This is a genomic window from Prevotella intermedia ATCC 25611 = DSM 20706, assembly GCF_001953955.1.
Lineage (GTDB): Bacteria > Bacteroidota > Bacteroidia > Bacteroidales > Bacteroidaceae > Prevotella > Prevotella intermedia.
The window spans coordinates 433,185-490,855 of record NZ_CP019301.1 but is presented as its reverse complement, the minus strand read 5'-3'; the positions used below and the strand labels follow the sequence as shown (position 1 = coordinate 490,855).

Here is a 57,671-nt window from a genome sequence, read left to right as displayed (position 1 = left end):
TTCATAAAAAGGGGTGTTTCCATTAATTTTCTACAGTTCTGAAGTAGGACTGTGAACCGTTTGTAATGGCTCCGTGCTTTTATTGTAGTCTGTGTTGCGCTAAGTGAATAAAAAACAAGAGGAACACCATATCGCATGGAGTTCCTCTCTACATAACCTTTCTTAAATGCGACTTTAACTTTTCCTTTGTCGCTGAAAAATGTTACTACCTATCAATTATTTATTTATATCTGTGTATGGTCAAGCTGTAAGGCTTGCTTTTATCTATGGCCACCGAATTGCGAATTGCCGTTGTTGAAGTTTCCGAAGCCACTATTTGGCGTTCCAAACGAGCGGTTGCCGCTTCTTGAAGGGGTGAACGACCTACTTGGAACAGGGCGGTTAGAAGGGCTTCCATAGCTGCGACTGCCTCCAAACGTGTTGAAACCTGTGTTGTTTCCAAATCGGCTTGCGCCGTGAGATACGGTTGTTCGTGTAGAACTTCTTCTTGGAGCGTCGTTGAAACCATAGTTCCTGTTGCCACCAAAGTTTCTCTCTTGTTGGTTACCGAAACTCCTCGTTCTGTCCGTTTGTGGATAACCATTGTTCATATATTGGTAATCCTGTTCGTAATATCCGCGCTGGTAGCTGTCGCGCATACCAAAATAGCGTTCTCTATCGTTGTAGGTTACATATCTGCGCCCATTATACCAGCTGCGCCCGCCATTCATTCGCCAACTGTGTCCGCCTCTGTAAACTGCGTAAACACGTGGTCTGCTGAAATAATAATAGTCGCGGCGTGGGTATCTTGAATAGATACTGAGACACCAATAGCCTGCGTCCCAACAAAGCGGACGGTAGAAATAGGAAGCCTCGATGAAAGAGCGGTACTGCCAATCTAATAGTATATAGCTCAAGTCAAGGTTTCTATGCCTCCAATATGCACCGTAGAGGTCGTCTGCATTGCTTATGCTCATCAGGTAGTCTAAGTTTATTTCAAATGCAGCTTCGTACTGTTCTTCTGTCAAATTAAGCTCGTATGCCATCTTGTCGGTCAAGAACAGTGCCTGTGCACGAGCCTGTTCGTAGCTCATTGAATGGGCTGATGTTGCTATTGTAAATAGTGCCATTAAGGCAATTATGTACTTCTTCATAATTCTTTCTCCTCTCTTTTTTCGTTATATAGTGTGGCAAAACCTACGTCTTATGGTGCAAAGGAACGCTTTTTCCTGCATTGTTGAAAAGGATTTTCCCTAATATGGGGAGGATTTTCCCTAAAGGTGGTTTTCTTGTTTGGAAGCTGATGCGTGAAGTAAGTCTGTTTTCTTCGTTGCCACTGTTCGGTTGTCTTTCTTGCAAATTACATGCAAAATAATACTAAAATTTTTAGTAAACGATTAATTAAGAGCGGTATGCCTTTCGCAAATCAATTATAAGTAGTATCTTTGCAGATATGAGCAGAAGAAAATATATACTTGTCGTCCTATGTATGTTTTCGTTTTTAGGAGTCAAGGCGCAATATAATATACAATGTGAGGATACGTGCGACCACGTGCATGGACTTGATATGAGCCATTATCAAGGCGATGTGTGGTGGGAAACAGTAGCTACTAACAGCAACCATAAGCTAAACTATGTTTATTTGAAGGCTACTGAAGGCAGGGATTTGATAGACCGCAGGTATTACGAGAACATACAAGCAGCAAAGCGAAACGGAATGAATGTGGGCTCTTACCACTTCTACCGTCCTCAGACACCGCAATTGGAACAGTTGCATAACTTCCGTGCGCAGTGCCGTCCGCAAGACCAAGACTTGATTCCGATGGTCGATATAGAGACCACAGGCGGACTGAGCGACTATGCGTTGCAAGACAGCTTGCTGAAGTTCTTGGATTTAATGACAAAAGAATATGGCGTTCGCCCATTGGTTTATACATATACCAATTTCTACAATAAGCATCTTATAGGCTCGCTCACAGGCTATAAGCTTTTCATAGCGCAGTACACGGCTCGGGAGCCAGTACTCAACGATGGTCGAGATATATTTGCCTGGCAGTACACGGGTAAGGGGTATATAAACGGAGTGCGTGGTTATGTAGACAAAAGCCGACTGATGGGGCGGCACAGTATGCGTGAAATTCGCTTCTCCCGACGGAAAACGAATGTGCGCTACTATTAAATAAGGAAGTAGCCCATACACATTGACTTACTAACGATACTGTAAAATTAAAATTCAATAGCAATGATTATAAAGTGTCCTGAATGTGGACATCAAGTCAGCGATAAAGCACCAGTTTGTCCAAGTTGTGGAGTAGAAATTGCGGGGCACCTCGTAAAGTGTTTCCATTGTGGCGAAATCTATCTGAAGGAAGACGTTGTTTGCCCGAATTGCCACCACTCTGAACCTGTAAATGGCAACACAACGAAAAGCGATATCGTAGATGTGTTTGACAACTATGACGAGGAGGTAGTGGCAGAAGCTGTATCTAACGATACCGAAGAACCTGTTGCTCCTATCAAGATAGAACCTGTCGTCGAAGAAGAACTTCCTAAAGCTACGCCAGTTCAAGAGCAGAAAGCACAGCAAAAGAGAGTTTCGCCCACTGAAGGGGAGCAAGTAGACAACACAGTACAACCTGCAGCAAAAAACAACCATACGGCTCTTTTCGTATCTTTGCTTATCGCATTTATCATGTGTGCCGTTCTTCTGTTCTTCTATAATAAAGGTAACGAGAACCATGAAGCCGAGGAATACGAAATAGCATTGAAGAGCAATAACCAACAAGTAATGGAACAGTTCTTGGAAGACTATCCAAACGCTCCGTTGGCACACATCAATAGCATCAAGAACTTACTGAACCAAGACAAGCAGAAAAGCGAAGAATGGGGGCACGTGGTTCAGCAAAATACCATTGCAGCTTACAAAGCATATCTTGAGGCGCACCCCGACACACCGCATAAGGACGAAATTCTGAAGAAAATAGAAGAACTGTATTGGGACGAAGTTGTAAGTTTGAATACAGAAGCTGCTTATCTTGGTTACAGAGAAAAGTTTCCAAAAGGAATCCATACCAAGGAGGCTGACGAGAAATTGAAGGTGATGCTCGACAACACATCGACGCCAAGCGAGGAAAAAGCCGCAGTTGCAGCTGTGCGAAAGTTCCTGCAAGGCATCAACAGCAAGAGTACTTCCAAGATTCAAGAGGTAGTGGCACCCTCGTTTAACTTCCTCGGTGCGGGTGGCGCAACAACGGCTGATGTGGCAAAGTATATGCGTGAAAAGCTCTATCAGGCAGACGTTAATAATGTAATGTGGCATCTTGGAACTGCTATGAAGGCTACAACCGACAAGCAAGAAGGTGGTGGAACCATACAGACAATTACCATTCCTGCTCGTTTGGTAATAGAAAGAAAAGGTGGAACAGGCTCCAGCAGATACACAATCAAGGCGCAAATGCAAAACGGAAAGATAACTTCTATTAATTGGATATTGCAAGCTGCTGCGCCAACGCCAAAGTCTGAATAGTAAGAAAAAAGCTGTGGTAAATGGCAAAATGCGTAAGATAATTATCAGATTGTTTGGTAGATAGAAAAGAAAAATGTAATTTTGCACCCGCTATTACGAGATAATGGCATTAAATTCAAACCTAATTAAAAGAATAAAAAACAAATTATGGCAACAAAAATCAGATTGCAACGCGGAGGTCGTAAAGGCTATGCCGTTTACAGAATTGTAATTGCAGACGTTCGTGCACCACGTGATGGTAAATTTACTGAAAAGATTGGTACTTACAACCCTAACACCAATCCTGCCACAGTAGATTTGAATTTCGACCGTGCCCTCTATTGGTTAGAGGTAGGCGCACAGCCAACCGACACTGTTCGCAACCTACTCAGAGGTGAAGGCGTTTATATGATGAAGCACCTTCGTGGCGGTGTTAAGAAAGGCGCATTCGATGAAGCTACATGCCAGCAGAAGTTTGATGCTTGGAAGAAGGAAAAAGAATCTTCAAAAGAAGCATTGGAAAAGAAGGCTGCCGACGAGAAGAAAGCAAGTGTAGCAAAGAATCTCGAAGAAGAAAAGAAGGCTAACGAGGCTATTGCTAAGAAAGTAGCTGAAAAGAAGGCTGCTGCAAAAGTTGAGGAAGAGGCTGCAAAGGCTGCAGAAGCAGAAGCTGCTGCTCAAGCTGAAGCACCAGCAGAAGAAACTGAAGCACCTGCTGAAGCTTAAAAACTTCTTTTACAGAAATAAAAAAGACTGCAAATCTAATTTCAGATTTGCAGTCTTTTTTTGTGTTCATATAGTGTTGGCAAATATTAAGTTTTCCTTCTGTTTTGTAAAGATTATTTTATCGAAAAATGATAATTGTGCTTTGGCATTGTGAAAAAGGTAATAGATGGATACTGCTGAGGAAGGATCCTGAAAAATCAGATAAGAAGTATAAGAAGAGATTGGATAATATATTAGAAACAAACAACCCCTTGGCTACTGCATATTACCTGTATGAGGACATAGATCAGATATGGATGCAGAAAAACAAGGAAGAGGCTCTGGGACAATTAGAGTATTGGTGCAGACAGGCACAAGAGAGTAAGCTCTATTGTTTCAAGAAGGCTGCGGCTTCACTCATGGCCAGAAGAACTGGAATATCAGCATGGTATGATTACCAAATATCCAATGCAAGAGTCGAAGGAATAAACAATAAGATAAAAATGATAAAGAGAAAGGCATATGGATTTAGAGATGAGAAATACTTCGAGTTAATTTTGCTCGGATTATATGATGAAACCAACGCAATTATGCGATGAACCTGTTTTGTGGTGGCAGGATGAGTAGGTTTAGGATAATCAGCGTATTATGCTTGGTAGGGTGTGATAGTGTTTTGTTGCGATTTTTCATACCTTTATTATATATAGAATATAGGTGCAGAGAAGTGGAAGAAAAATGCTATGGGGTTTTTAATGTGAAACAGGAAGATAGTGAAAGGTAGCTGCTTCTTTAATGAAACAGAAAAAACGAATAAAGAGACAATAAGTTAAAAATACCTATAAATGGGCATGCGGGTTGTGGAAAGAGGTGTATTTTGTAAGGTATAGATAGCATTTTGCAGGGTAATAAAATAGCCTTAATACCTAAAAATAGGTATATAAATAGCAAAAACACCCCATTTTTGCACATCTCGAAAAACATGTGCAACTCAAAATACCGATAAGTAAGTATTGTAATAAATACGGAAAGAACCTACCTTTGCACTTGAAAAATTGAGAATTAATCAAACGACTTTGTGCCTTTCTGAGGCACTTGGTTAAAAATTTACTAAATTACAATACTGTTATGAGAGAAGAATGGAGAGGTTTCTCAGGCACCAAGTGGCTTGATGAAGTAAACATGCGTGAATTTATTCAGGCAAACTATACTGGCTATGATGGCGATGCAGAATTTCTTGCAGACCCAACAGAGGCAACCAACAAACTCTGGGGCAAGCTAAAAGAACTCCAAAAGGAAGAGCGCGCCAAAGGCGGTGTTCTCGATATGGAAACTGAAATCGTGTCAAGCGCAACTGCTTATGGTGCTGGATATATCGACGAAAGCTTGAAAGACCTTGAAAAGGTGGTGGGTTTGCAGACCGACAAGCCTTTGAAGCGTGCGTTTATGCCATACGGTGGTATCAAGATGGCAGAGCAGGCTTGTACTACATACGGCTACCAACCTTCTGAAAAGCTCCACGAAATCTTCACAAAATATTGCAAGACCCACAATGATGGTGTGTTCGACGCATACACAGACGAGATGAAAATCGTGCGCCACAACCACATTCTTACTGGTCTTCCTGACACATACGGCCGCGGTCGTATCGTAGGCGACTATCGTCGTGTGGCTCTTTATGGTGTAGACTTCTTGATAGAAGAGAAGCAGAAAGACCTTAGAAACTGCGGCGACGGCGTTATGGTAGACGATATTATCCGTCTGCGCGAGGAAATCTCAATGCAAATCAAGGCATTGTACGAGATGAAGGAAATGGCGAAGATTTACGGTTACGACATTTCAAAACCTGCAAACAATGCTCGTGAGGCTGTTCAGTGGCTCTACTTCGGCTACCTTTCAGCTATCAAGACACAGAACGGAGCTGCCATGTCAGTTGGTCGTATATCTACTTTCCTCGATATTTACATCAACCGCGACTTCCAAGAAGGCACATTGACCGAGGCTGAAGCACAGGAACTTATCGACCATATCGTTATGAAGTTCCGCATGGTGAAGTTCGCTCGTATCCCATCTTACAACCAACTCTTCTCTGGCGACCCAGTTTGGGCAACTCTCGAAGTAGCTGGTCTTGGTATGGACGGCCGCCACATGGTAACAAAGAACGACTTCCGTTTCCTCCATACATTGGAAAACATGGGTCCTTCTCCAGAGCCTAACCTCACAGTACTCTACTCTCCAGCTCTTCCAGAAGGTTTCAAGAAGTACGCTGCAAAGATTTCTGTTAAGACAAGCTCTATCCAATACGAGAACGACGAGGTTATGCGTCCAGTTTGGGGCGACGATTACTCAATCTGCTGCTGCGTATCTGCAACACAGACAGGTAAGGAAATGCAGTTCTTCGGTGCACGTGCAAACCTTGCAAAGTGCTTGACTTACGCTATCAGCGGTGGTGTAGACCACAAGACACGCGAGCAATGCGGTCCAGCACTTCGCCCAATCGAAGGCGACGTAGTTACCTACGAAGAGTTCATGCCTAAGTTCATGGATATGATGGAATGGCTTGCAGACATCTACGTAAACACCTTGAATCTTATCCATTACATGCACGATAAGTACTTCTACGAGGCAGCAGAACTTGCTCTTATCGATACCGACGTTCGCCGTACATTCGCAACTGGTATTGCAGGATTCAGCCACGTGGTAGACTCTATCTGCGCTATCAAGTACGCAAAGGTTAAGATTGTTCGCGACGAAACAGGCTTCCCACTCGATTTCGAGACCGAAGGCGAATTCCCACGTTACGGTAACGACGACGAAAGAGCAGACGAAATAGCTGTTTGGTTGCTCAAGACCTTCATGACAATGATTAGGAAACACCACACATATCGTAACTCTGAACCAACAACAAGTATCTTGACCATCACATCAAACGTGGTATATGGCAAGTACACACCAGCTATGCCAGACGGTCGTCCATCGGGTGCTCCTTTGGCTCCAGGTGCAAACCCATCTTACGGTGCAGAGCAAAACGGATTGTTGGCTTCGTTGAACTCAGTTGCAAAACTTCCTTACGAATACGCCCTCGACGGTATTTCAAATACACAGACCATTGCTCCAAGCACATTGGGCAAGGACGACGAGGAACGCACAAACACTCTCGTTGGTGTAATGGACGGATACTTCAGCCGTGGCGCACACCACTTGAACGTAAACGTATTCGGTGTTGAAAAGCTCATCGACGCTATGGAACATCCAGAAAAGGAAGAGTATGCAAACTTCACTATCCGTGTCAGCGGTTACGCAGTTAAGTTCATCGACCTTACCCGCGAGCAGCAAGAAGACGTTATTGCACGTCAGGCACACGGCAAGATGTAAGCAATACACATTATATATATAATATATATGACCGAAAGAATAATTGGGCTGACAGGTTTAGCCCAATTATTTTTTTACGTTGAAACAGCATCGTTTTCGTGTAGAATGGTTGATACGGTGCACGAAACAGCTAATTGCAAGAGCGTTTCCGACAAGCTAAAGGAGCAATGAAATCCCCTTTTGAACATTGCACAGTGCGAAAACGCACTTCTTGAGGAACGAAAAAAGAACATTATGACAGAACAAATACCCACAATAGAATACAATACAGAGAATACGGAACGTGCCGACGGCAAGAAACTTGCAAGGGTTCACTCCATCGAATCGTTCGGTTCGGTAGACGGGCCAGGCATTCGTTTCATCGTCTTTCTGAAAGGTTGCACCATGCGTTGCCAGTATTGCCACAACCCAGACACGTGGGATACGCATTCCGACCAGCTGATGACAGCCGACGAACTCTTGGCGAAAGCCATTCGCTTTAAAAGCTATTGGGGCGCAAACGGAGGCATAACGGTGAGTGGGGGCGAGTCGTTGTTGCAGATGGACTTCCTCATCGAGTTCTTCCGCAAGGCAAAAGCGCAGGGCGTTCACACCTGTCTCGACACATCGGCGCAGCCTTTTCGCCGTACAGGAGCGTTTTTCGAAAAGTTCGAAGAGCTGATGCAATATACCGACCTGCTGCTTTTCGACATCAAGCACATCGACACCGACGAGCATAAAAAGCTGACAGGGTGGGGCAACGAGAACATTCTCGACTGCGCACGCTATCTGTCTGAAATCGGCAAACCCATTTGGATTCGACACGTACTCGTGCCTACGATAACCGACAAGGACGAGTATCTGCTGCGTTTGCGCGAGTTCATAGCCTCGCTGACGAACGTAGAGAAGATAGAAGTGTTGCCCTACCACACGCTCGGTATCTACAAATGGGAAAACCTTAACATACCCTACACGCTGAAAGGAATACCCGAACCTACACCCGAACAAGTGCAGCACGCACAGCAGATATTAGAGGGAAAGGTGTAAAACCTGTAAAACTAAAATATTGATATAACGAAAAAACTTCGATAAACCGAACACTTGGTTTATCGAAGTTTTTTTGTTTATTGTCGTAACCGACTATCGTTCAGCCGAAAAGTCAAAACTTTCGCAGATCCAAATCAGCAATGTCCGAACTCATCGAAGCATTGCCACGGCAGCAAAACGCACTTTTCGAGGAACGGAAAAGAAAATTATTCAAAGTAATACAAGAAGGTGGCAACGCCTTCCAAGGCAGGTTTGCGCTCGCCTTCAATCTCTATTTGGAACTTGATGCCCGCCTTGCAGATGCCTCGCAAGTTCTCGATGCTTTCCAACCAAGACACCAAACGAATGCGCGAATCCACGAGTACAGGGCGTCCGAAGCGCATTTTGTCCATACCGTAGTTCACCATCATCTTCAGATTATGCACCTCAATGGTTTGGTTCCACATGTGTGGCAGCAGCGAAAGTGTAAGGTATCCGTGCGCAATCGTGGTCTTGTAAGCACTTTCTTTCGCCGCACGCTCCGTGTCTACGTGTATCCACTGATGGTCTAAAGTAGCATCGGCAAAAAGGTTGATGCGCTCCTGATTAACTTCCAACCATTCGCTTTCACCGAGTTTCTTGCCCAAATAACTTGCCAACTCTTCGTAGTTGTTTACTATTAGTTTCTCCATTGTTTTCTTCTTATCTTTGTTACTTGCCGACAAAGATACTAAAAAAGTTCCTAATCTCGCCACCTCTGCATCACTCTTTCCTCTTAAAATTGCACAAATAATGTGTTAAGTGTGCAATTTTAACCCCTCCCATAGCCACCCATACAAAAGCTACGCTGTTCTTCTTCCTATATAATGGTTTTGAAGTACGTGCAGCAGAGGTATGATTCATCACCTTCCTAACACCAACGAAACAGCAACATTGTTATAAAGAAACGCCAGCATTACTATAAGAAACAGAATAAATTCCTCCTCTACACCCTGTCCGCATATCCGCAGTGTATATAGGGTGATTTTACAAGGAAACCACCTTTATTTTGTAAAAATAATTCTGACGAAAAACGATAATTTCGATTTGACGTTGCGAAAGCGTAGGTTTTGCGATGCAAAACAGCCACTTTTACCGTGCAAAACCTACGCTTTTGGAATGCCAAACAATAGGTTTTGCAATACGCTGATAGCGAAGTAGTTATGCGATAGATGTTCTTGTGAAAAATATTTACACCTTTATGGCTATATAAATATAGGAGACAGTTACACCCTTGAGGGTATTTATTCCTTCTAATAAATGACACCAATAAACATAGAAACAGGGATTCTTCGTAATGTGATTTATAGTTTGCAAGGATATTTATGTTTCCACTGTCGTTGGATATAGCAGAAAACAATTTTCCATACAAATTGCCAAGAACTATTTTATATCCCCCAATTGTTTGATGGAGTTGAGATAATCTTGTTCCACATCGCTGATAGTGCGTTGCTTATATTTACGATATTCAATTGTTGCGTGCTCTATTGCTTCAGCGTGCGACACTTTTCCAGAATCCTTCAGAAGCTGTTCGCCCGACATTGTAAGTATTCTGTCTAAATAGTTTGCCCAGTCTTCCATTGTCATAGGCTGTTCGCGCTCAGCCTGTCGCTCTGCAAAGTCTAAATATCCAGACACCAATTGTCCCATTGCCCGAAGCTCTTTGTCGTTCAAATAGTTCTTGGCTGTACGCGCTTCAAACAGAGTTGGTTGGTTTCCCTTAAAGGTGAGCAGACCCATAAATTCCTTTTCGGCATCAGCACGTTCTACAATTAGCTCGGCTGCCGTATGCTTATGAATTGCATAATGAATTTTATTCTGCACCTTTTGGAAGAATGTCTGCGATACAGAAGCACGTGGATCATAGTCGATACTGGTTGCATAGATTTCCAAAACCTGTCGATACAGCACCTTTTCGGTTGCCCGAATATCTCTAATACGGTCTAAAAGCTCCTTCCAATAGCTGCCTCCACCAAGCTCTTTCAGCCTGTCATCGTCGATAGTAAAGCCTTTTGTGATGTATTCTTTCAGGCGTTGTGTTGCCCATTGGCGAAAGCGAGTGGCTATGATACTGCGCACACGATACCCCAAGGCAATAATCATATCAAGGTTATAGAAGGTAGTTAGATACATCTTACCGTCGGCGGCAGCTGTTCGGAATTTCCGAACAACTGAATCTTCTTGTAGTTCGTCCTCCTCGAATATATGTTTTATGTGTTCACTTACATTCGATTTGCTCGTTTTATATAAGCTGCATAGCTGAGCTTGGGTGAGCCATAAGGTTTCGTCTTCAAGCCTTACGTCTAACTTTGTCGAACCACTTTCGTCTGTATAGATGATGATTTTATTCTTTTCTTCCATATCCACCTACTAACCATTAACACCTAACGATGATGCCTTTACGTTCGTAACGTATTGAATTTCCACTACAAAGGTAGTCTTTTTAATAGATATAAACGAAGATTGTTCAGGCGATTTTATGACTGCGCAAAGTGTAGGGAGGTTCTGAAAAGTGTATATATAATAAGGTGGGAAGGTGTAGCGACTACGAAAAGAAGCGGTGCGGGTATGAAAAACAGAACGAAATTCAGTACTGCGACAGCCTAATGCACTTGTTTACACACCCAAAGTGTAGTGCCTTTTACGTGGTGTGTATCTTATTTAGCCACTGTCTAAACATAGCTGTTTGGCGAAAAAGAGTTGCAAATTGTTACTTGTTGCAATATATATTTCGTACTTTTGCAACGCGAACAAGATATTTTGGATTTATTCCAATAAGGTAAAAGGATTATGAAATAAGGGCGACAAGGAAGACGAACTGTGTCTGTTTCTTTTTTAAAAAGTAATAACAGTATTTAGGAACGACCCAGTTGCCCACGAACAAAGATACATTTAATATAAAAACAAAAACATTATGAAGAAGACATTTATTTGCACCGTGTGCGGCTATATGCACGAAGGAACAGAGGCACCAGCTGAATGCCCAGTTTGCCACGTAAAGGCTGACAAGTTCAAAGAGTTCAACGGTGCTGCCCTCAAGGGTACAAAGACCGAAGCCAACCTTATGGCTGCGTTTGCAGGTGAGAGTCAGGCACGTATGAAGTACGACTATTATGCAGGCAAGGCTCGCAAGGATGGCTACGAGCAGATTGCTGCTCTCTTCGAGGAAACAGCCATCAACGAGCGCATGCACGCTAAGTTGTGGTTCAAGTTGTTGCACGATGCAGGCATTCCAAGCACGGAAGAGAATCTGAAGGACGCTGCTGACGGCGAGAACTACGAGTGGACCGATATGTACGAGGCAATGGCTAAGGACGCTATGGACGAGGGTTTCCCAGAATTGGCAATTAAGTTCCGCAGCGTTGGTGCTATCGAGAAGAAGCACGAAGAGCGTTATCGCAAGCTGTTGAAGAACATCGAAGACGAGGCTGTGTTTGCTAAAGATGGTTCAGCAATTTGGCAATGCCGCCAGTGCGGCCACATCGTTGTTGGCAAGAAAGCCCCCGAAGTGTGCCCAGTTTGCGCTCACCCAAAGAGTTTCTTTGAAGTAAAGGCAGAGAACTACTAATCGTCTGATGCGACGAACGTGCGATGCCGATGTTCCGATTTCTCTTTCTTCGGACGGTCGGTTCATCGCAAACGAAACAAAAAAGCGAAACGCTGCATACGGCGTTTCGCTTTTTTGTTTTGTAACAACACTCCATAAGCCTTTTCCTTCTAAATCTTCTGCCACCTATCGAGTGGGAGAGCGAATAGAAGTTGTGCGATGAGAAAACACCTACAAAATCGCTCATGTTTTGTAAAAATAATTCCGAAGAAAAATACTAATTTCGATTTGACACTGCGAAAGCGGCTGTTTTGCAACGCAAAACCTACGCTTTTACCGTGCAAAACAGCCGCTTTGGGAACGCAAAACAATAGGTTTTGCAATGCGTTGATAGCGAGTGTGTTACGCAAAAGTTTCCGTTTGAATAAATCTTTACAGTTTTATGAGCATGTTTTTGTCTGAGTTTCTATTAAGAAAAGGCTTAATATTTATGGTCAGTCTTCCCTTTCTAAGTAAGAAAACAACAATATGAAGCATTGTTTATCAGTGTTCGCCAATCTTATAAATGGTGTATGCGAATCACAAAAGTGCATATTGAAACACCGCAAAAGTGCACATTGAAATGCCACAAAAACGCACATTATGTTGTTTAATCAATTATATATATGTATATTTGCAGTGTTTTTCTAAGTATTAAAGTATATGGAGTACTACGAAAGAGTAGCAGATAAGATGCTACGTGATAGGCTTAAAGCCTTTGGTTCTGTTTTGATTGAAGGACCAAAATGGACGGGCAAGACTACAACTGCCGAACAACAAGCGCGGAGTGTTGTAAAGATGCAAGACCCCGATAAGGCTAACGAGTATCTTGCAGCAGCATCGATAAAGCCTTCTCTCCTTTTAAAGGGCGAGCAGCCTCGGCTGATAGATGAATGGCAAGATGCACCAGTTATCTGGGACGCAGTCCGTATGGCGATAGATAACTCTGGTGGTGCTCCTGGACAATTTATTCTAACGGGAAGCAATACGGTTGATAAGACGAAAATCCGACATACAGGTACTGGTCGCATTACGCGAATGATGATGTACCCTATGAGCCTTTGGGAGTCTAAAGACTCTTCGGGTACGGTTTCGTTATACGAGTTGTTTAATAATCCAAATTATGATATTGATGGTGCAAATAGCGCATTGGATATTCCAGAACTGATTCGTGTTGCTTGTCGGGGAGGCTGGCCTGCAACGCTTCACTTGAGTGCTGAGGCAAGTATGGTAGTTGCAAAGGACTATGTAAAGAGCGTTTGCAATCAAGATATATCTGCTGTAGATGGGAAACAACGCAATCCTAAGATAGCTGAACGAATCGTACGTTCGTATGCAAGGAATATCAGCACGTTGGCAAAGAAAACAAATATCTTGGCAGATGTGATAGGTTCAGAAAATGCAGAAATATCAAAAGGAACGCTTGACGATTATATCGAAGCCTTGGAGAAGGTGTTTGTTATTCAAGATATTGATGCTTGGTGCCCTGCCATACGAAGCAAAAGTGCCATTCGCAGCGCACCCAAGCGTTGTTTCACCGACCCTTCCATAGCTGTTGCTGCTATGAATATCAATGCTGATGGACTTGAAATGCAACTGAAAACCTTCGGATTTATCTTTGAACAGATGTGCGTCCGCGATTTGAGAGTATACGCAGCAGATTTCGATAGCCACCTTTCTTATTATAGGGATAGATACGGTTTAGAGTCTGACCTTGTTCTTCACTTGTCAGATGGCAGGTATGCGCTCATTGAATGTAAGTTAGGTAGTAGTGAAATAGAGGAGGGTGCGAAGCATCTATTGGAGATAAAACGTTTAATAAAAGAACACAACAAAACAGAGAAACAAGTTCCTTTGCGCGAACCTGACCTAATGATTGTTATGACAGGAGGGCAGATGGCTTATACCCGTCCCGATGGAGTAAAGGTTATTCCATTGGCTTGTTTGAAGGATTAAGGCTGAAACTGCTGATGCTTTTCGGAGATTTTATTTTCCTTTCCTTTTGTAAAGGTAACTTCTGAGAATAGTAGCTGTTTTGTAAAGATAATTCGTTAAGAAAACGCTAATTTCGGTTTGGCACTGCGAAAGCGGCTGTTTTGCAACGCAAAACCTACTCTTTTACCGTGCAAAACAGCCACTTTTGGAATGCAAAACAATAGGTTTTGCAATGCGTTGATAGCGAGCGTGTTAGGTGAAAGTTTCTGTTTGGATAAATCTTTACAGTTTTATGGGTTTTCTTTTGATTGTAGAGCTGCTCTTTGCATTGGCTTTTTCTGCGCTTTTCAATGCAGCAATGTGGGTGGCTGAAGGTAGGTTTTTATTTTTTCCAGAACAAGTTTGTAATGTCGTTCATCTTGTTTTCGTTCGTTATCCGATACATACGCTGATTGGTGCGGCGGCTGTCCAATCCGCCCAAATGGCGAATGTAAGGACCCACTTTGATGTAGTCGAAGTGGGGCAACTGAATATCGGGCGACAGCGTGGTGCGCCCTGTGTACCAGCCAACCTTCAGTTCGGCGTGGTGTTTCCGCAGATAGGCAGCCAGGCTGTCGATGGCTTCGGGTTCGGAATCGCCGCCCATAAAGCCGATACACGTAATGCGCTCGCTGTTTTCAGCCAGCATTTGTTCTATTGCCTCGGTTGTAAGAGGGTTGCCAACATCTTTCCAAAGAAAGGTGCTGTGGCAGCCAGGGCAGCGGCAAGGGCAGTTGGAAAGGTTGATAGCCAACGTAACCTCGTCGGGAAACTCTTGGAAAACGATGTCGGTGTCTACGAATTTAAGCATCGGAAGAAGTTGTAATTAAAATGGTGTGCACACTGCTCAAACGCAGTATGCACACACTCTCAACGAAAATATAAATCCTTGAAGATTTTCAAAGCATCTTCAATGTCCTCACGCTTGAGGGTTATACAGTGTATTTCTCTTTAGTTGCATAGTAGCGTTTGCCAGCTTCGGTCTGTCGGGCAGCCGAGAAGTTGCTGACGCGCTTCATGTATCCGATGACACGTGTGAGGTAATCGACGTTCTCAGAGTGGCAATGTGGACATTCTTTCAAGTTGCGCTTGTCGATGTGTCCGCACTCGTTGCACACCGTGTTCGGTATGTTGAATGTGAAGTAGTTGCACCCTTCTTCGGCAGCCACACGCATTAGCTGGCGGTATTGTGCCTGCGAAAGGTGTTCGTCGAGGTTCATGTGCAGTGCCGAACCGCCCGTAAGGTGTTCTATGTAGGGCGCGCCGTGCAGACGGAACTTGTCGAGAATGGTGAGCGAATTGTCCTCTACGCGGTAGAAATAGCTGTTGTAGCAGTCGCGTGGTACGAAATATCCATCGGCTTTGTCCCACTTTGCGTGCTTCACACCCACGTTTTCGGCAGGTATCATCTCGCAGTTGAACATCGCTTCCTTTGTGCGATACTGCTTGTTGTAGGTTTCAATGAGTCCTAAAACGCCTTGCACAAACTCTTTGTATTCGTCGTTTGGTGTAATATCCAAGCCCATAAACTCGGCTGCTTCCACAAGTCCGTTGATACCGATGGTGAGGTATTGGCGGTCGATGTTGATGTAGCCAGCATCGAAGAGTGGCAACATGTGGTGGTGCAGCAAGTCTTTCAGATTCTCGTTGTATGCCAACTGCACCTTGTGGCATAGGTCGATAACGTGCGAAAGATACTCTTTGTAGTCAATGTTCTTGTTTACAGCGTATTGTATGCAGCGGTTCAAGTTAATGGTGAGCACGCTCTTAGAACCCGTAGACACACCGCCTGCGCCGAGCGTGTATGAGAAACCATTGTCTTGAATTTCGTTACGGAGACGGCAGCACGAACTCAACGAGTCGGCATTGTCGCTCATATAGGTAAAGAAACTGTGTCCGTCGGCATACATCTGTGCTGCAAAGTCAGCCCATTCGGTGTCGCGGCATTCGCCGTTTTCAGAGAGCAGAGCCATCGTTTCAACAGGGAAAGTGAGCACAGCCTTGGTGCGTTCTTGGTTGAACCAAGTCATAAAGCGTTTCTGCAACCACGATACGCCTTCCCAGTCGGGCTGCGAACCGTCTGGGAAATAGAAGTTTCCGAAGAGCGATTCAAAATAGAATTTGTCGTAGTAAGATATGTTCCAGAACACAGCCTGATAGTTTCGTGCGCCTGTTGGTTGGTTGAGAGAGTAGACAATCTGCTCGAAGAAGTCGGTTATAATCTTGTCGATGGTGCGCTGTTTCAAGCTCAAGTCCACCACCTTTTCGGGGTGTTGCCAGTAGTCTTTGCCGTATTCCTGCTGTATGAAGTAGTTCATATACATCAGAAACTCGGGTGTTGCGCACGCTCCTGCCAACATACTCGATACCATGAACACCATATTGATGAAGCCTCCGCAGAAGCTTTTAAGGTTGGTAGGTGCGGTAGAGTTGCCACCAATCGACGCTGTGCCGCTGATGAGCCAAGGGTACATAGTAATAGAAGCGCAATAGTTAGCAAGGTTGGTTTCGTCGTTCTTATATATAAAGTGGTGTGTAAGCAAGTGTAGATATTCGTCGGAAAGTTCCTTGCCGTACATTCTCTTGATGCGGTCGGTAAGCAAACGGCGGTTCAGACGAATGAAACCCTGCTTTGGAAGTTCGCCGATAAGAGTGGCAATGTTCTTGTTTTCCACGTTGGCATTGGCGTCAAACTTCGAGCCAGTGGCTGCATTCTCTGCGTGGCAGTAGTCTGTAAGGAAGCGCATCTTCTCCAATACCTCGCGGTCTTCGGTGTGTTGGTGGCGATAAACGATGAAGCTTTTAGCCACGTGGTAGTGTCCTTCCTTCATCAAAGCCTCTTCTACTTGGTTCTGGATGTCCTCTACTTTTATGTCGTCGTGAATCTTAATGTTCGCGAGAACTTTAGAAACTGTGCCGAGGTCGGTGGGTTCGCCTACGCTGTCGAATGCCTTTATGATGGCATTCATAATTTTGTCGAGCGAGAAACGGTCTTTAGAGCCGTCGCGTTTGGTGATGGTGAAATTCTTCATTTTTCTTTTTTAGTATATCCTTTTTTACTTTTATTGTTAATAGTAGCTTTACTATATCCCTGTTTTTGAATATTGGAAAATATGTTTTGGTAAACTTTATCCGATGCAAAGATAGGAAAAAGAAAACGAATAAAGCAAACTTTTTTGCGCAAAAATTTCCTATCTTTTTAAGCAAAATCGCTTTAAATGCATTGTAAATGGTTGATAATAAGCGTTTAATAAATTCGCTTTAAAGAGAACTTTATTTTATTATTTAGAAAAAAGAATAAAGTTTTTATGAAAAGAGAGTGGTTGAAATTTTTCTTTTTGGAAAACTTTTTAGAAAACTATATCGCTAAAGTTTTCCAAAAAGAAAAATTTTTCTGTTGTGTCTTCGTGTATTTGTTGTTCGGTTTTGTTATTGTTTTGATAAGAATTGTTGCAGCTTTTGCAGTTCGACTGTTGCTACTTTCCGTCCTTCTTCGTATATTTCCTGCATCTTGTCGGGGTTGTGTGTCATACGTCCGACGTTGAGAGTAGCTTGCGGTCGGATAACGAAAGTGTTGCCAGAACGTTCCTCTTGTTGCACAAACTCGAGTTGTTTGTTATACATAATGTGGCGTTCTGCCAACGCTTTCAGCATTTTGGGGTGGTGATTCAGCTGCAATCGTATCAGCGGCATAATGCCAATGGGTCGCTTTTGGTAGCCCATGGGCTGGGTTAGCACCACAACGTTGCGTTTGTAGCCCTGCCGTTGGAAGAAGTCGAGCGGTATAGAGTCAGCCACACCGCCATCTAACAGCCGCTGACCGTTCAGTTGTACGATTTTAGAAACCAAGGGCATCGATGCCGAAGCACGCACAAACTCAAGTTCTTCGTAGTCTAACACCTTCAGTTGGCGATACACCGCCTTGCCCGAACCCACGTTTGTGGCTACTGCCCAGAACTCCATTGGGTTGTTGCGGAAGGTTTCAAAGTCCACAACATCTAACTCGTTGGGAAGGTAATGGTAGGCAAAATCAGCGTTAAAGTAGTTGCCAGTGGTGAAAAACGACCACCACGAGGCATACCGTCGGTCGTTTGCAAAGCGTTTGTTGTAGCGAATGGCGCGTCCAATCTGCCGTGTCTTGTAGTTGCAACCGAAGGCTGCACCTGCCGAAACACCCACTGCACCGTCGAACTCTATGCCGTTTTCCATCAGCACATCAATGACGCCTGCGGTGAACAAGCCCCGCATTCCGCCCCCTTCCAATACCAATCCTGTCTTCATTTGCTGTTGTCTTATCGTCTGTAAAAATAGAAATATTTTGCGGAAAGTACAAGAGAATACTGCGGAAACACTGTCGGCAGAACGTTAAAGTTCGGATTTTTTCCGCAATTTTCTTTCTCCGTTTATTTCTTTACACGTAAGGAAATATTTATTTACGTGTAAAGAAATTATTATTTACGTGTAGAAAAATATTTATTTACGTGTAAATAATTTGCCGATGTTCGGAAAATGCCGAGCAGCCTACTTCTTCAAAGCCTTGCGTATCACCTTTGCTGCAATGGGAGCGGCTACATCTGCGCCGAAGCCAGCGTTCTCGATGAACACCGCAATGGCTATCTGCGGTTTGTACATAGGGGCGAAAGCGATGAAGGCAGAGTGGTCTTTGCCGTCGTTTTCCACCGTTCCTGTCTTGCCGCAAATGCTGTATTCCTTTGTGTTTATGTCGCGTGCGGTGCCCCATATCACGGCGTTGCGCATACCTTCTATTACGGGTGTGTAGGCTTCGGCAGCAACAAGGGCTTGCCGTGGTTCGAGGAAACGTTTCGGAAGTGGGTTTTCTGCCGTGTTGGCGTGAATGTGCGGTGTGTAGAAATAGCCACGGTTGGCTATCAGTGCTGCGAGGTTGCAGAGCTGGAGCGGCGTTGCGGTGATGTCGCCTTGTCCCATTCCTGCCCAAATAATGGTGAGAGGGTTCCACCCGCCTTGATAGCGGCGCGACAGATATGTCGAGTTTGCCACCAAACCGCCCTTCTCGCCAGGTATGTCTACGCCGAGCGGACCGCCGAAGCCCATACTTACGATGTAGCTGTGCCACTTGTCGATGGCGGCTGCATAGGTGCCATACTTGGCTTTGTCGCCAATCATAGCACGGAAAGACTTTAGGAAATAGGTGTTGCACGAGTTGGCAATGGCAGCTCGTAGCATCAGTGGGGAAGTGTGTTTGTGGCAGCCAATCCTGATGTTGCCTTCGCGGAAAGCCGTGAAGCAAGCTTGCTTTGTGGTGGCTGTAATGGTTCCTTCCGACAGAAGGGCTAAGGCTTGTGCCGTCTTGAACGTAGAACCGGGGGCGTAAGCGGTGGCAATGGCAAGGTCGTTGTTGGCACCTTCGGGCGAGTTTGTCGCCATACAGATAATCTCGCCAGTGCTCGGACGAATGGCTACAACACTGCCTTTGCGCCCTTTCAGCAGTTCGGTTGCCAACTGCTGCAACTCTGGAAGCAGTGTCGTAGGTGCTTCGGTGGTTGTCTTGGCGGTGGTTTGCTTGGCTGTCTTCGCCGTTTTTGCTTTTTCGGGGTATAGCCGTTCCATTTCCCCGTGATATTCCTGCGCGGTTGCTGCTGCTGCCACGAGTGCGCAGACAGCCCCTATAATATATCTTTTCATACTCTTTTAATTGCTGATTTGAGTGTGCAAAGATATGGAAATATCAGGTTATCTGCGCTATATGCGTAGCTGAATTTACGTTTTTTACCTTATTTTACAAGAACGATACACCCCATTTTACAGGAAAAACGCACCCACTTGGAAGACGATGGCACTGACTATCCACGCCAAGGCAGTGGTGTAGACGGCGGCAAAGATGCCCCACTTCCAGCTGCCCGTTTCGCCTTTTATGGCTGCAATCGTTGCTACGCACGGGAAGTAGAGCAGCACAAAGAGCAAGAAACAGAAAGCGGTGAGGGTGGCTAAAGGCTGTGCCTTGGCGTAACTGATGTTGTTTCGCTTCGCTATGTCGGAAGTCATCTGGTGTCGTAACAGTTCGTATTTGCCGCCTTCGTCGTTGTATTCGTTGTCGTCGCCGAACGAATCGTTGTTGGCGTAGAGCACTCCCATCGTTGAAGCTACGATTTCCTTTGCTCCAACGCCTGCCAGCAAGCCCACGTCCAAACGCCAATCGAAGCCCATAGGGCGGAAAACGGGTTCCACTGCCTTACCAATTCTGCCGATATAGCTTTGTTCCTGCTGTGCCTGTTTGCCCATATTGGGGTCGTCGGGTAGGGGGAAGTAGCCCAATGCCCACACGATGATAGATGCAACGAGAATGATTCCTCCCATCTTCTTCAGGTATTGCTTGCCTTTTTCCCACGTATGGCGGCCGATAGCCTTCCACGTTGGAAAGCGATAGGGCGGCAGTTCCATTACGAAAGGTGTGTCTTCGCCCTTCACAATGGTTTTTGAAAAGAGGCGCGCCAGCAGCACTGCCATCGCAATACCAATGAGATAGAGCGACATCATAACCGCCGAGCGGTATCTGGCGGCGAAGAACGAGCCTGTCATCATTATATAAATAGGTAGTCGTGCCGAACAACTCATCATCGGAAGCACCAGCATCGTAACCAGTCGGCTGCGTCTGCTCTCGATGGTTCTTGTTGCCATAACCGCAGGAACGTTGCAACCGAAACCCATAATGAGCGGTATGAACGACTTGCCGTGCAGCCCCATCTTGTGCATGAGCCTGTCCATGATGAAGGCAGCGCGCGCCATGTAGCCGCAATCCTCCATATAGGAAATGAAAAAGTACAGTATCAGGATTTGCGGGAGGAAGACAATGACGGCTCCAACGCCTGCAATGGCACCGTCTACTATCATTGCTTTCACGGGTCCGTCGGGTAAGAGCCCGCTTACAACGTCAGACAGCCACGCCACACCTGCCTCTATCCAGTCCATCGGATATTGTCCGAGCGTGAAAGTAGCCGTAAACATAATGAAAAGGAAGAGGAAAAAGAGCGGAAAACCGAGATACTTGTGTGTCAGAACGTTGTCTACGGTGTGCGTTATACTGTAGGCGTCTTTCCCTTTGCCCGTCGTGTACTTGGCTTCCTGCAATGCTCCGTGTATGAAACCGTACTTAGCGTCCATTATAGCCGTCTCGCTGTCTTCTCCGGTCTCTTCTTTCACACGCTTGGCGGTTTCGTCTCGGTGTGCCATAATCTTCTTTGCATCGGGGAAAGTAGCCACGAGCTTCTCGGTTTCCGAGTCGTTTTCAAGTAGTTTTATTGCCAAATAGCGGGTAGAATACTTCTGTCTGATGTCGAGTTCCTGCTTCAAGTGCTCTTGAATCTCGGCGATACCGTTCTCCAATTCGTGTCCGTGGTTGATGTGAATGTGTCGGTACAACGGCTTGTCGCCCTTCTTTCCCTCATAGTTTTGTATCACCGTGCGGAACAAATCCTCCACGCCTCTGCCCGATTTGAATACCGTAGGCACCATCGGAACACCGAAAAGGGTGCTCAGTTGTTTGAAGTCGATGTGGTCGCCGCGGTTCTCTACCTCGTCGTACATATTTAATGCACACACCATAGGCACGTGCATATCAATGAGTTGCGTTGTTAGGTAAAGGTTTCGCTCAAGGTTTGAAGTGTCTATAACGTTGATAACGATGTCGGGAGTCTTCTCTACAATTTGCTTGCGCACGTAGAGTTCCTCCGGACTATATGCCGAAAGGCTGTACGTACCAGGCAGGTCTACCAATTCAAAGTGGTAGCCCAGCAGGTCGGTATAGCCGTACTTGGCGTCGACGGTAACGCCCGAGTAGTTTCCAACACGCTCGTGTGCTCCTGAAGCAAAGTTGAACAGCGATGTCTTTCCGCAGTTCGGATTGCCTACCAACGCCACGTTAATGGTACGTCGTTGTCGGTTTGCCGCTGCCACAGCCTCGTCTGGCGTCAGCGCAGGTTCGTAAGGGTCGGCTTGGTCTACCTCTATGGCAGGATTGTATTGGGTGTTTCTTGTTTTCGTATGGGGTTCAGCGTCTACCGCCATTACTTCTATCAGGTCGGCTTCGCTGTGTCGCAGGCTCACTTCGTAGCCCATAATGCGATATTTCACAGGGTCTTGCAACGGCGCATTGAGCAGTACTTTCACCTCCTTGCCGTTGATAAAGCCCATTTCTATAATTCGTTTTCTGAAGCCGCCGTGTCCCGAAACCTTCACAATAATACCAGTTTCGCCCGTCTTCAGTTCTGATAACTTCATATTCTTGTTCTTTTATGCAAAAGTACAAAGAATTCGTTGGAAGGATAACACCGCCCTCTTAAAAGTTTGCGAAAATACCTAATAATGGGGATAGGTCGCAGACTTGTTTCGCCATACCCTGACTATTTCATAGTAAAACGCACTAAATTATTGCGATTTGGTATAACCGCATTGTTGTTTTTTCTGTACCTTTGCACTCGAATAATGATGTTATGACGCTTTGCAAACTCGGAAAATCGGATTTACAAAGAACGATTTAACAGAGAATAAAAATAAGAAAAACAAAATGAAAATTACAGAACAACGCAGCAGTATGCTTCACGGAGTGCTCTTGATGGCACTCTTTGCGTGTGCAGCTTTCTATCTCGGCGATATGCGTTTCGCCAAAGCCTTGTCGTTTTCGCCGATGATTGTCGGCATCATTCTTGGTATGCTCTATGCCAACAGCCTGCGCAACAACTTGCCTGAAACGTGGACGCCAGGCATCGTATTTTGCTCGAAACGCATTCTACGCTTCGGTATCATTCTTTATGGCTTCAAGCTCACCTTCCAAGACATTACCGCCGTTGGACTGCCAGCGATTATCATAGACGCCATTGTGGTTACTGCCACCATTCTGATTGGACTTTTCGTGGGCAGACTTCTGAAGATGGACCGCAGCATTGCCTTGCTTACGGCTTGCGGTAGTGCCATCTGCGGCGCTGCAGCCGTGATGGGTGTGGACGGCGCAATACGTCCGAAACCCTACAAGACTGCTGTGGCTGTGGCAACGGTGGTTATCTTCGGTACGCTCTCCATGTTCCTTTATCCAGTGCTTTATCGTGCTGGCGTGTTCGATTTGCCCGCTCAGCAGATGGGCATTTTCGCAGGTTCCACCATTCACGAAGTGGCCCATGTCGTGGGAGCGGGCAACGCTATGGGAGCCGCCATCAGCGACAATGCCATTATCGTGAAGATGATTCGTGTAATGATGCTTGTTCCCGTGTTGCTCGTCATCGCCTTTTTCGTGGCGAAAGACGTTGCGAAACGTGAGGGCACAGAGGGGCAGAAGAACAAGATACAGGTGCCTTGGTTCGCCATAATGTTCCTGCTCGTTATTTGTTTCAACAGTTTCAATCTGCTGCCCGAAGAGGTTGTGAAAGGCATTGTTACGTTAGACACTTTCTTGCTGACGATGGCAATGACGGCACTCGGTGCGGAAACGAGCATCGACAAGTTCAAGAAGGCAGGCTTCAAGCCCTTCCTGCTGGCAGCCATTATTTACTGTTGGCTCATCGGTGGCGGCTACTGCTTGGCACGTTTCGTTGTTCCAATGCTGATGTAAATATCGAATCGAAGCGGTAGAAGTTTTGTTCAAAGCGGTAAGTAGCTTCGCTTGCACACCTTATTATATATGTGGGAAGCGAGCGAAAATAGTGTAAATATTTTTCGCAAGTGTATTTGCTGCATAACTTGCTTATTATCAACGCATTGTAAAACCTATTGTTTTGCGTTCTAAAAGTGTAGGTTTTGCACGGTAAAAGCGGCTCTTTTGCATTGCAAAAGAGCCGCTTTCGCAATGCCAAAACGAAATTGCCGTTTTTCTTTGAAATTATCTTTACAAGGTTAAGGGTGTTTTTCAGGGTTTCTACTAGAATTTCTAGGGAATCTAAAAGAACTAGAATTCTTATGCGAACCAGCTTTTACCTCGCTGCCAAAGGTGCAACACCCCACGCCTTACACATATCCCCAACCAACCTTATACATAAAAAGAAGGCGCGCTCCACGAATAGAGCGCGCCTTGTTTGCTGATGTTTGACAGTTTTAATCAGTACGATTATAAGTTGCCACTGTTGGCTTTTTCAATCATTTTCTTCGATGCGTACATATAAACCTCTACGCGGCGGTTTGCCTGGCTTACACGCTTGTTTTCGATTGGGTTAGAACTTCCAAGACCTTCGACGGTGCGAATTTGACTTGAAGATACACCCTGACCACGCAAGTAGGTAGATACCGACTTTGCACGACGCTCTGACAACGGAATGTTGATGTCGTCGTTGCCCGATGCATCGGTATATCCTTGAATGGCAACGTCGCAGTCGCTGTTCTGCTTCAATACGCCTGCAAACTTCGCAAGGTCGTTTTTAGCAGATGCGTTGAGGGTCGAGCTGTTGGTTGCAAAGAGGATACCAGAGTCGAATGTTACCTTTACGCAATCGAGTCCGTTAGCGTCTTTCGCTGTTTCAACCTTGGCATTGTCTACCTGTGCTTGGGTTTGCTGCTTCACCTTGTCCATATGGCGACCGATGAGCGCACCTGTTCCAGCACCTACTGCTGCACCTACCGCTGCACCAATCATAGTGCCTTTGGTATTCTTACCGATGATGTTGCCCACGATACCGCCGAGCACAGCACCGGCACCGGCACCGCCAGCACTATAAGTTCCCTGATTTGTTGCACAACTTGCTACGAGAGTAGCTACACAAAGTCCAGCTGCTATTGTCTTTAAATTCTTCATAATGTGTGTAATTTTAAACTTTTTTCTTATATATGTTATGTGTCGGCGAACTCGCTTGTTAATGTTTATCCTGCGTAAGCTGTGTGAGTGTTGTTCGCTTTTTGCAGAACAAAGATACAACTATTTCTGTTTTCATACGTCGTTTGCCAACATTTTTTTGTAATTTTGCACAAAATTACGCTTATTGCACTAACAAAGCAAAGGGAATTTCCTATTTTGTCAGGGAATTTACCTATAATGATGAATAAGAAGAAAAATAGATATAGATTATGGCAAAAGAACTCAAAGAACTCACCAAGCGTGCCGAAAACTACTCGCAATGGTACAACGACTTGGTAGTAAAAGCAGATTTGGCAGAGCAATCGCCTGTTCGCGGCTGTATGGTAATTAAGCCTTACGGTTTCGCTATATGGGAGAAAATGCAAGCCCAGTTAGACAAAATGTTTAAAGAAACAGGTGCGCAGAATGCTTATTTCCCCCTTCTTATCCCGAAAAGCTTCCTTTCTCGCGAGGCTGAACACGTAGAAGGATTTGCCAAAGAGTGTGCTGTGGTTACCCACTATCGCCTCCGTGCCAACGAGAAAGAAGGTGGAGTAGAGGTAGACCCTGCTGCAAAGCTCGAAGAAGAACTCATCATTCGCCCAACCAGCGAGACTATTATATGGAACACGTATAAGAATTGGATTCACTCTTACCGCGACCTGCCGTTGATGTGCAACCAGTGGTGCAACGTTATGCGATGGGAAATGCGCACCCGCCCCTTCCTCCGTACATCGGAATTTCTGTGGCAAGAGGGACACACGGCGCACGCCACACGCGAAGAAGCTGTAGACGAAGCAAAGAAGATGCTGAAGGTTTATGCCGACTTTGCCGAACAATGGCTCGCCATTCCTGTAGTTCAGGGCGTAAAGAGCGAAACTGAACGCTTTGCAGGAGCATTGGATACCTACACCATCGAGGCGATGATGCAGGACGGAAAGGCACTTCAGAGCGGTACGTCGCACTTCCTCGGACAGAACTTTGCCAAGTCGTTCGACGTTACTTTCCTCAATAAGGAGAACAAACCCGAATACGTTTGGGCAACATCGTGGGGTGTAAGCACACGCCTCGTGGGTGCGCTCATTATGACACACTCCGACGACAACGGACTCGTGTTGCCTCCAAAGATTGCTCCGCTGCAGGTTGTCATCGTGCCAATCTTCAAGGGCGACGAGCAGTTGGCAGCCCTTACGGCGAAGCTGCAACCCGTTATCGACGAGCTTAGACAGCTCGGCATCAGCGTAAAGTTCGACGATTCCGACAACAAACGCCCGGGATTCAAGTTCGCCGAGTACGAACTCAAGGGTGTGCCTGTTCGTTTGGCAATGGGCGGACGCGACTTGGAGAACAACACCATAGAGATAATGCGTCGCGATACTTTGGAAAAAGAAAACGTTTCGTTCGATGGTATTGTTGAACGCATAAAGAATTTGCTCGACGATATTCAAGCCAACATCTTCAAGAAGGCATTGGATTTCCGCAATGCAAACATTCACGAGTGCGACAACTACGAAGAATTTAAGGAGAAAGTGAAGGACGGCGGCTTCTTCCTCTGCCATTGGGACGGCACGACGGAGACCGAAGAGAAGATTAAAGAAGACACGCAAGCCACCATTCGCTGCGTTCCGTTTATGTTTGAACAGACCGAAGGCGTGGACATGGTGAGCGGAAAGCCCGCTAAGCACCGTGTTCTCATAGCTCGTTCATACTAATTCCTACCCTTATAAACAGCAAAGCCACGCACCGAAAAGTGCGTGGCTTTTGTTTTCTATATGGGCGAAAAACAGGCAATAAGAGTGTAAATATTTTTCAGAAGCTTATCTATTGTGTAACTGTCTTGCTATCAATGCTTTGCAAAACCTATTGTTTGGCGTTGCAAAAGCGTAGGTTTTGCACGGTAAAAGCGGCTCTTTTCCTGTCCAAAAGAGCCGCTTTCGCAATGCCAAATCGAAATTGTGGTTTTCTCTACGAATTATTTTTACAAAGCCAAGACAGTTTTTTAGGTTTTATCCTAGTTATTCTAGAGAATCTAGGAGAACTAGATTTTCTAGACGATAACACTTTCTCTTCGCTGCCAAGCACGCAACAAATCACGCTTTGCCCTGCCTTCTCGTACGGTTTCGGGTTATCATTGTGCCGAAGATATAAAGCTCGGCATAGTCTTCCCACGTGTCTATGAACCTTACGGCAATGGTGGTGGCGAAGGCTGTAAGCCCCGTAAGCACCCAGTAAGTGGTAGAAAGGGTAGAGGGATCGCCCATTTTCACCGTCTCGCTGTCAAGCCAATACATATAAAGGAGCAGCAACAGCGGTGCGCCCACCACAAGTATGGTGCACAATTTTACTATCAGCGAAAGGCAAAAGAAGTAGACATAGTAGCCCAGATTTTTCTTAATCAGTTTCTTTCCCTTTTGTGCTGTTTCCATTTCGCCTGCCAAACTGCGCACCTTTACGGCTACACTGTTCATCGAAAACGTTAATAATAAGATGTAGAGCCAATTAGGCGCACCCATTAAAGCAGAAATGATAAACGCTGTAAACATAACCGCACTGAGAAGAATGCGCCAACGTGTGCGACGGAAAGTTTCGCCCAAATGTTGTTGCCAATGCTTGTAGCCCAAGGCAATGCAGCTTTTCACGCTGCGTTCTTTTATCAAGTCTTCCATTTCTCTATCGTTTTTATACCTTTATGATTCGGTTGTTACACCTTTTTCTGCTCTCTTCGCTTAAACTCCGAGCATACTACGGCTGTTGCAATGGCAACGTTCAGCGATTCGGCACGTGTTGTTCCGACCGAGAAGTTCGGTATCAGCAGCTTCCTGTTCACCCGTTGTCGTATGGCTGCCGATATGCCGTTGCCCTCGTTTCCCATTACGATGAGGCCGTTTGCAGAGAGCTTTTCTTCGTAAATATCCTCACCGTCAAGCAGCGTTCCGTAGATAGGGTAGTCCTTTGGCAACGAGTTGATTAACTCGTTTAGGTTCAAGTAATACATCTTTACCCTTGCAATGCTACCCATAGTGGCTTGCACCACTTTCGGATTCCAGCAGTCTGCCGTGTCCATCGAGCAGAAAATGCGCTCGATACCAAACCAGTCAGCCACACGGATAATCGTTCCGAGATTGCCAGGGTCTTGCACGCTGTCGAGCGCAAGTGCCAGTTCGTTTTCGCCAAGGAGCACCTTGTGTTCTGTACCGACTGCCGTTTCGCACTCGCCATCCTTCGTTTTCGTCTGCTCAGGCAGTTTGAATATGCCGAGCTTTCCTTGTGGGTGTTGCAGGAACGACACCTTTTTAATGTCCTCTTCCTCCTCGAAAAGTTCCACCAACTCGAACCCCGCAGCAAGCAAATCGCCCACCACCTTAGGTCCTTCAGCCACAAAGAGCCCCTGTTTTTCTCTCCCTTTCTTCGTTTCGAGTGCCCGAACGAGTTTTATTTTATTCTTTGAAATCACTCTACAAAAATACAAAAAAACTATCTGTTTGCGCTCTTTTACTCCCAACTTTTTAGTATCTTTGCCCCAAAATTAGCGGTATTAATGTTTAGGATAAAAGGTTTCCATACATATTTTCTACTGTTTTTTGCCACTTTAGCATTGCTTTTGTCGTCGTGTTCGACCGATAAGTTTGTGGCAGACGGTAGCTATTTGCTCGACAAAGTGGAGTTGTGCTCCGACGAAGCCGACTTTAATGCGACGCAGTTGGCGCAGTATGTGCGACAAAAAGAGAACTCACGGTGGTTCTCGTTCTTTAAAATACCGCTCGGAACCTACTCTTTGGCAGGGCGAGATACTACCAAGTGGATAAACAGAACGTTGCAACGCATCGGCGAAAAGCCCGTTTACTACGATACATTGCAGGCTCGTCTGTCGTGCGAAGACCTTCGTGTGGCAATGAACAATATGGGTTATATGAACGCACGTGTAGTTTTCAACACGAAAGTGAGGGGCAAAAAGCTGAAAGCCATATATACGCTGCTTCCGGGTAAGCCGTTTATGATAGACCGTTTCAGCTACGACATTCAGGATTCGATAATTGCCGACATTCTTAAACCTAACCTTTCGCAAGGCTTTGATGCCACCCACCCACGCCAATTCACCGTTTTGGCACTCGATAACGAGCGCAAACGCATCACGAAAATACTGAACGACCAAGGCTATTACCGCTTCAACAAAGACTATATATACTATACTGCCGACACCGTGCGCGGTTCTCGTGCGGTAGACGTTACGCTCCACCTTACGAAATATCAACCATCGTCTGCGTCGGAGCCTGCCTTGCACCCTCGTTATATTGTCGGAAGGGTGAATGTGCTGCCTGGCGACTCGACTGGATTGCATATCCGCCGTGAGATTATAGCCGACAACACGCTCATAGAACCTGGAAAATACTTCTCGGCAACCGACCTTCAGACTACCTATAACAACTTGGCTCGCTTGGGAGCAATACGCTATACCGACATTGAATTTAAGGAAATGCAGCGTGTAGACTCCATTATCGTGGGCAAAATGTTAGGCTATCAGCAGTCGGAAAAGCGATATTTAGAGGCTAACATTAAGCTTTCGAGCAACAAACCCAACACGATTTCGTTCCAACCCGAAGGCACCAACACTGCAGGCGACCTTGGTGCGGCTGCCGTTCTTACCTATCAGAACCGCAATCTCTTCCACGGAAGCGAGCTGTTCAGTATAGAATTACGTGCCGCTTTTGAAGCTATAAAGGGGTTGGAAGGCTACAACAACCACAATTACGAGGAGTATGGGGTGCAAGCCCGCCTACAATTCCCACGCTTTCTTTCGCCTTTCTCTACACGGGAGTTCCGCCGTCGCAGCAACGCTGTGTCCGAATTGTCGGTCAGTTGGGATTTGCAAGACCGCCCAGAGTTTCACCGTCGTGTCTTCTCGGCAGCGTGGAAGTACAATTGGAGCAACGCCCGCCGCCACCTGCGCTACGAGTTGGAGGTGCCCGACCTAAGCTACGTCTATATGCCGTGGATTAGCGAACGCTTCAAGAAAGACTATCTCGACAACGTAAACAACCGAAACGCCATATTGCGCTACAACTATGAAGACCTCTTCATTATGCGTGCAGGCTTCAGTCTAAGCTATAATCGCAACGACGATGTAGCCATCAGGGCAAAGGTAGAGTCGGCAGGAAACCTCCTTTCGCTTGCCGACAACCTGTCGAACTTTAAGAAAAACGAGCAAGGACAGTCGAAAATATTCAACATTGCCTATGCACAGTACCTTAAATTCGACTTCGCTTTCACACGTATATTGCGTTTCGACCCCCGCAACTCGCTTGCGCTGCACGCCGATTTCGGCATTGCCTATCCTTACGGAAACAGCAAGGTGTTGCCTTTCGAGAAGCGTTATATTGCAGGAGGCCCTAACTCGGTGCGCGGTTGGAGTGTCAGAGAGTTGGGGCCGGGTGGCTTTCGTGGAACCGATGGGCGCATTGACTTCATCAATCAGACAGGTGATTTGAAGTTGAATCTGAACGCTGAGTACCGCACCCGTTTGTTTTGGAAGTTCGACGGAGCGGCTTTCATTGATGCAGGCAACATCTGGACACTGCGCGAATATGCCGAACAGCCTGACGGACAGTTCCGTTTCGATAAGTTCTGGCAGCAGATTGCAGCGGCTTACGGATTGGGTTTGCGTCTTAACTTCGACTATTTCATACTGCGTTTCGATGCTGGTATGAAAGCCATAAACCCTGCCTACACTTCGTTGAAAGAGCATTTCCCACTCTTCCATCCACGTTTTGGACGCGATTTCACCTTCCACTTTGCTGTCGGATTGCCTTTCTAAAAATACCGAAGCACACTTGAGCGTTCAGCAAAGCGAAAAAACAAGAATGTCAGAGAAACTCGAAGCCCCAACGCTTTGTGTTGTTAAATAGTTTTATTACTTTTGCAGCAAATTACAATATAATGCTTAAATTCATATCTTTTGGCAGTGGCAGCAGTGGCAATGCCTACTTTCTTTACACCGAAACCGACGGAATCTTTATTGATTGTGGTATCGGCCTTCGGACGATAAAGAAGTATATGCACAGCTATGGGCTACATCTGTCGATGATTCACAATATACTTATTACGCACGACCACGCCGACCACGTGAAATCGGTGGGCTCTATGAGCGACAACCAAGCCATTCCTGTGTATGCAACCAAGAAGGTTCACGAGGGTATTGTAAACAACTGGTGTGTCAGAAAGAAGGTTGTTGCCGAGCAAGTGCGATATGTGGAGAAGGGCAGAACCGAGCAAATAGGCGAGTTTACCGTAACTCCGTTCGAGGTTCCGCACGACAGTACCGACTGTGTAGGCTACTGCATAGAATGCCAAGGGCTAACTTTCACGCTTGTAACCGACTGCGGACACATAACAGACGAAATCCGTACGTTCGTGTCGCGGGCGAATTACTTGGTCATTGAGGCGAACCACGAACCCGAAAAGCTTGCTGCAGGTCCCTATCCGCAGTATCTGAAGACTCGCATAACGAGCAAAACAGGGCACTTGAGCAATGCCGAGTGTGCCCAAACCATCGTTGAGAATGCCACATTGGGGTTGCGCCACGTTTGGCTTTGCCACTTAAGCGACGAAAACAACCACCCCGAATTGGCTCGAAAGGCTGTAACGAGCGAGATGGCAAGCCACGGATTGGTAGCCGATGTAGATTTTATGGTGGAGGTGTTGCGGCGGAAAACGCCCAGCGGAATATACGAATTGAAATAAGAAACATATATATAGGTATTGGTAAAGCCCCTTGTAACACACGTGGTTGAAGGGGCTTTTATAATGCGGAATGCCGATGGAGGCGTTGCTTGGTGCGCTTTTGATAATGAAAAAGCAGCTGGGTTATTTAGAAAAATATAGGAAAACTAGACCCTCTAGAATTTCTAGTGCAAAACATGAAAACCACTTTGGTTTTGTAAAGATAATTTATAGGGAAAACAGTAATTTCGGTTTGGCATTGCGAAAGCGGCTGTTTTGCGATGCAAAACCTACGCTTTTACCTTGCAAAAGAGCCGCTTTTGGAATGCAAAACAACAGGTTTTGCAAAGCGTTGATATACAGTCTGTTATGCAATAGTTTTGCTTGTGAAAAATATTTACACTTTTAATGCGCTCAACATCAATATTCTGTCTACGTCGGTGATGCTGTTTTGCTCGAACATATAGTAGTCGTTGTCGAATTCTTCCTCTAATTTGGCGTCGGGGTGGTTTATCTTCCACTGAACGAGGTAGTTTTTTGCCTCGCTCGGATTGCCGTTCACCCAATGCGCATAGGCAATGTTGAGTGCATCGTCGGGTAGTGGGTCGGTTTCGGTGAGTGCGTTGTAAATGTGCAAAGCCTTTTCGCCGTTGCCGTTGCAGATAAGTGCCCATGCCAAAAGACGCTTCACTCGGTTGTCTGTTTCGTCGCTTAGGTCGAGTTCGTACGCTTTGTTTAGTGCCGTTTTCGTATCGCCTGTGGCTATCAGACAAAGACAATGGTTTATGGCGTATGGCTTAACGTCGGGCAGAAGTTCGCATAACTTGCCGTAACAGTGCAAACCGAATCCGTAGTCCTTGCGTTTCAGGGCAAAAACTCCTGCTGTTTTCAGTACCCAAGTGTTGTCTTGCTCTACGCCTATTGCTGCCAAGAAGTGTCCCAAGGCTTCGCTTTCGTCTCCTTCCCGTTCGGATTTAAGCCCCCTAAACACTTGATAAGTAGCTGTTTCGCTGTAAAAAGTTTCGAGTATTTCGTCTAAGTTGGCTTCGTGCTTGTGTTTGTGCAGGAACATTGCCAAGGACATCTTAGGTTCTATGTAAGCTTCTTTCACGAACAAGTCGTGCATCATAAAGAAAGCCTTGTAGCTGCCACTCTTCTTGAAAGGGTTGGCAATGTCTTTGTTGAACGCCAATTTCACTTCGAAAAAGCGGTACAAATCCTGTATATAGAGGCGACGCAGGAAGTCGGGCGTATAGTCTACTGGTTCCGAAACAGGCAGTCCGATGCCGTCGCCAGACTTTATTACTTCCAATATATTGGCAGGCAACTGGTTGATTATCTGTGCCATTGTGAGGGCAAGCGAATACTTGTCCGACTCGCAGAAGAGTCCTTGCTCTGTCATTTTATCGAGAAACGAACTGTCGCCAAGCTTTTGTGCCACCTCTTTCAGCCCAGGGTGGTGGGCACTGAAAGGCATAAACCAATTGGCAATGTGGTCGAAAAAGGGGAAACGCTTCATCTTACTGAAACCTCCAAAATAGATGTCGGAGCCTTGTTGCTGCATCTTCATCATCTTCTGGATACTCTCCTCCATCATCTCCATCTTGTGCTCATCGGCATCGGGGTGCAGAATGTTTTCCAAAGCGTCGCTCTCTTTCTCCGTAATGCCGAAACGGTTGAACTGCAAATCGGAATTCTTCATAATGTTGGGCATTATGTCGCGCTGTATCTTGTCGTTGTCGCGCTCGGCGTCCATACAGTTGAACATCTGCTTTTGCAGGTTCAGCAGTTCGCGTTTCATATCCTCGCTGGCTGTCAGCTCGTCCATAAGCGATGCCTGTTCCTTTACAAACAGCGGATCATCGGTGAGTGACAGCACGCAGCCCACTAATGCACGCTGTCGCACTTTCTCTTCTTGGGCGTGTCGGTAAACATTTACGAGGGTGGAAAACTTCTTCACATCGTAGATTGTCATCGCAGAAAGGCTGATGGCACTGACGATAAGCATTTGGTCGGAAGCATCGATGGTGGGTGATGTGAGTAGGTCGGTGTAGAATTTGGCATCGCTTTCAGACCATTGGCGCGATACCAAAAGGGCATTGAAAAGGCGTTCTATGAAAGTTTGGTGGCGTTCGTAGAGTTCCGTTTCCTTGTTTTTTCGTTCCGCTTCGGGGGCTAACGAGAGCATAGCAATGTCGGAAACGAAGTTTTCGAGCACAGAGCGCACGAAACTGTGGCTAAGGTTCAACTGGTTGGCAGTGCGAAAAGCATCTACGAAAGTAGGCTTGTTCTTGCAGTTCCAGCTTAGCAACAAGTTGGCAGTAACCTTGTAGAGATGTTCCAAGAGCGATTTGTAGAGCCCTTCGCGGGCAGGGTCTTTGAAGCCCCGCAGCATATAGTCGCACATTAAATTGTAGTCGTTTGCAATGGCGATAAACTTGTCGTAGTCCACCAACGAGGGTTTGCCGTTGTATATTGGCTGCAATACTTTAATGGCTTCGTCTAACTGTTTGGCACTTAAATGTTCGAAAGCAGTGCCAATATTCATTTCTACGTTCAATGCTGTGTTCTCTTTAGTTCTGTTTCGGCGGTATTCCTATTCTGCTTCTATGGTGTTGTTGCAAGTTGGCAGCTATGTGTCGGACTTGTTTATGGGAGAATATTCCTTGCCTTGTTAATGGCTCTTTCGCGTGGTGCAATTACTCGTTTGTAGGTTATCTTAGGCAATGCAGCCACCACTTTGTCGTCTACTTTCATATATTTCTTGATGAGTGGTGCAAAGTATTGTATGGAATGACTGTTCAATATATCCACCGCCTTGTTGTAAGCTGCCTCGAAAGCACGCTGATGTTCTATCTTCGGATTGTTCACATAGACGATTGCGCCAGGTATGAAAGTCTCATTTACCGAGCTGTATATCTCTCGGTTGCCCAAGAGTTTGGCTTGTGTGGTCTGCGGTTCGCTCGCCCAGATAGCGTCTATTTGGTTGTTGTTGAGCATTTTCAATCGAATGAAGATGTCGTTAATCTGCGACCCATAGAACCTTGAAGATATGTCGTGTCCAGAGAAAACGCGTATCGTGAGGTACTGCATTATGGAGTTGAAGGTCAAACCGATAATCTTGTTGCCCAAGTCTTCGGGTCTTTTCACGCCCGATTGCGGTGATGCCAAGAGCTGCCAAGTGGCGTTTGTCTCGGTCATATAGTCGAGTACGATATGCTTTTCCTCTTTCAGGTATTCCGCCCGAATAAGGTCTGTAACCGAAGCCTGTACACGTCCGTTCTGCATAGCTGTGTCGCAATTCAGCTGTGATGAATATTCCTTCAGTCGAATGTCGATGTTGTCGGGATTATACAGATTGCTATCCTTGAGCAAAAATATGGGCAGACAGTCCATAGTAGGCGTAACGCCCACCTTGAACGCACGTGCATAGGCAACTTCCTCTACCTTGTTCTTGCGCTTTCCGATTAGCGAATCTTCCTCGTCAGATACTTGACACCCAACCAATGTGATGGCTGCAAAGAGCAGCAAGTATTTTATTCTCTCCATAATATTGCAAAAGTAAATAATATTTTTGTAATAACGAAAAAAAAGAACTACTTTTGTCGTTAAATTATGACAAAAGACAAAACAGCCTACGTCTGCGATAACTGCGGGCAGGAAAGTGCAAAGTGGATTGGCAAATGTCCGAACTGCGGACAGTGGAACACGTTCAAGCAAATCCGTATCGCCCCCAACACGGGGCTGAGTACGGGCGAAAAGTTGGTTGCACACACCTTTGGCGCACCGAAACGCAACGTTCCGCAAGCCCTCAATGTGGTTTCTTCGGCAGAAGAAATCCGTATTGATATGAAGGACAGCGAATTGAATCGTGTGCTTGGAGGTGGACTTGTGGCAGGCAGTATGGTGCTGATAGGTGGCGAACCGGGTATCGGCAAGAGTACGCTGACGCTGCAAACGCTGCTCGCCACCGACCGAAAGGTGCTCTATGTGAGCGGTGAGGAAAGTCCGCAGCAGATAAAGATGCGTGCATTGCGCATTGCCGAAACCATTCCTGACAACATCGTGATACTTTCGGAAACATCTGTGGAAAAGATATTCAGCTGTATCAAGGACGTGAAGCCTGAACTCTTGGTTGTAGACTCTATACAAACAGTTGCCACAGAAACAGTTGCAAGCAGTGCTGGAAGTATTACTCAAATACGGGAGAGTGCTGCTGCCTTGCTCCAATTGGCGAAATCGAGCGACATTCCTGTCATTCTCATTGGTCATATCAACAAGGAAGGCTCCATTGCGGGGCCGAAAGTGCTGGAGCATATCGTAGATACGGTGTTGCAATTCGAAGGCGACCAACATTATATGTACCGCATTTTGCGCAGCATAAAGAACCGTTTCGGCTCTACTTCCGAACTTGGAATCTACGAAATGCGCCAAAACGGCTTGCGTCCGGTAAGCAATCCGTCGGAGTTGCTGCTCACCGACACTCCCGACGACCTATCGGGGGTTGCCATTTCGAGTGCTATCGAGGGGGTGCGCCCCTTCCTTGTGGAGACGCAAGCCCTTGTTTCGTCGGCTGCTTACGGCACTCCGCAGCGTTCGGCAACAGGTTTCGACCAGCGTCGCCTCAATATGCTGCTCGCTGTGCTTGAAAAACGAGTGGGCTTTAAGCTGATGCAGAAGGACGTTTTCTTGAATATAGCTGGCGGACTGCGCATTACGGATATGGCAATGGACTTGAGCGTGATAGCGGCAGTGCTGTCGTCGAACGTCGATACTCCTATCGAGGCAGGCTGGTGTATGGCAGGCGAAGTGGGATTGAGCGGCGAAGTGCGTCCCGTAAGCCGTATAGAGCAGCGCATTGCCGAAGCCGAGAAGCTGGGTTTCAGCCACATCATCATTCCCAAGAACAATGCGCAGGGCTTGAAAGGCAGATACAAGATAGCCACGCACCCCGTTGCGAAGGTGGAAGAAGCCTTGCGCCTGCTGTTCGGATAACAGGTCGGGCAAGACGATGAAAGTGTAAATATATTTCACAAGTGTAACTATTGTATAACAGTCTGTATATCAAAGCTTTGTAAAACCTATTGTTTTACATTCCAAAAGCGGCTGTTTTGCACGGTAAAAGCGTATGTTTTGCAGCGCAAAAGAGCCGCTTTCGCAGTGCCAAATCGAAATTACTGTTTTTCTTCGGAATTATTTTTACAAAATCGAGGCGGTTTTTAGGTTTTTTGATAGAGTTCTTAGGTATTCTAGTTTTTCTAGATTTTATAGATGAACTTGCTGTTTTCTTGGTGTTAGGAGCGTGATGAAACACGTCCCTACCTGTGTTGAGGGACGGTTTTTGTGCTTGAAGCCCTATATATAATAAGGTGTAAGGATAGCAAAAGCCTTGTTGCAGAGTTTGCGAGGGCAATATTATTCCAATTCAGAAAGTTCGAGCCAGCGCAGTTCTTTCTCGTCCAACTCGTCTTTTTTCTTCGGCAGGAGTTTGCTGATTTCGGTGAGTTGGTCTATCTCGAGCGTGCCCGAACAGAGTTGTTCCTCCATTGTGGCAATTTCGTTGGTGAGTTTTTCTATATCCGCCGTGAGCATTTCGTATTCTCGTTTCTCCTTGTAGCTCATACGTTTGCGCGTTTCGTTGTGGTAGTCGCGCTGCGTTGCGGTTTTCTTTTCCTTTGTCTTGTTTTCCTCCACTGCTTCTTTGCTCTTCAAGGCTTGGTAGTCGCGGAACTGCGTATAGTTGCCAGGGAAGTCCTTTACCTGTCCGTCGCCGTTGAAAACGAGCAGATGGTCTACCACCTTATCCATAAAATAGCGGTCGTGCGACACTACGATGACACAGCCAGGGAAGTCTTGCAGATATTCTTCGAGTATCTGAAGCGTCTGAATATCAAGGTCGTTGGTAGGCTCGTCGAGTATCAGGAAGTTCGGATTGCGCATCAGCACAGTGCACAAATAGAGCTTGCGTTTTTCGCCTCCCGATAGTTTTGCCACGTAGTTGTGCTGCATTTCGGGTGTGAAAAGGAAGTAGTTGAGGAACTGCGACGCCGTCATGTGGCGACCACCGCCAAGGTCTATGTAGTCGGCAATGTCGGTTATGATGTCGATAACCTTCTGGTCGTCTCTGAATTTCAGTCCGTCTTGCGAGAAGTAACCGAAGCTGACGGTTTCGCCGATGTCGAATTTGCCGCTGTCGGGCTTTACCAGTCCGAGCAGCATCTTGATGAATGTGGACTTGCCCGTGCCGTTGTTGCCCACGATTCCCATCTTTTCGAAGCGGGCAAAGTTGTAGTAGAAGTCTTTCAGTATGACTTTTTCGTCGAATGCCTTCGATACATACTGGCACTCAAATATCTTGCTGCCGATGTAAACGTTGGACGCTTTCAGTCGGATTTGCCTTTCTTCGATGCGTTGCAGTGCCTTTGCCTGCAGTTCGTAGAAGGCTTCTTCACGGTAGCGCGCCTTGTGTCCGCGTGCCTGCGGCTGCCTGCGCATCCACTCTAACTCGGTGCGGTAGAGATTGTTGGCACGTGCAATCTCTGCCCGTGTGTTGGCAATGCGTTCCTGTCGCTTCTCCAAATAGAACGAGTAGTTGCCCCGATAGGTGTAGATGGTGCGGTCGTCGAGTTCGAGAATAATGTTGCACACGTTGTCGAGGAAGTATCGGTCGTGCGTAACCATTAAGAGTGTCTTGTTCCCTCTCGAAAGAAAGCCTTCGAGCCACTCTATCATTTCGAGGTCGAGGTGGTTGGTTGGCTCGTCGAGAATGAGCAAGTCGGGTTCAAGTATCAGCACGTTTGCCAGTGCCACACGCTTCTGTTGTCCGCCGCTGAGCTGCCCCATAGGCTGGTTTAGGTCGGTTATCTTGAGCGTGGTGAGTATCTGTTTGGCTTTCAATACCTTGTCGGGGTCGCCCTTATGGTTGAAACAAGCGTCGAGAACCGACTCTTCGGGGTTGAATTTCGGACTTTGTACCAAGCAGCTGACGCGCAAGTCGTTGCGGTAGACAATGCTGCCCGACTCGTAACCCTCCTTTCCTGTGAGTATGGAAAGCAGGGTGGACTTGCCCGTTCCGTTCTTCGCAATCAGTCCGACGTGTTGTCCTTCTGCAATGGAGAAGGATATTTCGTCGAACAGGATTTGCGCTCCGAAGCGTTTCGATAGCTTTTGGACGTCTAAATAAGGTATCTGCGCCATAGTTTATTCGGCTGTATCGTTCGCCAATGCCGTGTTGATGCTCTCGATGTAGCCGAGTACTTCCTCTCTGCCCACCTTGCTTTCCGACGACGTAATGAAGTAGGGTGGGGTGATTTCCCACGTGTCTTCCAGCTTCTTCATCCACGCTTCAGCGTTGGCTTTCGCCTTTCCGCCCGACAGTTTGTCGGCTTTTGTGAAGATGATGGAGAAAGGAATGTTGCTTTGTCCTAACCAATCGATGAACTCACGGTCTATCTTTTGCTGCTCGTGGCGTATGTCGATAAGGACGAATACGTTCACGAGCTGCTTGCGTTGCAAGATGTATTGCGCAATCATCTGTTCGAGCTTGTTGCGCACAGTCTTTGAATTCTTGGCATAGCCGTAGCCAGGAAGGTCTACAATGTACCACTCCTTGTTGATGATGAAGTGGTTGATGAGCAATGTTTTGCCAGGCTTTGCCGATGTCTTGGCAAGTCCCTTGTGGTTGCAAAGCATATTTATCAGACTCGACTTGCCCACGTTCGACCGACCGATGAACGCATATTCGTTCTTCGTATCGTTAGGACACTTCGATATTGTAGGCGACGATATGCTGAATTCCGAAGTCTTTATTATCATGTCGGTGGATTTATTGCATGTCGTAAACTACCTGCATAAGTTTCTTGCCCAATGCGTCGGCCTCGTCCATACTGCCTGCCTCGCTGTAAACACGAATGATTGGTTCGGTGTTCGACTTGCGGAGGTGTACCCAAGCTGTTGGGAAATCGAGCTTAACGCCGTCAATGTCGGTTACCTGTACGTCCTTTTCGTTTCCGTAAAGCTCCTTGACCTTGGCGAGAATGGCATCTACATCGGTCTCGGGAGTGAGGTCGATGCGGTTCTTTGCAATGAAGTATTCGGGGTAAGTCTTGCGCAATTCGCTTGCTTTCAAGCCCTTTTGAGCCAGAGAACTAAGGAAAAGTACGATTCCAACAAGCGCATCGCGACCGTAATGGCTGTCTGGATAAATGACGCCGCCATTGCCTTCGCCGCCGATAACAGCACCTACTTCCTTCATTTTGGTAGTTACATTCACCTCGCCAACGGCAGCAGCGTAGTACTTTCCACCGTGTTTCTCGGTAACATCGCGCAATGCACGTGTTGAAGAAAGGTTGCTGACGGTGTTTCCCTTTACGTGGTCGAGAATGTAATCGGCTACACTTACGAGTGTATATTCCTCACCGTACATAACGCCGTCTTCACGTATGAACGCCAAACGGTCTACGTCTGGGTCTACGACAATGCCAAGGTCGTAGCCGCCTTTCTTCATTTCGTCCATAATGCCGCCGAGGTTCTTCTCTATTGGTTCGGGGTTATGGGCGAAGTCGCCTGTCGGTTCGCCGTATAGCAATGTATATTCCACGCCGATTTGGTCGAGCAATTTGGGCAGAATAATGCCGCCTACGGAGTTCACAGCGTCTACACAGACACGGAACTTGCGAGCTTTAATGGCTTCCAAGTCAGCCAATTCGAGTGCTTTCACTGCGTCGATGTGGCGTTGGTCGAACGAATCGTCTTCCTTGTAGCTGCCAAGTTGGTCTACGTCGGCATAGTTGAAATCTTCCTTTTCTGCTATGTCGAGCACGGCAGCACCGTCTTCTGCGGTGAGAAATTCGCCCTCGTGGTTCAGCAGTTTCAATGCGTTCCACTGGCGAGGGTTGTGCGAAGCGGTGATGATGATACCACCATCGGCACCCTCCATACGCACGGCAAGCTCGGTGGTAGGGGTGGTTGCCAAGCCGATATTTACGACATCGGCACCAATACCCATAAGTGTGCCACACACAACGTTCTTCACCATTTCGCCTGAAATGCGTGCGTCGCGTCCAACAACAATCTTTAGCTTCTTTCCTGGGTGCTGGCTTGCGATGTAAGTAGCGTAAGCCGATGTGAATTTAACAATGTCAAGTGGATTCAATGTGTTACCTGTTTGTCCGCCAATTGTACCGCGGATACCTGAAATAGACTTTATTAGCGTCATCTTCTATATAATTTTAAAGCCACGACTACACAGCGTGCGGTCGTGGCGTGTTATTGTTTTATCTTGTTAAACTCCTCGTTGATAGGTAATATCGTAGAAGCAAGCATACGTATTTTTGCTTGCCAAGGTCTGTCCTTGTGCCGATGGAACGATGAGACGCACGTGCGCCAACTTGTCGGTTGCGCTTGTAATGCGTCCGAGTTTAATGTAAGGGAGAGGCACCAACCACCCTTTAGGTACAGATGTGCTGCCGTATGCACGCACCATAACGCTGGAAGCCCTGTCGAACGAAGCCGTAAACGTTCCGCTGTTCTTCGTTACCAACATCTTGTCTACGATACCATTCCAAATCAGCGACTTGTTTGTAAGCTGCAAAGAATCGCCAGCCACGTTGGTTTCGTCGAAGCGGCAGAGTACGGTAGCGGTTTCGCCATTCTTCAGTTTCTCTCCTATGCCTTCTTCTACCAACTGCATATACACGCCCGTAGATTTGAACTGAACATACTGATTCTTCGTTGTATCGGTCTTGAAACCTTGACTTTCAAACTGTTTTTCCGAAATAACGTTTATCTTATGTTTCACTATGAACGCATTAATGGCTTTGCGTTCACGTTCCAACTTGTCAGCGTAAGTGTCTTGTTCGCGGCAAGAGACGATGCTCATTGCGCTCAATACTATTGCGAGTAGAAAGATAATCTTCTTCATTTGCGATATTTTAGTTCCTTTATATATTAACTGCAAAGGTAGCAAAAGAAAACAAATTGGCGCACAAAGTGTTTCTATAAAATATATAAAATATTGTAATTCTGTTCTGTAATTCCCAATTTTGTCGCCCGACCCTGTATTTTGCGGGTGGTGGCGGTTTTGTTTTCTCTTTCATTATAATGCAATAAACTTTCTGAACAAGCGTTATTCATAGTATGAATAAGGCAAAACTACTGAACATTATATTATTGTTCCTGTGCTTGCTGTATGCTGGCAACGCTATGGGACAGACGTTTACGCTGCAAGGAAAGGTGTCCGACCAAGACGGAAACCCCATCGAGTTGGCTTCTATCATGGTTGCTTCGCAAGGCAAAATAACGATGAGCAACCTGAAAGGAGAATTCAGTATGCAGCTGCAAAGCGAAGATTCGGTGAAGGTGCGCTTCTCTATGCTTGGCTATAAGAGCAAGGTGCGCGTGCTGCGTCGCCCCCAAGGCAAGCAAACACTTCAGATTCAGCTGAGCAGCGATAACGAAATGCAGGAGGTTGTAGTGCAGGCTAAGGTTCAGCAACACGGTACCACGGAAGAAATAAAGGTAGAAGCGACCAAGCGAAACCCATCGGTTTCGGGCAATGTCGTCGAAGAAATACTGCAGACACAGGCGGGTGTGTCTACCCATTCCGAACTTTCGTCGCAGTATAACGTGCGTGGTGGCACCTTCGATGAGAACTCTGTATATATTAATAATGTGGAAGTGTATCGCCCATTCCTCGTGCGCAGCGGACAGCAGGAGGGTCTTTCGGTGATAAATGCCGACCTTGTGGAAAGTGTGGGCTTCTCTACGGGTGGCTTTGAGGCGAAGTATGGCGACAAGATGAGCTCGGCTTTGGACATCACTTACAAGCGTCCGAAGCGCACCGAAGGTTCGATAACAGCCTCAATGCTTGGCGCAAACGGCTATTTAGGTATTGCTACAAAGAAGCTGACGTGGACAAACGGCTTGCGATACAAGACCAACAAGTACCTTTTAGGTTCGCTCGAAACGAAGGGCGAATACAATCCTTCGTTCTTAGACTACCAGACTTATCTCTCGTGGCAGCCGTCGAAACGCTGGCAAGTGGACTTTATCGGAAACATATCGGAGAACAATTACAACTTTGAACCCAAAGACCGAGAAACGAAATTCGGTACGCTGAAGAACGTAAAGTCGTTCAAAGTTTACTTCGATGGCAAGGAAAAAGACCTCTTCCGCACCTTCTTCGGTTCGTTAAGCATCACCAACCACCTGACGCCACGCACCGACATATCGCTCATAGCGTCGGCTTTCTCGACCAAAGAGCAGCAACGGTACGACATTCAGGGGCAATACTGGCTCACACAGACCGAAACTTCGGAGAATCTCGGCGTAGGAACGTATATGCAACATTCGCGCGACTACCTGAAAGCAAACGTGCGAAGCCTTAAACTGATGATGCAACAGCGTGCAGGAAACCACAGAGTAGAGGGCGCACTGACGTATAAGATAGAGAAAATTGAAGAAAATTCGGCAGAATACGAATACCGCGACTCGGCAGGCTACAACATTCCGCACACTGGCGAAACCCTCGATATGATATATTCGATGCGTGCACGCAACAACTTGGACGCGAAACGCATAGAAGCATATTTGCAAGATACGTGGAACTTCAAGAGCAACGATTCCGTTCCAACACTGTATCGTCTGAACTACGGTGTGCGTTATGCACATTGGGACTTCAACGGTGAGAGCATCGTATCGCCACGCGCATCGCTCAACATTACGCCAGGCTGGAACCGAAACCTGTCATTCCGTGTGGCAGCGGGGCTTTATTATCAGGCACCGTTCTATAAAGAGCTGCGCGATACCACAATGGTAAACGGCGTAACCTACGCACTGCTGAACAAGAAAATACGCTCGCAGCGTTCCATTCACGCATTGGCATCGATGAGCTACCGCTTTTCGATGATGAACCGACCCTTCAAATTCACGGCAGAAGCTTACTATAAAGCCATCTCACGCCTTGTTCCGTACTCGGTAGACAACGTGAAAGTAACCTACTATGGCGACAATGAAACCTCTGGACACGCTGCCGGATTAGACCTGAAACTCTTTGGTGAGTTCGTACCAGGGGCCGATTCGTGGCTCACGCTCAGCGTTATGAACACCAGTATGAAGCTGAACGGAAAGAACGTACCACTGCCAACCGACCAGCGTTTCGCCCTAAACCTCTTCTTCACCGACTATTTCCCAGGCTCTACACGCTGGAGAATGTCGCTGAAACTGGCATACGCCGACGGCTTACCCTTCTCCGCGCCCCACCAAGAACTAACCAGCACCCCGTTCCGTGCGCCTGCCTACAAGCGTGCCGACATCGGAATGAGCTATCGACTCTTCGATAACCAAGACGGCTCGCGCAGTTCTATCTTCCGAAACGTGTGGTTGGGCTTAGACTGTTTGAACCTTTTCGGCATCAACAACGTAAATTCATACTACTGGATAACCGACATTTCAGGACAGCAGTATGCCGTGCCAAACTATCTTACAGGTCGCCAAATCAACGCCAAAATATCGGTAGAGTTCTAATAAAATGCGACAAATAAGACTTTTTAACGTCTTAAATTTGTAATAATTGCATATTTACGTTAACTTTGCCTGCAATATTTATAATAACAAATAAAAAAAGAAAACATTATGAAGAAATACGAATGTGAAACTTGTGGTTACGTTTACGACCCAGAAGTAGGCGACCCAGACGGAGGCATTGCTCCAGGTACAGCTTTTGAAGATATTCCAGACGATTGGGTATGCCCACTCTGCGGAGTAACAAAAGATGACTTCTTTGTAGTAGAAGACTAATTCAATAAAGAGAATATTAAGGTAAAAAAATGAGGGATATGGCTTTGTGCCGTATCCCTTTTTTAGTTTCAGTAGGTTTCTATTCGGTGGTTTGTTTTTCTTTTTGTTGTTTACGGCAGATGCAGAAAGCATTTTTGGCATTGCAAAGCCTTAGTTTCTACAATACCCAATGTAGGGTAGGGGTGCGGCTCATTGCGTTTTTGGCACCATAGAAACCATAGATTCATTTAGAAATTCTAGTTTTTCTAGAAATACTAGAAGTTCTATAAGAGAACTTAAAAAACAGGCTTGCTTTTGTAAAGATAATTCTAAAGAAAAGCAGCAATTTCGATTTGGCATTGCGAAAGCGTAGGTTTTACGCTGCAAAACAGCCGCTTTTACCGTGCAAAACCTACACTTTTGGAATGCAAAACAATAGGTTTTGCAAAGCGTTGATAACGAGGTGGTTATACAATAGTTACGCTTGTGAAAAATATTTACACCTTTGCGGTGTATCTATCTTGTATTTCTGTGCTGCCCGAACCGCCTATAACGCAAAAGCGCAAGACTATCACAGTCCTGCGCTTTTGTTAGTCTTAAAATAAGCTTTCACTTATTTTAGCTTCCGCTTGATTTGTAGGTTCGCGCCTCTCGGCGTTCCCCCAAAATCTCGCATCAATTTGTTATCCTTTAATCAATCTACTTTTAATTACCTTAACTAAACCTATCTTTCCTGAACAATCTCTCTTGTTCTCCTTAAATAAAACAACTAAAAACCTAAATCTATTACTATTAACCTAAACAATCTAATAACCTTTTTGTCTTTTTGACAATGCAAAGGTACGCAGGTTCTGCAATATAGAAAAATATTTCTACGTGTTTTTTGCGAAAAAACCACCTTTCTTGATTTGCGTCAATCCCTTTGTGTGTACGAACACACTAGACATTCAACTTTTTATGAATATCTCCTTTCTTTGCTGTTGGAGGCTTCACATTTCCCGTTGTCAATTCTATTATGGTTTAATGAGCGAGAAGGAGAGGTGGCTAAACGAAAAAACAGATTGCAGATACCGAAGTTTCGGAATTGCAACCTGTTGTTGTTGGGTTTGGTAAGTATCAAGTTGTATGGCTGTGCGTCGTAGCAGCCGTATATGCGCTGTACGGTTTCTTTAGGGTTCCATACTTGGTATTGCGTCCGCATTGCTGTCGTCTGCGGCGTTGTTGCCTTCGAGCTTCTCTTTCAGGAAGTCGAGCATCAAGCGGATAGCCTTGTTGGTGGCAATGGCAAGATTGATGTCGCGTCCGAAGTCTTCGGTGAGTTTAAACGTTCTAACCTCGTCTTTGTCGCCGTAGCCAATCCATACTGTGCCGATGGGTGCTTCGGCTGTGCCACCGCTGGGGCCTGCTGTTCCTGTTACGGAAATGGCATAGTCCACCTGCAAAGCCTTGATGGCACCGCTCACCATCTGTCGTGCCACTTCTTCGCTGACGGCTGTATGCTCCTGCAAAGTCTCGGCAGAAACGCCAAGCAGCTGTGTTTTAACTTCGTCGGTGTACGACACAATGCCACCCTTGAAATAGTTCGATGCACCAGGAATGGCGATAATAGTTTCGCTTACACGGCCGCCTGTGCAGCTTTCGGCTGTTCCGAGCGTGTAGCCCGATGCGTAGAGTAGGTCGCCAATTTGGCGTGATAATATTCTGCTTTCAAATTCCATAGTCGTTTATTTCTATTCAAATGTAACCTTACTGAAGGCGGGCAAGTCGATAGTAGCAAACTTGCCGTCGCGATACTTGAACGTTCCAACGCTGGCAATCATAGCTGCGTTGTCGGTGGTATAGCTGAACTTCGGTATGTATATTGTCCAGCCGAAGCGTGCTGCGTGGTCGTGGAAGGCGTTGCGCAGACCGTTGTTGGCTGACACGCCCCCTGCTACGGCAACGTGTGTGATGCCTGTATCCTTTACTGCCTTGCGAAGTTTCTTCATCAAAATATCCACGATGGTGAACTCAAGGCTTGCAGCGAGGTCGTTCTTGTGGTGTTCTATGAAGTCGGGGTCGTCCTTTATCCACTCGCGAAGATTGTAAAGGAACGACGTTTTCAGCCCCGAGAACGAATAATCGTAGCCCGCTACGTTGGGTTCGGCAAATTTATAGGCTTTCGGATTGCCCTGACGAGCCAACTTATCGATAATTGGGCCGCCAGGATAGCCTAATCCCATAACCTTGGAACATTTGTCGATGGCTTCGCCGGCTGCGTCGTCGATGGTTTGTCCCAACACTTCCATATCGTTGTAGGCATTCACCTTTACTATCTGAGAGTTGCCTCCAGAAACCAAAAGGCAGATGAATGGGAACGGCGGTTGGTTGTTGTCGTCGTCGGTTTCCTTGATAAAGTGGGCGAGAACGTGCCCTTGCAGGTGGTTTACGTCGATGAGCGGAATGCCTAACGAGCGTGCAAAGCCTTTTGCAAAGCTAACGCCAACGAGCAGACTGCCCATAAGTCCGGGACCGCGCGTAAAGGCAACGGCAGACAATTGTTCCTTTGTGATGCCTGCACGCTTTATGGCTTGGTCTACAACAGGCACGACATTCTGCTGGTGTGCCCGCGACGCCAGCTCCGGAACCACACCTCCGTATGCCTTGTGCACATCTTGCGAGGCGGTAACGTTGCTGAGAATGACACCGTTGCGCAGCACTGCCGCACTGGTATCGTCGCAGCTGCTCTCTATACCTAATATATATATATCCTGATTTTTCTCCATTGTTGTTTTCTTGTTGCGTCGATGACGCTTCAACTTAATCGTCTTTCTCCTCTGTGTTTCGGGGGCAAAGACATTGTTTCGGTACTGTTCTTTTAATACGTAAGTATTTCCAATCCGTGTTCAGTCATCAGGAATGTGTGCTCCCATTGTGCTGAAGGAAGCTCGTCGCCCGTAATTACTTCCCAGCCGTATGGGTCTTCTGCATCGATGAAGACTTTCCACGTGCCTTGGTTAATCATTGGTTCGATGGTGAAAACCATACCCGGAACGAGCAACATACCTGTGCCTGCGTATCCGAAGTGGGCTACTTCAGGCTCTTCGTGGAAGTCGAGTCCCACGCCATGACCGCACAAATCGCGCACCACACCATAGCCATGCTTCTTCTCGGCATGCTTCTGAATGGCGTGTCCAATGTCGCCTACGAACGAGTAAGGCTTTGCTGCCTCCATACCAATTTCGAGACATTCCTTGGCAACACGCACCAGTTTTTCTTTCTCTGGCGTTGTTTTTCCGATGATGAACATACGGCTTGCATCGGCATAATAGCCATCAACGATGCACGTCATGTCTACGTTTACGATGTCGCCCTCTTGCAGAACGTCCTCTTTCTTGGGGATTCCGTGGCACACCACTTCGTTGATGCTGGTGCAGACGCTTTTCGGAAAGCCCTCGTAGTTGAGGCAGGCAGGCGTGGCATTGTGCTCCTTGCAGAACGCCATACATATATCGTCAATCTCTTGCGTGTTCATTCCCACGTGTATAGCGTTGGCAACGGCGTCTAAGCAGCCTGTGTTTACAACGCCTGCACGGCGGATTCCTTCAATTTGTTCGGGTGTTTTTATAAGGTTTCGAGTAGGCACGAGTTTGCCTTTCTTCTCGAATTCCATGATTTTCTTATCCATTTCGGTGGGTTCCTGTCCCGGCAGACAGTGCCACCTTCTCTTTTTCAATATCATTGTTACCGTTTTAAACTTTTCTGCAAAAGTACTATAATAAATATAGATGGCAAAGAAAATCGGCTCATTTTTGCCCCTTTATAACTCTAGCGGTGAATGTAAAAAGAGGTTGCCACGATGGTTCTCTTTATCTTTTCTGGGCTCCTGATGGTTTCAACTACAAGTTCTTTAGTGCAATAAAGCGCAATTTATATACAGATAAGCTTGATATAAATCAATTAAAAGTAAATTAAGAAATATTTTCAGGAAATTATTTGCAGTTTTAAATGTTAATATCTATCTTTGCTACAAATCAAAAGTTAGAGAATAATCGTAAAGATTATAATTGTTAAGGAGAAGATTGCTTATTTAGGTTAATGCGTAAAAATCTTTAGGAAAGAGCAGTGATGCTCGATAAATGTTTATATTTAAGTTAATAAAACGTTTTCTTCAGTAAGAATTAATAGATTAGGTAGAAAAAAGATTGAATCAGGATAACGCTTTTGTTCCAATAGTTTTATTCCATTATAATATTGTTTTCGTTATCTGTTTTTATGTGTTTCATTTCTCGTTTCATAAATAGAAAGCAGACAATAAAGCTGTAAACATTTTTCATAGGCATAACTATTGCGTAACCATCTTGTTATCAATATGTTGCAAAACCTATTGTTTTGCGTTCCAAAAGCGTAGGTTTTGCACGGTAAAAGCGGCTGTTTTGCCGTCCAAAACAGCCGCTTTCGCAATGCCAAATCGAAATTACCGTTTTTCTTCAGAATTATCTTTACAAAATCAAATTAATTTCTAAGTTCTGTGTTAGAATTCATAGGAACTTATAGAAGAAATAGATTCTTAAATGAAGTACGCTGTTTCTTCGGTGTCAGGAATACGATGAACCGTTTTCTGTTGGTATTCTACAATGTTGAAGTGCTATTTATTTGGAAGACAGCTTCTTGCCTTTTGGCGAGATAAAGAACCAATCGTCTGATGCCCAAATCCAATAACCATCGCCGTTAGGTGATGCAGGAACCATCTTTCCTGTATAGGTTACCTCTGCTTTTCCACCTTTGAAAGGAACTGCGAACTTATATTGAGGCTTTATAACGACGTTGCCAAGGCTGTCGGCAAAGCCGAAAAGACCATTTTGGTCGAGTATTCTGAAGTAGCCTTCTTCGACATAGTCCGGTCCGTTATCGAAGTTAAATACATAAAAAAGGAACTTCCCTTTATTGTTGAAACACTCTATTTTTCCCTTCTTATTAACGACAAAGCCAATCTGTTCGATAGTATCCGTATAGCTTAATGTGTACTTACAGTCTATAATGGTGTCGCCTTTCGCATTCACATAGCCATACAAGTCGTTCTTTTCCACTATGAAAAGCCTGCTGTCCGTATTGCCACAGCCTGCAAACAGCAGGGCGATGCAAAGCAAAGAGAAGTGAAAGAGTTTGTTTGGAATATTCATTTTCTTATGCTTTTTACTTCTTTTAGTTATTAAAACAAGGTATTTATCATGCTGACTTGCTAAGACTTACAACCCTTAACAGCTATAAGCATCGAAGCAAAGTTACTGAAATATTTTGTATGGCAGACGATTTCAGCAAGTTTTTTTGAAACTATCGTGGCTTGAAACTGCTGTACACGCCATCTGCTGAAACGTTCCCCATTTACTTGTTTCTTTCTTTTTCCCAATTGTTCGCTATATTTAGGTTTATAATGGATAAAACTAAAATATTCTACAAATTCATCTTTTATAAAAGATAAAATAAGTATATTTGCAGTGTTTGTGGATTATAAAAGATATGAAAGAGATAGTTAGACAAAGTTATTTGGACAAAATAGAGAAGTATCTTGGCAAAGATACCATCATAATTTTGACTGGTCAGCGTCGTGTTGGCAAGAGTTCTATTCTGCGTCTGTTTAAAAACAAGGTTGAAGTATCAGACAATGCCAACATCATTTATATTAATAAGGAGAAGAAAGAGTTTGACGACATCAAGACGTACAAGGAACTGAATGCCTATATTGATGAACGTCTTGATGCGGAAAAGACCAACTATATCTTTGTAGATGAGATACAAGGTGTTGCTGAATTTGAGAGAAGCGTTCGCAGTTACTACGAGGAACCGAATATAGAAATAGTGATTACGGGCTCCAACTCAAAGATGCTGAGTGGCGATTTAAGTACGCTCATAGGTGGACGCTATAAGGAAATCTATGTTCAGGCATTAAGTTACACGGAGTTTATGCAGTTCCACCAATTGCCTGATACGGACGACACCTTGTCAAAGTATATTCAGTTGGGAGGATTACCCGGACTTTTGAAGATGGGACTTGATGAACGAGATGCCCGAGAGTATCAGACGGACGTTTATCATACGGTATTATTGAAAGATGTAATTATGCGTAATCAAATACGCAATGTACCGTTTCTCGAAAACCTTGTGCGTTTCTTGGCAGATAATACTGGCAAGATAGTTTCAGCCAACAGTATTGTAAAATACATGAAATCGCAGGGCGAGAAAGTAACTTCTACTGTTATCATCAATTATCTGAAGTTTCTTTGCGATGCCTATATCGTTCATAAGGTGAACCGATACGACATTCACGGGAAACGGTTGTTTGAGAGTAACGACAAATTCTACTTTGAAGATAACGGCATTCGTAATGCGCTCGGTGGCGAATCAAGAGAAGGAGATATAGAAAAGGTGATAGAAAACATCGTTTATAATCATTTGGTACGATTAGGATACGAAGTAACTGTCGGACAGTTGCAGGCTGGCGAAATAGATTTTGTATGCAACAAGCCAGGTGGCTGTAGGCTATATGTGCAAGCCTCGTATATTGTTGCTGATGCAACAACTCGTGAACGTGAGTTCGGCAATCTTCATTCAATAAAGGACAACTATCCCAAGTACGTCATTTCAATGACACCATTGGTAAACAAAACAGACGATAACGGTGTAACCCATCTTCATTTGCGAAAGTTCCTGACGGAAGGATTGTAAATGCCGCTATGGGGCTTTATTCTGAAAAAATAATGCAAGATTAAAGCGATAATAGTGTAAAGATTTTTTGTAAGCGTGTCTATTGTATAACTTGCTTGCTGTCAGCTCATTGCAAAACCTATTGTTTTGCGTTCTAAAAGCGTAGGTTTTGCACGGTAAAAGCGGCTGTTTTGCATCGCAAAACAGCCGCTTTCGCAATGCCAAATCGAAATTACCGTTTTTCTTCAGAATTATCTTTACAAAGCTGAAGCTGTTTTCTGCTTTTTCCAATCCGTTTTTATCTCCAAATATTTTCTTTTAATAGGGGTGAAATTCATTCCGTTCCCCGTATCTGCAAAGTGGCTTTTTAGTGTTCAATAATTTAACAAATGCAATGCTTTAGAGATGTATGGTTTAACTTGATTTAACACCATAGAAGCACAAATGTTACTCTATTCATTGGTTGGTATGCGTTACCTTTGTCGCACGAATATTAAAACGATTTACAGATGGAGCACAAAATGAAGGCAAATCTGCCAAAAATAGAACAAGAAAAGTTAGATAAAATCCTTGAAATAGAGGAACTGTATGAAACAGGAAAGATAACGCTCGAAGAGGCACGGAAGACCTTTGGCGAGCAGGTGGGCAAGATAAAGCCTTTCCACATTGCGCTGATAGAGCAGACAATGGTGGAGGAGGACGACCACGAATGTATTCGGGTGAATATGAGCAAGACGCTCGAACTGCTCGACGGCTTTATGGATTACTCGCGCCCAGAGCTTCCCGACGACCACCCCATTGTGCAATACTACCGCGAAAACGACGAGATGCGAAAGCTGTTGCTTGCCGTTGAAGACTTGGTTCAGTATCCTATGATTAAGAATCAATGGCTCGAAATATACGAAAAGCTCAACCAATATCCCCTTCACTTCAAGCGTAAGCAAAACCAACTCTATCCTGTGTTGGAACAGAAAGGTTTTACACGTCCGACAACCGTGATGTGGACATTCGATGACTTCGTGCGCGACATCATCAGAGAGTCGGCAACTTTGCTCGCCGAAGACAAGGAAGAGGCTTTCATTGCCAAGCAGCAGGAACTGTTGGAATATGCCCGCGACCTGATGAACAAGGAGGAAGCGATTCTCTATCCTACGTCGATGGTGCTCATCAACGCAGCCGAATTCGAGGAAATGAAGGAGGGCGACCAAGAGATTGGCTTTGCTTTCTTCACGGTGGAGCACACTCCGAAAGCCACTGCAGCTGCCCCGCAAGATGCAAACGGTGCAGGATTTGCACAAGATTTGCAGGCTCTTTTGGCGAAATATGGCTATGGCGCAGCCCCACAAGACAAGCTCGACGTAACCACGGGCAAGCTCTCTTTGGAGCAAATCAACCTGATATACAAGCATCTGCCCTTCGATATTTCGTTCGTAGACGAGAACGAACTGGTTTGTTTCTACTCTGATACAGAGCACCGTATCTTCCCGAGAAGCAAGAACGTGATAGGTCGTGAGGTGATGAACTGCCACCCTAAAAAGAGCGCACACATTGTTCGCGAGGTGATAGACAAGCTTAAAAGCGGCGAACAAGAAAAGGCAGAGTTCTGGATTAACAAGCCTGGCGTGTTCCTCTACATTGTTTATGTGGCAGTGAAAGACGAGCAGGGACGCTTCAGAGGTGTGCTGGAAATTATGCAAGACTGCACCCATATCCGTGAATTGGAAGGCAGTCAGACGTTGCTTACTTGGGCAAACGAGGGCAACGCAGCCACCGACAAGGCGACAGAAGAAGCCCATTCGGAAACAGAAACGGCAACCGACACCAACTCGGAGGACGGCGCAGAGCCGATAACAATCATTACGCCCGACACCAAACTGAAAGTACTTTTGAAGCAATATCCCTTCCTGAAAAAGCGTTTGGTTGAGATTTCGTCAGCCTTCCGTATGCTTCAGTCGCCCTTGGGCAAACTCATTGTGTCGCGCGCCGATGTGAAGATGATGAGCGAGAAAAGCGGTGTGCCACTCGAACGACTGATAGAAGGCATTACCAACATTATTAAAGACGAAGCGCAAAAGCAAGGCTAAGTCTGCAACAGGCGGCAGAACAGCGGGCAGCCTACCCACATTCTATCGCTTCGACACCCCCAACTCTTGTTTCGGATAACTATTTGCTTGCCCCTCGCACTTTGTTTATCGAAGTGTTGAAGGGCAAGCTTTTTAGTAAATCTAACAAAACTCGAATTCTTTAGAAACTCTATCAATGAGGCTAACAACAGTCTTGGTTTTGTAAAGATAATTTTATTGAAAAACGCTAATTTCGATTTGGCATTGCGAAAGCGGCTCTTTTGCATCGCAAAACCTACGCTTTTACCGTGCAAAAGAGCCGCTTTTGGAATGCAAAACAATAGGTTTTGCAAAGCGTTGATAAAGAAGATGTTATGTAAAAGTTACGCTTGTGAAAAATGTTTACACTTTTATAAGTTTCTTTTTGCTTATAAAATGGTTTTTCATCATTCGTTTCTGCTGTCCCGAATTGTATAATATAATAAAGGTGTCGTACAATTCCTTTTGGACAATAGAAAAGCGCAATCTAACAAAAGATTGCGCTTTTATTGTGTGTAAATAGGAACTATTTTGTCTGATGGTTTAATTATGTGTACCATATTTCACCTCCTATAAAGTTGTTATACATTGTTTCGTCGTCTTTGCGATTGTTGTTTTCTACATTTTCATCGTTCCTACGTTCGTCCTTTTCTACTTTGTAGTTCTTGTACCATTCTGAATAACCCCAGCTTTTCATAATAAACTCCTTTCTTTTTTATACAGTTATTAAATCACTACAAATATAGCATTTTTATCTGAAAATAGCAAGTGTAGTTAGCAAAAGTGATATATATTAATATTTTTTATACAATAAGTAAGATGAATTGGTGTTTTCTTCACAGTTGTTTCTTTATAATTACATAATATAAACGAAGGTGTTGAGGCTGTGGAAATTATCCAATAAAAGAAAAAATGCCTTTTTTGAATATTTTTTGTATTTTCTCTTTGTAATTCAATTATTATTTTTACCTTTGCAGCGTCGAATGGTTCGCGAAAGCGACTAATAGGGAATTGGGTGCGAATCCCAAACAGTCCGGCTGCTGTATGTTGCCTCCTTAGACACAAACAGATACCACTGAGTGTAGAAAAGCTCGGGAAGGTGTTTGTGATCAGGTAACGAGTCAGAAGACCTGCCATTTTGAATGACTTCAGATGTAGCCTCTCGGGATAGGCGAAGAAGTAACGACAAGCATGTACGACAACAGAAACTAACTGCTAAGGCTGCGTGAGTATGCCTTTGACGTGTGATATATGTTCCACAGAAGTTGTGGACCGAGTTGTGCTGTATGCTTAAACGGAAAACGCTGTGCATCTAAACCGAAAAACGTTGTACGTTAAATAGGCGTGTATAGAGCGTTTATGTTGAGAAGCGTTGTACATTTAAAACCCGAAAACATTGAGGTTCCAATACTTATGAGGATATGAACAGCTCTGCGGAGCATGTTTGAAACCCATGCGAGCGGAAATCTACTCCGCGCTGTTTAGTATCTCTTTAAAATCTAACTATTAAGAAGAAATATCAGTACACATAGTTATAGATTGATGCAGAGAACCATTAGGTTTAAGGCAAGTCGTTGCCAATAGCAAATGAAATTAGTCAGGTTATGATATGGTAAATTAATAAAAATGATGCTGTTACTTTTCCAAGTGCAGTTATATGAGTTTATATTTTCGTATTTTATAGTTGCTTTAAGAGCAACAAAAGTTTTAGAAAAGAAACGAGGTATTGTTGTGAAATAATACAATTCTTTAATTCCTCTAAACAACAAAAAGCCGTATGTCGTGATGACGCACGGCTTTTTTTATTTCGTTTTTTCTGAAAATAATTGGTCGTTTTGCTCTTAAGTAACGTGAGTTCGATATAAGCTCTATGCAATTATTCTGCTTTTATCAATTATTTCTATGTTCATTTCTGGCTTCTTTGGCAACAGATTGTATGCAATGAGTCCTGCTATCAGATTTGTTGCAAAGTTATCAAAAGAGCGATGTCTGGTGTGTTCTATCTGACATACATTCTTCAGTTCATCGTTCACCGTCTCTATCACAGAACGCTTTCTGAGCAACAACTTATCATACAGGCTCATCAGGGAGTTCTTCATGTTCTTCTTTATCTTTGTCACTAAATGTATATTGTCCACAAAGAGCATCTCAAAGAGGTTCTGACTGATATACCCCCTGTCTGCGAAGAGTTTCCCAAACAACCTCTCGGTGAAGCGTTTGTCCTTCAGTGGCTCCCTGTCATCTACGTTTCCTGGCGTGAGCTTCCACTGGATAATCTCTCCCTTGTCATTGATGACAAGATGTAGCTTGAAGCCGTAGAACCAGCCCATGGTGCACTTTCCCTTTGCCGCCCAGCCCCTCATGGTCCTGTGCTGCCGCTCACGCTTGATGTGGCAGGAAGCCAGTGGTGTGGAATCAATGATGGATATGCCTGAACACTTGCCCAGTGCACATGTCTGGAGAAACAGCAACAGGTGCAGTGCGACCTGTGCTTGTCGCTCGACGAAGCGGTTGTAGGAAATCCGATGTGGGAAGTCTCCACGCATATGCTGGCAGATATAGCCTAAGTAGAAGGACTTGAGGTCTCGGAAGCGGTGAGTGTGGAACAGGACCAGAATGGTCATGATTTCACTGTCTGACATACGGGAAACACGGTTACGGTGCCGCTTGCCGGGTACCTGAAGCGTATGTTTTTTCAACTCTGGAGTAAAATACTTGCAAAAATCGTCGAATATACAGAATATTTCTATTAAATTTGTATCAGTCATAGGAGTGGGTATTTGTTTGTAACTCTTTGGTTTACAAGTATAAAGGTACAAAAAATATTCCACTCCTACAACTTTTAAAACAACTTTCTTATATCGAACTCACGTTAAGTATGAAAAGATGCTTTATTTTTGTATGGCATTTATGCCGTTATTGTAGATAAAAATAAAAGATTAGATAAGTGTTTCTGAGTATTTATGGTCAGAGTCTTGGTCGCATAGAGGAAATAAAATGTATGTAAGTGAGTGATTCATCACATTCCTTATATTCACTCTGCCTTCCTTTGGTGTTAGGAATGTGATGAATCACGCCCCTACAATCCGTCCTTATATTCATAGCGTACATAAGGGTGGTTCTACAAGGAACCCGCTTTGGATTTGTAAAGATAATTCTGAGGAAAAACAATAATTTCGATTTGGCATTGCGAAAGCGGCTGTTTTGCAACGCAAAACCTACGCTTTTACCGTGCAAAACAGCCGCTTTTGGATTGCAAAACAATAGGTTTTGCAATGTATTGGTAATGAGATGGTTATGTGTTTGTTACGGTTGTGAAAAATATTTACACACGCTTAGCGTTTTACCCTCTTATATAATAAGGTGTATTGTTGCTTTTCTGGATTCATCAGACAGCAATGGTTAGAGTATGAAACAAAAAAGAAGCAAACACTACAATATGGTGTTTGCTTCTTTTTTATGTAAATTTGCGAATGTGTAAGTTCCATTGTTTCTTCTTTTTTATAGTTTTCAAATACAAAGATAAGAAAAAAGGGGCTTACACACTTTTATAGGACAGTACCGTTTTATAAGCACACCGATGTAGTAGATGGGCGGGGGTAGGGGTGGCTCATCATGTCTTAGGCATACACGCATAGGGTTAAATGAGGTTGCCTATAAGGAAATAGAACCAACTGCAAGCCCACGTTTGCACAAAAAAGGCACGCTATGAAGCGTGCCTGTATCAAAAGAAATAATGATTAATGAAACATCAAGAAAGATGGATTAACCATATTGTATTGGTGTGCGAACCGCTTACTTCCAGTTCTTGTATGTTATTTCGCTTTGTGTATCGAGCTTCATTTCCATACCCATCACCTTTGTGGCAGACTTTCCGCTTAGGCTTTGCAACCAGCCGTTAGGCAAGAAAGTAAGGTTGTCGGTGCCGTTTACGCTGAGGTTGGTCATACCCATTGCCTTCATCTGTCCCCAGTTGGCATCAATCTGTGAGGTTACTTCTTCGCCCATTCCCATTTTCTTCATCTGGTCAATCATCATTTTCTTCACATCGCTTTCGGTCATATTGTCCTTCAAATTCGTTGTGATTACGGTGTTTCCGCCATTGTTTGCCACAGCGTAGGTTGAAGTAAGCTTCATGCCTTGCTTGGTTCGGTCTTCCTTACTGTTGGTTCTCAAATCTTTGCCATAGTAGTAGAGGAAAGAGTTTTCGTTGAGGTTATCTATGAGAGCCTTTTCTTCAAATTGCTCGCTGATTGCCATAAGGAACTTTGCTTTGGGTAAAACCTGTTCTATCATAGGGTTTTTCTTGTATTGTTCCTCGATATCTGCAATTGCAGTCTTGCTTCCTGTCGATGCTACCTCGTCGAGGTTAAGTATCTTTTCTACCTTTCCGTCGGTGTTGGTCTGCAACAGCATCTTCACGCCTTTTAGATA

40 protein-coding genes, 1 pseudogene and 1 riboswitch (1 of these 42 only partly in view) are annotated in these 57,671 nt (G+C 45.2%); of the genes and pseudogenes, 17 read left to right on the top strand and 24 right to left on the bottom strand.

All coding sequences use genetic code 11. The features are described from left to right. Nucleotides 1-260 precede the first annotated feature (260 nt). Nucleotides 261-1,133 (bottom strand): hypothetical protein, encoded by an 873-nt coding sequence (locus tag BWX39_RS10730; protein WP_028905737.1) that lies wholly within the window; start codon nt 1,131-1,133, stop codon nt 261-263. A 299-nt stretch (nt 1,134-1,432) separates the two neighbouring features. Between BWX39_RS10730 and BWX39_RS10725 the strand changes: the two genes are divergently transcribed. The 6 genes and pseudogenes from BWX39_RS10725 (at nt 1,433) to pflA (ending at nt 8,587) form a co-directional block, all read left to right on the top strand. Continuing rightward, on the top strand, nt 1,433-2,158 hold the full coding sequence (locus BWX39_RS10725) for a glycoside hydrolase family 25 protein (RefSeq protein ID WP_028905736.1): 726 nt from the start codon (nt 1,433-1,435) through the stop codon (nt 2,156-2,158). 63 nt (nt 2,159-2,221) lie between these two features. Further along, a complete protein-coding gene (locus BWX39_RS10720) occupies nt 2,222-3,505 on the top strand; it encodes a zinc ribbon domain-containing protein (RefSeq protein ID WP_028905735.1) in 1,284 nt (427 codons plus the stop codon). A 147-nt stretch (nt 3,506-3,652) separates the two neighbouring features. Then, nucleotides 3,653-4,210, top strand: a complete 558-nt coding sequence (locus BWX39_RS10715) for a 30S ribosomal protein S16 (RefSeq protein WP_028905734.1) — start codon at nt 3,653-3,655, stop codon at nt 4,208-4,210. Between the two features lie 155 nt (nt 4,211-4,365). Then, nucleotides 4,366-4,788: pseudogene (locus tag BWX39_RS10710) on the top strand (ISL3 family transposase); the annotation flags it as partial. A gap of 526 nt (nt 4,789-5,314) precedes the next feature. Next, on the top strand, nt 5,315-7,561 hold the full coding sequence (gene pflB / locus BWX39_RS10705) for a formate C-acetyltransferase (protein WP_028905732.1): 2,247 nt from the start codon (nt 5,315-5,317) through the stop codon (nt 7,559-7,561). A 234-nt stretch (nt 7,562-7,795) separates the two neighbouring features. Next, on the top strand, nt 7,796-8,587 hold the full coding sequence (gene pflA, locus BWX39_RS10700) for a pyruvate formate-lyase-activating protein (protein ID WP_028905731.1): 792 nt from the start codon (nt 7,796-7,798) through the stop codon (nt 8,585-8,587). Between the two features lie 206 nt (nt 8,588-8,793). On the opposite strand, the gene BWX39_RS10695 is transcribed toward pflA, so the two are convergent. Next, complete coding sequence (locus tag BWX39_RS10695) at nt 8,794-9,258, bottom strand: MaoC family dehydratase (protein ID WP_028905730.1); 465 nt, start codon at nt 9,256-9,258, stop codon at nt 8,794-8,796. 730 nt (nt 9,259-9,988) lie between these two features. Continuing rightward, a complete protein-coding gene (locus BWX39_RS10685) occupies nt 9,989-10,966 on the bottom strand; it encodes a virulence RhuM family protein (protein WP_028905729.1) in 978 nt (325 codons plus the stop codon). Between the two features lie 553 nt (nt 10,967-11,519). Here BWX39_RS10685 and rbr point away from each other — a divergent pair. Further along, on the top strand, nt 11,520-12,173 hold the full coding sequence (gene rbr, locus BWX39_RS10680; protein WP_028905728.1) for a rubrerythrin: 654 nt from the start codon (nt 11,520-11,522) through the stop codon (nt 12,171-12,173). 681 nt (nt 12,174-12,854) lie between these two features. Further along, a complete protein-coding gene (locus tag BWX39_RS10665) occupies nt 12,855-14,147 on the top strand; it encodes an ATP-binding protein (RefSeq protein ID WP_028905726.1) in 1,293 nt (430 codons plus the stop codon). 361 nt (nt 14,148-14,508) lie between these two features. Here the strand turns inward: BWX39_RS10665 and nrdG are convergent, their stop codons facing one another. From nrdG to feoB, 5 genes are all read right to left on the bottom strand, one after another. Further along, the gene (nrdG, locus tag BWX39_RS10660) at nt 14,509-14,976 is read right to left on the bottom strand and encodes an anaerobic ribonucleoside-triphosphate reductase activating protein (protein WP_028905725.1); all 468 of its coding nucleotides are present in this window, start codon (nt 14,974-14,976) and stop codon (nt 14,509-14,511) included. A gap of 121 nt (nt 14,977-15,097) precedes the next feature. Continuing rightward, complete coding sequence (gene nrdD, locus BWX39_RS10655) at nt 15,098-17,197, bottom strand: anaerobic ribonucleoside-triphosphate reductase (RefSeq protein WP_028905724.1); 2,100 nt, start codon at nt 17,195-17,197, stop codon at nt 15,098-15,100. 397 nt (nt 17,198-17,594) lie between these two features. Then, entirely contained in the window at nt 17,595-18,446 is an 852-nt protein-coding gene (locus tag BWX39_RS10650) for a patatin-like phospholipase family protein (RefSeq protein ID WP_028905723.1), read from the bottom strand. A 240-nt stretch (nt 18,447-18,686) separates the two neighbouring features. Continuing rightward, nucleotides 18,687-19,829 carry a penicillin-binding transpeptidase domain-containing protein gene (locus BWX39_RS10645; protein WP_028905722.1) on the bottom strand — a complete coding sequence of 381 codons (1,143 nt, stop codon included), beginning with the start codon at nt 19,827-19,829 and terminating at the stop codon, nt 18,687-18,689. Between the two features lie 117 nt (nt 19,830-19,946). Further along, entirely contained in the window at nt 19,947-22,421 is a 2,475-nt protein-coding gene (feoB, locus tag BWX39_RS10640; RefSeq protein ID WP_028905721.1) for a ferrous iron transport protein B, read from the bottom strand. Nucleotides 22,422-22,707: 286 nt separating this feature from the next. Between feoB and BWX39_RS10635 the strand changes: the two genes are divergently transcribed. After that, nucleotides 22,708-23,745, top strand: coding sequence for a YeiH family protein (locus BWX39_RS10635; RefSeq protein WP_028905720.1), 1,038 nt, complete (start codon nt 22,708-22,710; stop codon nt 23,743-23,745). Nucleotides 23,746-24,237: 492 nt separating this feature from the next. Here BWX39_RS10635 and BWX39_RS10630 read toward each other — a convergent pair whose 3' ends face one another. Next, nucleotides 24,238-24,918, bottom strand: a complete 681-nt coding sequence (locus BWX39_RS10630) for an OmpA family protein (protein ID WP_028905719.1) — start codon at nt 24,916-24,918, stop codon at nt 24,238-24,240. Between the two features lie 269 nt (nt 24,919-25,187). Here BWX39_RS10630 and proS point away from each other — a divergent pair, with 269 nt between their 5' ends. Beyond that, complete coding sequence (proS, locus tag BWX39_RS10625; RefSeq protein WP_028905718.1) at nt 25,188-26,669, top strand: proline--tRNA ligase; 1,482 nt, start codon at nt 25,188-25,190, stop codon at nt 26,667-26,669. Between the two features lie 378 nt (nt 26,670-27,047). Here proS and BWX39_RS10620 read toward each other — a convergent pair whose 3' ends face one another. Both BWX39_RS10620 and BWX39_RS10615 read right to left on the bottom strand, forming a co-directional pair. Continuing rightward, nucleotides 27,048-27,623 carry a hypothetical protein gene (locus BWX39_RS10620; RefSeq protein ID WP_028905717.1) on the bottom strand — a complete coding sequence of 192 codons (576 nt, stop codon included), beginning with the start codon at nt 27,621-27,623 and terminating at the stop codon, nt 27,048-27,050. Between the two features lie 35 nt (nt 27,624-27,658). Further along, the gene (locus BWX39_RS10615; protein WP_028905716.1) at nt 27,659-28,411 is read right to left on the bottom strand and encodes an RNA methyltransferase; all 753 of its coding nucleotides are present in this window, start codon (nt 28,409-28,411) and stop codon (nt 27,659-27,661) included. Nucleotides 28,412-28,495: 84 nt separating this feature from the next. Between BWX39_RS10615 and tamL the strand changes: the two genes are divergently transcribed. Continuing rightward, nucleotides 28,496-30,769 (top strand): translocation and assembly module lipoprotein TamL, encoded by a 2,274-nt coding sequence (gene tamL, locus BWX39_RS10610; protein WP_028905715.1) that lies wholly within the window; start codon nt 28,496-28,498, stop codon nt 30,767-30,769. 122 nt (nt 30,770-30,891) lie between these two features. Next, nucleotides 30,892-31,695, top strand: coding sequence for an MBL fold metallo-hydrolase (locus BWX39_RS10605; protein WP_028905714.1), 804 nt, complete (start codon nt 30,892-30,894; stop codon nt 31,693-31,695). Between the two features lie 376 nt (nt 31,696-32,071). Here BWX39_RS10605 and BWX39_RS10600 read toward each other — a convergent pair whose 3' ends face one another. Both BWX39_RS10600 and BWX39_RS10595 read right to left on the bottom strand, forming a co-directional pair. Continuing rightward, nucleotides 32,072-34,234: a tetratricopeptide repeat protein gene (locus BWX39_RS10600; protein ID WP_028905713.1), complete on the bottom strand. Its 2,163-nt coding sequence runs from the start codon at nt 34,232-34,234 to the stop codon at nt 32,072-32,074. 89 nt (nt 34,235-34,323) lie between these two features. Further along, nucleotides 34,324-35,223 carry an ABC transporter substrate-binding protein gene (locus BWX39_RS10595; protein ID WP_028905712.1) on the bottom strand — a complete coding sequence of 300 codons (900 nt, stop codon included), beginning with the start codon at nt 35,221-35,223 and terminating at the stop codon, nt 34,324-34,326. A gap of 66 nt (nt 35,224-35,289) precedes the next feature. Between BWX39_RS10595 and radA the strand changes: the two genes are divergently transcribed. Then, a complete protein-coding gene (radA, locus tag BWX39_RS10590) occupies nt 35,290-36,669 on the top strand; it encodes a DNA repair protein RadA (protein ID WP_028905711.1) in 1,380 nt (459 codons plus the stop codon). Between the two features lie 420 nt (nt 36,670-37,089). On the opposite strand, the gene abc-f is transcribed toward radA, so the two are convergent. The 4 genes from abc-f to BWX39_RS10565 form a co-directional block, all read right to left on the bottom strand. Beyond that, a complete protein-coding gene (abc-f, locus tag BWX39_RS10580) occupies nt 37,090-38,871 on the bottom strand; it encodes a ribosomal protection-like ABC-F family protein (RefSeq protein WP_028905710.1) in 1,782 nt (593 codons plus the stop codon). Between the two features lie 3 nt (nt 38,872-38,874). Next, nucleotides 38,875-39,489 (bottom strand): ribosome biogenesis GTP-binding protein YihA/YsxC, encoded by a 615-nt coding sequence (gene yihA, locus BWX39_RS10575; protein ID WP_014708668.1) that lies wholly within the window; start codon nt 39,487-39,489, stop codon nt 38,875-38,877. 10 nt (nt 39,490-39,499) lie between these two features. After that, nucleotides 39,500-40,891 carry a phosphoglucosamine mutase gene (gene glmM / locus BWX39_RS10570; protein ID WP_028905709.1) on the bottom strand — a complete coding sequence of 464 codons (1,392 nt, stop codon included), beginning with the start codon at nt 40,889-40,891 and terminating at the stop codon, nt 39,500-39,502. A gap of 66 nt (nt 40,892-40,957) precedes the next feature. Further along, nucleotides 40,958-41,596, bottom strand: a complete 639-nt coding sequence (locus BWX39_RS10565) for a DUF4827 domain-containing protein (RefSeq protein ID WP_028905708.1) — start codon at nt 41,594-41,596, stop codon at nt 40,958-40,960. A 215-nt stretch (nt 41,597-41,811) separates the two neighbouring features. On the opposite strand from BWX39_RS10565, the gene BWX39_RS10560 reads away from it, so the two are divergent. Both BWX39_RS10560 and rd read left to right on the top strand, forming a co-directional pair. Then, nucleotides 41,812-44,199, top strand: a complete 2,388-nt coding sequence (locus BWX39_RS10560; RefSeq protein ID WP_028905707.1) for a TonB-dependent receptor — start codon at nt 41,812-41,814, stop codon at nt 44,197-44,199. 108 nt (nt 44,200-44,307) lie between these two features. Then, nucleotides 44,308-44,472, top strand: a complete 165-nt coding sequence (gene rd / locus BWX39_RS10555) for a rubredoxin (RefSeq protein WP_014708664.1) — start codon at nt 44,308-44,310, stop codon at nt 44,470-44,472. Between the two features lie 1,148 nt (nt 44,473-45,620). On the opposite strand, the gene BWX39_RS10550 is transcribed toward rd, so the two are convergent. From BWX39_RS10550 to BWX39_RS10535, 4 genes are all read right to left on the bottom strand, one after another. Then, on the bottom strand, nt 45,621-46,169 hold the full coding sequence (locus BWX39_RS10550; RefSeq protein ID WP_028905706.1) for a CinA family protein: 549 nt from the start codon (nt 46,167-46,169) through the stop codon (nt 45,621-45,623). A gap of 12 nt (nt 46,170-46,181) precedes the next feature. Continuing rightward, complete coding sequence (gene tsaD / locus BWX39_RS10545; RefSeq protein WP_014708662.1) at nt 46,182-47,216, bottom strand: tRNA (adenosine(37)-N6)-threonylcarbamoyltransferase complex transferase subunit TsaD; 1,035 nt, start codon at nt 47,214-47,216, stop codon at nt 46,182-46,184. 92 nt (nt 47,217-47,308) lie between these two features. Continuing rightward, nucleotides 47,309-48,172: a type I methionyl aminopeptidase gene (map, locus tag BWX39_RS10540; protein ID WP_028905705.1), complete on the bottom strand. Its 864-nt coding sequence runs from the start codon at nt 48,170-48,172 to the stop codon at nt 47,309-47,311. A gap of 910 nt (nt 48,173-49,082) precedes the next feature. After that, on the bottom strand, nt 49,083-49,613 hold the full coding sequence (locus tag BWX39_RS10535) for a WG repeat-containing protein (protein ID WP_028905704.1): 531 nt from the start codon (nt 49,611-49,613) through the stop codon (nt 49,083-49,085). 337 nt (nt 49,614-49,950) lie between these two features. On the opposite strand from BWX39_RS10535, the gene BWX39_RS10530 reads away from it, so the two are divergent. Both BWX39_RS10530 and BWX39_RS10520 read left to right on the top strand, forming a co-directional pair. Next, nucleotides 49,951-51,156 (top strand): ATP-binding protein, encoded by a 1,206-nt coding sequence (locus BWX39_RS10530; RefSeq protein ID WP_036860614.1) that lies wholly within the window; start codon nt 49,951-49,953, stop codon nt 51,154-51,156. Nucleotides 51,157-51,644: 488 nt separating this feature from the next. Beyond that, nucleotides 51,645-53,219, top strand: a complete 1,575-nt coding sequence (locus tag BWX39_RS10520) for a DUF438 domain-containing protein (RefSeq protein WP_028905702.1) — start codon at nt 51,645-51,647, stop codon at nt 53,217-53,219. A gap of 565 nt (nt 53,220-53,784) precedes the next feature. Here the strand turns inward: BWX39_RS10520 and BWX39_RS12195 are convergent. The 3 genes from BWX39_RS12195 to BWX39_RS10500 form a co-directional block, all read right to left on the bottom strand. Next, nucleotides 53,785-53,934, bottom strand: a complete 150-nt coding sequence (locus tag BWX39_RS12195; RefSeq protein ID WP_014708658.1) for a hypothetical protein — start codon at nt 53,932-53,934, stop codon at nt 53,785-53,787. A gap of 272 nt (nt 53,935-54,206) precedes the next feature. Then, nucleotides 54,207-54,389, top strand: a riboswitch (cobalamin riboswitch). Between the two features lie 716 nt (nt 54,390-55,105). Further along, nucleotides 55,106-56,005 carry an IS982 family transposase gene (locus BWX39_RS10510; RefSeq protein ID WP_076123173.1) on the bottom strand — a complete coding sequence of 300 codons (900 nt, stop codon included), beginning with the start codon at nt 56,003-56,005 and terminating at the stop codon, nt 55,106-55,108. A 1,027-nt stretch (nt 56,006-57,032) separates the two neighbouring features. Continuing rightward, nucleotides 57,033-57,671 carry the 3' portion of a hypothetical protein gene (locus tag BWX39_RS10500; protein WP_028905182.1) on the bottom strand. It continues 297 nt past the right edge of the window, so 639 of the gene's 936 nt are visible here — the last part of the coding sequence; the start codon falls outside the window, past its right edge — the gene reads right to left on this strand; its stop codon occupies nt 57,033-57,035.

Excerpts from the sequence above, each read along its gene's own strand:
- feoB (WP_028905721.1), bottom strand. The coding sequence starts at position 22,421 with ATGAAGTTATCAGAACTGAAGACGGGCGAAACTGGTATTATTGTGAAG.
- pflA (WP_028905731.1), top strand. The coding sequence starts at position 7,796 with ATGACAGAACAAATACCCACAATAGAATACAATACAGAGAATACGGAA.
- proS (WP_028905718.1), top strand. The coding sequence starts at position 25,188 with ATGGCAAAAGAACTCAAAGAACTCACCAAGCGTGCCGAAAACTACTCG.
- BWX39_RS10620 (WP_028905717.1), bottom strand. The coding sequence starts at position 27,623 with ATGGAAGACTTGATAAAAGAACGCAGCGTGAAAAGCTGCATTGCCTTG.
- rd (WP_014708664.1), top strand. The coding sequence starts at position 44,308 with ATGAAGAAATACGAATGTGAAACTTGTGGTTACGTTTACGACCCAGAA.
- rbr (WP_028905728.1), top strand. The coding sequence starts at position 11,520 with ATGAAGAAGACATTTATTTGCACCGTGTGCGGCTATATGCACGAAGGA.
- BWX39_RS10535 (WP_028905704.1), bottom strand. The coding sequence starts at position 49,613 with ATGAATATTCCAAACAAACTCTTTCACTTCTCTTTGCTTTGCATCGCC.
- abc-f (WP_028905710.1), bottom strand. The coding sequence starts at position 38,871 with ATGGCGCAGATACCTTATTTAGACGTCCAAAAGCTATCGAAACGCTTC.
- BWX39_RS10695 (WP_028905730.1), bottom strand. The coding sequence starts at position 9,258 with ATGGAGAAACTAATAGTAAACAACTACGAAGAGTTGGCAAGTTATTTG.
- pflB (WP_028905732.1), top strand. The coding sequence starts at position 5,315 with ATGAGAGAAGAATGGAGAGGTTTCTCAGGCACCAAGTGGCTTGATGAA.
- BWX39_RS10630 (WP_028905719.1), bottom strand. The coding sequence starts at position 24,918 with ATGAAGAATTTAAAGACAATAGCAGCTGGACTTTGTGTAGCTACTCTC.
- BWX39_RS10645 (WP_028905722.1), bottom strand. The coding sequence starts at position 19,829 with ATGAAAAGATATATTATAGGGGCTGTCTGCGCACTCGTGGCAGCAGCA.
- yihA (WP_014708668.1), bottom strand. The coding sequence starts at position 39,489 with ATGATAATAAAGACTTCGGAATTCAGCATATCGTCGCCTACAATATCG.
- glmM (WP_028905709.1), bottom strand. The coding sequence starts at position 40,891 with ATGACGCTAATAAAGTCTATTTCAGGTATCCGCGGTACAATTGGCGGA.
- BWX39_RS10510 (WP_076123173.1), bottom strand. The coding sequence starts at position 56,005 with ATGACTGATACAAATTTAATAGAAATATTCTGTATATTCGACGATTTT.
- BWX39_RS12195 (WP_014708658.1), bottom strand. The coding sequence starts at position 53,934 with ATGAAAAGCTGGGGTTATTCAGAATGGTACAAGAACTACAAAGTAGAA.
- BWX39_RS10550 (WP_028905706.1), bottom strand. The coding sequence starts at position 46,169 with ATGGAATTTGAAAGCAGAATATTATCACGCCAAATTGGCGACCTACTC.
- radA (WP_028905711.1), top strand. The coding sequence starts at position 35,290 with ATGACAAAAGACAAAACAGCCTACGTCTGCGATAACTGCGGGCAGGAA.
- BWX39_RS10520 (WP_028905702.1), top strand. The coding sequence starts at position 51,645 with ATGGAGCACAAAATGAAGGCAAATCTGCCAAAAATAGAACAAGAAAAG.
- nrdG (WP_028905725.1), bottom strand. The coding sequence starts at position 14,976 with ATGCTTAAATTCGTAGACACCGACATCGTTTTCCAAGAGTTTCCCGAC.
- BWX39_RS10665 (WP_028905726.1), top strand. The coding sequence starts at position 12,855 with ATGGAGTACTACGAAAGAGTAGCAGATAAGATGCTACGTGATAGGCTT.
- tsaD (WP_014708662.1), bottom strand. The coding sequence starts at position 47,216 with ATGGAGAAAAATCAGGATATATATATATTAGGTATAGAGAGCAGCTGC.
- nrdD (WP_028905724.1), bottom strand. The coding sequence starts at position 17,197 with ATGAAGAATTTCACCATCACCAAACGCGACGGCTCTAAAGACCGTTTC.
- BWX39_RS10725 (WP_028905736.1), top strand. The coding sequence starts at position 1,433 with ATGAGCAGAAGAAAATATATACTTGTCGTCCTATGTATGTTTTCGTTT.
- BWX39_RS10565 (WP_028905708.1), bottom strand. The coding sequence starts at position 41,596 with ATGAAGAAGATTATCTTTCTACTCGCAATAGTATTGAGCGCAATGAGC.
- BWX39_RS10595 (WP_028905712.1), bottom strand. The coding sequence starts at position 35,223 with ATGGAGAGAATAAAATACTTGCTGCTCTTTGCAGCCATCACATTGGTT.
- BWX39_RS10720 (WP_028905735.1), top strand. The coding sequence starts at position 2,222 with ATGATTATAAAGTGTCCTGAATGTGGACATCAAGTCAGCGATAAAGCA.
- BWX39_RS10730 (WP_028905737.1), bottom strand. The coding sequence starts at position 1,133 with ATGAAGAAGTACATAATTGCCTTAATGGCACTATTTACAATAGCAACA.
- BWX39_RS10635 (WP_028905720.1), top strand. The coding sequence starts at position 22,708 with ATGAAAATTACAGAACAACGCAGCAGTATGCTTCACGGAGTGCTCTTG.
- map (WP_028905705.1), bottom strand. The coding sequence starts at position 48,172 with ATGATATTGAAAAAGAGAAGGTGGCACTGTCTGCCGGGACAGGAACCC.
- BWX39_RS10685 (WP_028905729.1), bottom strand. The coding sequence starts at position 10,966 with ATGGAAGAAAAGAATAAAATCATCATCTATACAGACGAAAGTGGTTCG.
- BWX39_RS10650 (WP_028905723.1), bottom strand. The coding sequence starts at position 18,446 with ATGAAGACAGGATTGGTATTGGAAGGGGGCGGAATGCGGGGCTTGTTC.
- tamL (WP_028905715.1), top strand. The coding sequence starts at position 28,496 with ATGTTTAGGATAAAAGGTTTCCATACATATTTTCTACTGTTTTTTGCC.
- BWX39_RS10715 (WP_028905734.1), top strand. The coding sequence starts at position 3,653 with ATGGCAACAAAAATCAGATTGCAACGCGGAGGTCGTAAAGGCTATGCC.
- BWX39_RS10530 (WP_036860614.1), top strand. The coding sequence starts at position 49,951 with ATGAAAGAGATAGTTAGACAAAGTTATTTGGACAAAATAGAGAAGTAT.
- BWX39_RS10560 (WP_028905707.1), top strand. The coding sequence starts at position 41,812 with ATGAATAAGGCAAAACTACTGAACATTATATTATTGTTCCTGTGCTTG.
- BWX39_RS10605 (WP_028905714.1), top strand. The coding sequence starts at position 30,892 with ATGCTTAAATTCATATCTTTTGGCAGTGGCAGCAGTGGCAATGCCTAC.